Source organism: Halorussus sp. MSC15.2, assembly GCF_010747475.1.
In the GTDB taxonomy this organism is placed as follows: domain Archaea; phylum Halobacteriota; class Halobacteria; order Halobacteriales; family Haladaptataceae; genus Halorussus.
The window spans coordinates 1-57,671 of the sequence record NZ_VSLZ01000004.1 but is presented as its reverse complement, the minus strand read 5'-3'; the positions used below and the strand labels follow the sequence as shown (position 1 = coordinate 57,671).

The 57,671-nt window shown below is 65.8% G+C and carries 48 protein-coding genes and 2 pseudogenes (1 of these 50 running past the window's edge); 23 read left to right on the top strand and 27 right to left on the bottom strand.

Going from position 1 to position 57,671, the window contains the following annotated elements; translation table 11 throughout:
- The 8 genes from FXF75_RS15205 to FXF75_RS15170 all read left to right on the top strand — a co-directional run.
- On the top strand, window positions 1-1,653 hold the 3' portion of the coding sequence (locus FXF75_RS15205; protein ID WP_163522716.1) for a DEAD/DEAH box helicase. The gene continues 273 nt to the left of window position 1, outside the view; only the last 1,653 of its 1,926 coding nucleotides appear in the window; its start codon lies beyond the left edge, outside the window; its stop codon occupies window positions 1,651-1,653.
- 281 nt (window positions 1,654-1,934) lie between these two features.
- Window positions 1,935-5,504 carry a PKD domain-containing protein gene (locus FXF75_RS15200; RefSeq protein WP_163522715.1) on the top strand — a complete coding sequence of 1,190 codons (3,570 nt, stop codon included), beginning with the start codon at window positions 1,935-1,937 and terminating at the stop codon, window positions 5,502-5,504.
- An 84-nt stretch (window positions 5,505-5,588) separates the two neighbouring features.
- Entirely contained in the window at window positions 5,589-6,665 is a 1,077-nt protein-coding gene (locus FXF75_RS15195; RefSeq protein ID WP_240334705.1) for a hypothetical protein, read from the top strand.
- A 186-nt stretch (window positions 6,666-6,851) separates the two neighbouring features.
- Window positions 6,852-8,132, top strand: coding sequence for an ABC transporter substrate-binding protein (locus FXF75_RS15190; protein WP_163522714.1), 1,281 nt, complete (start codon window positions 6,852-6,854; stop codon window positions 8,130-8,132).
- Between the two features lie 10 nt (window positions 8,133-8,142).
- On the top strand, window positions 8,143-9,054 hold the full coding sequence (locus FXF75_RS15185) for a branched-chain amino acid ABC transporter permease (protein WP_163522713.1): 912 nt from the start codon (window positions 8,143-8,145) through the stop codon (window positions 9,052-9,054).
- A 31-nt stretch (window positions 9,055-9,085) separates the two neighbouring features.
- Window positions 9,086-10,069, top strand: a complete 984-nt coding sequence (locus FXF75_RS15180) for a branched-chain amino acid ABC transporter permease (protein ID WP_163522712.1) — start codon at window positions 9,086-9,088, stop codon at window positions 10,067-10,069.
- A 60-nt stretch (window positions 10,070-10,129) separates the two neighbouring features.
- On the top strand, window positions 10,130-10,492 hold the full coding sequence (locus FXF75_RS15175; RefSeq protein ID WP_163522711.1) for a hypothetical protein: 363 nt from the start codon (window positions 10,130-10,132) through the stop codon (window positions 10,490-10,492).
- Window positions 10,493-10,666: 174 nt separating this feature from the next.
- Complete coding sequence (locus tag FXF75_RS15170; RefSeq protein WP_163522710.1) at window positions 10,667-11,095, top strand: CopG family ribbon-helix-helix protein; 429 nt, start codon at window positions 10,667-10,669, stop codon at window positions 11,093-11,095.
- Window positions 11,096-11,116: 21 nt separating this feature from the next.
- Here the strand turns inward: FXF75_RS15170 and FXF75_RS15165 are convergent, their stop codons facing one another.
- On the bottom strand, window positions 11,117-12,838 hold the full coding sequence (locus FXF75_RS15165) for a cbb3-type cytochrome c oxidase subunit I (RefSeq protein WP_163523004.1): 1,722 nt from the start codon (window positions 12,836-12,838) through the stop codon (window positions 11,117-11,119).
- 297 nt (window positions 12,839-13,135) lie between these two features.
- On the opposite strand from FXF75_RS15165, the gene FXF75_RS15160 reads away from it, so the two are divergent.
- Complete coding sequence (locus tag FXF75_RS15160) at window positions 13,136-14,137, top strand: glutathione S-transferase family protein (protein ID WP_163522709.1); 1,002 nt, start codon at window positions 13,136-13,138, stop codon at window positions 14,135-14,137.
- 97 nt (window positions 14,138-14,234) lie between these two features.
- Window positions 14,235-15,035, top strand: coding sequence for a mechanosensitive ion channel family protein (locus tag FXF75_RS15155; RefSeq protein ID WP_163522708.1), 801 nt, complete (start codon window positions 14,235-14,237; stop codon window positions 15,033-15,035).
- A gap of 222 nt (window positions 15,036-15,257) precedes the next feature.
- Here the strand turns inward: FXF75_RS15155 and FXF75_RS15150 are convergent, their stop codons facing one another.
- From FXF75_RS15150 to FXF75_RS15120, 7 genes are all read right to left on the bottom strand, one after another.
- Window positions 15,258-15,806, bottom strand: coding sequence for a hypothetical protein (locus FXF75_RS15150; RefSeq protein WP_163522707.1), 549 nt, complete (start codon window positions 15,804-15,806; stop codon window positions 15,258-15,260).
- A 96-nt stretch (window positions 15,807-15,902) separates the two neighbouring features.
- Window positions 15,903-16,505, bottom strand: a complete 603-nt coding sequence (locus tag FXF75_RS15145) for a helix-turn-helix domain-containing protein (RefSeq protein ID WP_163522706.1) — start codon at window positions 16,503-16,505, stop codon at window positions 15,903-15,905.
- A 125-nt stretch (window positions 16,506-16,630) separates the two neighbouring features.
- The gene (locus tag FXF75_RS15140) at window positions 16,631-17,425 is read right to left on the bottom strand and encodes a hypothetical protein (protein ID WP_163522705.1); all 795 of its coding nucleotides are present in this window, start codon (window positions 17,423-17,425) and stop codon (window positions 16,631-16,633) included.
- A gap of 48 nt (window positions 17,426-17,473) precedes the next feature.
- Window positions 17,474-18,568: a hypothetical protein gene (locus FXF75_RS15135; RefSeq protein ID WP_163522704.1), complete on the bottom strand. Its 1,095-nt coding sequence runs from the start codon at window positions 18,566-18,568 to the stop codon at window positions 17,474-17,476.
- 162 nt (window positions 18,569-18,730) lie between these two features.
- On the bottom strand, window positions 18,731-19,525 hold the full coding sequence (locus tag FXF75_RS15130; protein ID WP_163522703.1) for a winged helix-turn-helix domain-containing protein: 795 nt from the start codon (window positions 19,523-19,525) through the stop codon (window positions 18,731-18,733).
- Between the two features lie 394 nt (window positions 19,526-19,919).
- Complete coding sequence (locus tag FXF75_RS15125; protein WP_163522702.1) at window positions 19,920-21,107, bottom strand: cation:proton antiporter; 1,188 nt, start codon at window positions 21,105-21,107, stop codon at window positions 19,920-19,922.
- Window positions 21,107-21,586, bottom strand: a complete 480-nt coding sequence (locus FXF75_RS15120; protein ID WP_163522701.1) for a cation:proton antiporter regulatory subunit — start codon at window positions 21,584-21,586, stop codon at window positions 21,107-21,109. Before FXF75_RS15120 ends, FXF75_RS15125 begins: the two co-directional genes overlap by 1 nt.
- 108 nt (window positions 21,587-21,694) lie before the next feature.
- On the opposite strand from FXF75_RS15120, the gene FXF75_RS15115 reads away from it, so the two are divergent.
- Complete coding sequence (locus tag FXF75_RS15115) at window positions 21,695-23,248, top strand: HTTM domain-containing protein (protein WP_240334703.1); 1,554 nt, start codon at window positions 21,695-21,697, stop codon at window positions 23,246-23,248.
- Window positions 23,249-23,481: 233 nt separating this feature from the next.
- On the opposite strand, the gene FXF75_RS15110 is transcribed toward FXF75_RS15115, so the two are convergent.
- On the bottom strand, window positions 23,482-24,033 hold the full coding sequence (locus FXF75_RS15110; protein ID WP_163522700.1) for an NUDIX hydrolase: 552 nt from the start codon (window positions 24,031-24,033) through the stop codon (window positions 23,482-23,484).
- Window positions 24,034-24,398: 365 nt separating this feature from the next.
- Here FXF75_RS15110 and FXF75_RS15105 point away from each other — a divergent pair, with 365 nt between their 5' ends.
- Window positions 24,399-25,712: an NADH:flavin oxidoreductase gene (locus FXF75_RS15105; RefSeq protein WP_163522699.1), complete on the top strand. Its 1,314-nt coding sequence runs from the start codon at window positions 24,399-24,401 to the stop codon at window positions 25,710-25,712.
- Between the two features lie 39 nt (window positions 25,713-25,751).
- Window positions 25,752-25,991, top strand: coding sequence for a CDGSH iron-sulfur domain-containing protein (locus FXF75_RS15100; RefSeq protein WP_163522698.1), 240 nt, complete (start codon window positions 25,752-25,754; stop codon window positions 25,989-25,991).
- Between the two features lie 18 nt (window positions 25,992-26,009).
- On the opposite strand, the pseudogene FXF75_RS15095 reads toward FXF75_RS15100, so the two are convergent.
- The 4 genes and pseudogenes from FXF75_RS15095 to FXF75_RS15080 form a co-directional block, all read right to left on the bottom strand.
- Window positions 26,010-27,306: pseudogene (locus FXF75_RS15095) on the bottom strand (pyridoxal-phosphate dependent enzyme).
- A complete protein-coding gene (locus FXF75_RS15090) occupies window positions 27,303-28,079 on the bottom strand; it encodes an aldolase/citrate lyase family protein (protein ID WP_163522697.1) in 777 nt (258 codons plus the stop codon). Before FXF75_RS15090 ends, FXF75_RS15095 begins: the two are co-directional and overlap by 4 nt.
- Window positions 28,080-28,424: 345 nt before the next feature.
- Window positions 28,425-28,694, bottom strand: coding sequence for a hypothetical protein (locus FXF75_RS15085; RefSeq protein WP_309221835.1), 270 nt, complete (start codon window positions 28,692-28,694; stop codon window positions 28,425-28,427).
- Between the two features lie 182 nt (window positions 28,695-28,876).
- Window positions 28,877-31,855 (bottom strand): FAD-binding and (Fe-S)-binding domain-containing protein, encoded by a 2,979-nt coding sequence (locus tag FXF75_RS15080; RefSeq protein WP_163522695.1) that lies wholly within the window; start codon window positions 31,853-31,855, stop codon window positions 28,877-28,879.
- 479 nt (window positions 31,856-32,334) lie between these two features.
- On the opposite strand from FXF75_RS15080, the gene FXF75_RS15075 reads away from it, so the two are divergent.
- Window positions 32,335-33,069 carry a minichromosome maintenance protein MCM gene (locus FXF75_RS15075; protein WP_163522694.1) on the top strand — a complete coding sequence of 245 codons (735 nt, stop codon included), beginning with the start codon at window positions 32,335-32,337 and terminating at the stop codon, window positions 33,067-33,069.
- A 102-nt stretch (window positions 33,070-33,171) separates the two neighbouring features.
- Window positions 33,172-33,465 (top strand): PadR family transcriptional regulator, encoded by a 294-nt coding sequence (locus tag FXF75_RS15070; protein ID WP_163522693.1) that lies wholly within the window; start codon window positions 33,172-33,174, stop codon window positions 33,463-33,465.
- A 78-nt stretch (window positions 33,466-33,543) separates the two neighbouring features.
- Here FXF75_RS15070 and FXF75_RS15065 read toward each other — a convergent pair whose 3' ends face one another.
- From FXF75_RS15065 to FXF75_RS15050, 4 genes are all read right to left on the bottom strand, one after another.
- Window positions 33,544-34,212 carry a hypothetical protein gene (locus FXF75_RS15065; RefSeq protein WP_163522692.1) on the bottom strand — a complete coding sequence of 223 codons (669 nt, stop codon included), beginning with the start codon at window positions 34,210-34,212 and terminating at the stop codon, window positions 33,544-33,546.
- A 131-nt stretch (window positions 34,213-34,343) separates the two neighbouring features.
- Complete coding sequence (locus FXF75_RS15060) at window positions 34,344-34,733, bottom strand: hypothetical protein (RefSeq protein ID WP_163522691.1); 390 nt, start codon at window positions 34,731-34,733, stop codon at window positions 34,344-34,346.
- 455 nt (window positions 34,734-35,188) lie between these two features.
- Complete coding sequence (locus FXF75_RS15055; protein WP_163522690.1) at window positions 35,189-35,581, bottom strand: hypothetical protein; 393 nt, start codon at window positions 35,579-35,581, stop codon at window positions 35,189-35,191.
- Window positions 35,578-36,468, bottom strand: a complete 891-nt coding sequence (locus FXF75_RS15050; RefSeq protein ID WP_163522689.1) for a ParA family protein — start codon at window positions 36,466-36,468, stop codon at window positions 35,578-35,580. The genes FXF75_RS15055 and FXF75_RS15050 overlap by 4 nt, the downstream gene beginning before the upstream one ends.
- 184 nt (window positions 36,469-36,652) lie before the next feature.
- On the opposite strand from FXF75_RS15050, the gene FXF75_RS15045 reads away from it, so the two are divergent.
- Both FXF75_RS15045 and FXF75_RS15040 read left to right on the top strand, forming a co-directional pair.
- On the top strand, window positions 36,653-37,129 hold the full coding sequence (locus FXF75_RS15045; protein WP_163522688.1) for a DUF456 domain-containing protein: 477 nt from the start codon (window positions 36,653-36,655) through the stop codon (window positions 37,127-37,129).
- A 33-nt stretch (window positions 37,130-37,162) separates the two neighbouring features.
- Window positions 37,163-37,705, top strand: a complete 543-nt coding sequence (locus FXF75_RS15040; RefSeq protein ID WP_240334701.1) for a DUF192 domain-containing protein — start codon at window positions 37,163-37,165, stop codon at window positions 37,703-37,705.
- A gap of 432 nt (window positions 37,706-38,137) precedes the next feature.
- Here the strand turns inward: FXF75_RS15040 and FXF75_RS15035 are convergent, their stop codons facing one another.
- Window positions 38,138-38,701 carry a response regulator transcription factor gene (locus FXF75_RS15035; RefSeq protein WP_163522687.1) on the bottom strand — a complete coding sequence of 188 codons (564 nt, stop codon included), beginning with the start codon at window positions 38,699-38,701 and terminating at the stop codon, window positions 38,138-38,140.
- A 423-nt stretch (window positions 38,702-39,124) separates the two neighbouring features.
- On the opposite strand from FXF75_RS15035, the gene FXF75_RS15030 reads away from it, so the two are divergent.
- Window positions 39,125-39,328 (top strand): hypothetical protein, encoded by a 204-nt coding sequence (locus FXF75_RS15030; RefSeq protein ID WP_309221834.1) that lies wholly within the window; start codon window positions 39,125-39,127, stop codon window positions 39,326-39,328.
- Window positions 39,329-39,587: 259 nt separating this feature from the next.
- On the opposite strand, the gene FXF75_RS15025 is transcribed toward FXF75_RS15030, so the two are convergent.
- Together FXF75_RS15025 and FXF75_RS15020 are read right to left on the bottom strand one after the other, a co-directional pair.
- The gene (locus tag FXF75_RS15025; protein WP_163522685.1) at window positions 39,588-40,868 is read right to left on the bottom strand and encodes an ABC transporter substrate-binding protein; all 1,281 of its coding nucleotides are present in this window, start codon (window positions 40,866-40,868) and stop codon (window positions 39,588-39,590) included.
- A gap of 98 nt (window positions 40,869-40,966) precedes the next feature.
- Window positions 40,967-41,713, bottom strand: a complete 747-nt coding sequence (locus tag FXF75_RS15020; protein ID WP_163522684.1) for a hypothetical protein — start codon at window positions 41,711-41,713, stop codon at window positions 40,967-40,969.
- Between the two features lie 204 nt (window positions 41,714-41,917).
- Here FXF75_RS15020 and FXF75_RS15015 point away from each other — a divergent pair, with 204 nt between their 5' ends.
- Complete coding sequence (locus FXF75_RS15015; protein WP_163522683.1) at window positions 41,918-42,157, top strand: hypothetical protein; 240 nt, start codon at window positions 41,918-41,920, stop codon at window positions 42,155-42,157.
- Here the strand turns inward: FXF75_RS15015 and FXF75_RS15010 are convergent, their stop codons facing one another.
- Entirely contained in the window at window positions 42,158-44,413 is a 2,256-nt protein-coding gene (locus FXF75_RS15010; RefSeq protein WP_163522682.1) for a HEAT repeat domain-containing protein, read from the bottom strand. It lies immediately after the preceding gene.
- A gap of 269 nt (window positions 44,414-44,682) precedes the next feature.
- Here FXF75_RS15010 and FXF75_RS23130 point away from each other — a divergent pair, with 269 nt between their 5' ends.
- A complete protein-coding gene (locus tag FXF75_RS23130) occupies window positions 44,683-44,805 on the top strand; it encodes a hypothetical protein (protein WP_275897422.1) in 123 nt (40 codons plus the stop codon).
- A 52-nt stretch (window positions 44,806-44,857) separates the two neighbouring features.
- Here the strand turns inward: FXF75_RS23130 and FXF75_RS15005 are convergent, their stop codons facing one another.
- From FXF75_RS15005 to FXF75_RS14995, 3 genes are all read right to left on the bottom strand, one after another.
- A complete protein-coding gene (locus FXF75_RS15005) occupies window positions 44,858-46,789 on the bottom strand; it encodes a DNA mismatch repair protein (RefSeq protein ID WP_163522681.1) in 1,932 nt (643 codons plus the stop codon).
- Window positions 46,790-46,923: 134 nt separating this feature from the next.
- Window positions 46,924-51,456, bottom strand: a complete 4,533-nt coding sequence (locus tag FXF75_RS15000; protein ID WP_163522680.1) for a PAS domain S-box protein — start codon at window positions 51,454-51,456, stop codon at window positions 46,924-46,926.
- Between the two features lie 194 nt (window positions 51,457-51,650).
- Window positions 51,651-52,289, bottom strand: a complete 639-nt coding sequence (locus tag FXF75_RS14995; protein ID WP_163522679.1) for a metal-dependent hydrolase — start codon at window positions 52,287-52,289, stop codon at window positions 51,651-51,653.
- 144 nt (window positions 52,290-52,433) lie between these two features.
- Here FXF75_RS14995 and FXF75_RS14990 point away from each other — a divergent pair, with 144 nt between their 5' ends.
- Window positions 52,434-53,081 carry a cyclase family protein gene (locus FXF75_RS14990; RefSeq protein WP_163522678.1) on the top strand — a complete coding sequence of 216 codons (648 nt, stop codon included), beginning with the start codon at window positions 52,434-52,436 and terminating at the stop codon, window positions 53,079-53,081.
- A 35-nt stretch (window positions 53,082-53,116) separates the two neighbouring features.
- Here FXF75_RS14990 and FXF75_RS14985 read toward each other — a convergent pair whose 3' ends face one another.
- Together FXF75_RS14985 and FXF75_RS14980 are read right to left on the bottom strand one after the other, a co-directional pair.
- Window positions 53,117-53,347: a zinc ribbon domain-containing protein gene (locus tag FXF75_RS14985; RefSeq protein ID WP_163522677.1), complete on the bottom strand. Its 231-nt coding sequence runs from the start codon at window positions 53,345-53,347 to the stop codon at window positions 53,117-53,119.
- Between the two features lie 117 nt (window positions 53,348-53,464).
- Window positions 53,465-54,256 carry a winged helix-turn-helix domain-containing protein gene (locus FXF75_RS14980; protein ID WP_163522676.1) on the bottom strand — a complete coding sequence of 264 codons (792 nt, stop codon included), beginning with the start codon at window positions 54,254-54,256 and terminating at the stop codon, window positions 53,465-53,467.
- A 133-nt stretch (window positions 54,257-54,389) separates the two neighbouring features.
- Here FXF75_RS14980 and FXF75_RS14975 point away from each other — a divergent pair, with 133 nt between their 5' ends.
- Both FXF75_RS14975 and FXF75_RS14970 read left to right on the top strand, forming a co-directional pair.
- Complete coding sequence (locus FXF75_RS14975) at window positions 54,390-55,502, top strand: iron ABC transporter permease (protein ID WP_163522675.1); 1,113 nt, start codon at window positions 54,390-54,392, stop codon at window positions 55,500-55,502.
- Window positions 55,499-56,382: pseudogene (locus tag FXF75_RS14970) on the top strand (ABC transporter ATP-binding protein). Before FXF75_RS14975 ends, FXF75_RS14970 begins: the two are co-directional and overlap by 4 nt.
- 118 nt (window positions 56,383-56,500) lie before the next feature.
- Here the strand turns inward: FXF75_RS14970 and FXF75_RS14965 are convergent.
- Window positions 56,501-57,671, bottom strand: a 1,171-nt coding sequence (locus FXF75_RS14965; RefSeq protein ID WP_163522674.1) for a Xaa-Pro peptidase family protein, incomplete at its 5' end; no start/stop codon positions are given.

The window sequence follows — 57,671 nt, the reverse complement described above, 5'->3', positions numbered from 1 at the left end:
TCGAACGACCCCGTGGTCTGGTATCCGACCGACTGGGGGAAACTGGCCGACCGCGAGCGCGTCATCGTCTTCCCGAAGCGCCGCGAACTGGTCGTGGACCAACCGACCCAGTTCACTCGCGCGCAACTCTCCCAGTTCGCCCACCTCGTGGACACCACGCGCGACGGCGGTTACATCTACGAGATTCGCCAAGAGGACGTGTGGGCCGCCCCGTTCGACGACTTCGAGGACCTGCTGGGCACCCTCCGCGACGTGTTACCCGAGCGGTCGCCCCACCTCGAAGAGTGGATGGAGAGCCAGTGGAAGCGCGCCCGCCAGTTCGTCCTCCGGACCGACGAGGAGGACGGCTACGTCGTCCTCGAAGCCGCGAGCGAGGACCTGATGGGCAACGTCGCGCGCCAGCGACTGGACGAGGGCCAACTCCGCGCCCCGCTGTCGGACACCGAGAGCTGGGTGGCCGAGGAGTCAGTCGCCGAGGTCAAGCGCGTCCTCTACGAGGCCGGATACCCCGTCCGCGACGAGCGCGACCTCGACACCGGCGAGGAACTGGACGTGACACTGAACCTGCGTCTGCGCGACTACCAGCAGGAGTGGGTAAACCAGTTCGTCGAGACCAAGTCGGGCGTCCTCGTCGGTCCGCCGGGGAGCGGGAAGACGGTGGCGGGCATGGGCGCTATCGAGGCGGTCGGCGGCGAGACCCTGATTCTCGTCCCCGGCCGCGAACTCGCCAGTCAGTGGCACGAGGAACTGCTGGCCAACACCACCCTCGCGCCCGACCAGATAGGCGAGTACCACGGCGGCACGAAGGACGTCCGGCCGGTCACCATAGCGACCTACCAGACCGCCGGGATGGACCGCCACCGCCAACTGTTCGACCAGCGCGAGTGGGGCCTCATCATCTACGACGAGGTCCACCACGTCCCGTCTCGGGTCTTCCGGCGGTCCGCGGAACTCCAGAGCAAGCACCGACTCGGTCTCTCGGCCACCCCGGTCCGCGAGGACGACAAGGAAGAGGAGATATTCACGCTCATCGGCCCGCCCATCGGCACCGACTGGGACGCGCTGTTCGAGGCCGGATACGTGCAGGAACCCGAGGTCCAGATTCGCTACGTCCCGTGGGACGACGAGACCTACCGCAACGAGTACGGGAGCGCCGACGGGCACGAGAAGCGCCAGATAGCCGCGAGCAACCCCGCGAAACTCCGCGAGATTCGCCACCTGCGCGCGGAGCACCCCCACGCGAAGACCCTGATATTCGTGGAGTACCTCGACCAAGGCGAGGCGCTGGCGGAGGCGCTCAACGTCCCGTTCATCTCGGGCGAGATGCGCCACGCCCGGCGCGAACAGTTGCTCCAGCAGTTCAAGTCGGGCCAGCGCGACGCGCTGGTCGTCTCCCGCGTCGGCGACGAGGGCATCGACCTGCCGGACGCCGAACTCGCCATCGTGGCCTCGGGTCTCGGCGGGTCCCGACGACAGGGCGCACAGCGCGCGGGCCGGACGATGCGCCCGACGGGCAACTCCCGGATGTACGTGCTGGCGACCCGTGGCACGACCGAGGAGGACTTCGCCCGGCGGCGGATGCAACACCTCTCGGCGAAGGGCGTCCGCGTCACCGAGCAGAGCGCGGAAGCGGTCGAGGACCGCACGCCGTAACCGTCTCCTCTATCGACATCGGCACTCTCCTCTCCCGCAGGGAGGTTTCGTCGTTCCGGCTCGATACGATTTCTTTGTCGAGACAGCCCCTCTCGCGACGCGATTCCGTCCTCTACGCCGTCCGGTCGGCGGAGGAGACCGAGGTAGGCCGCACCTAGTCGCGGATATCACCCGATGAGTGACAGTTACGCCTCGTTTACGCGAGCGTAGCGTCCGGCAGAGAACGCCCCAGAGAGTCCATAACAAAGGGAAATACCGGAATACGGACGGTTAGCAGTGAGATGAACGTCGATAGAACCACGATTCTAAGCTTTGGACTGACGGTACTGTTGGTAACGTCGGCGCTGCCGCCCGGCATCGCGGGGCTGGTCGGGACGGCGAGCGCGGACCACGGCGACGCGCCGGTGTACACGGTTCGGCAACCCGGCACGAACGTCTGCTACGAGGTACAACCCTACTCGTACGACCACCCCAAGATGGTCCCCGAAGTCGAAGTTCGGCGGGACATCACCTACGAGGAGGCCGACGTGAAGGGGTCGTTCCGCAACCCCGACTGGAACGGGTTCGAGTCCATCGAGTCCCAGATGGACTACCGCTACCGGAACGACACCGACCCGCGTCCCGGTCCGGAGAACGTCTCCTACAAGGGCCAGATTTCGGAGTACGCACCGTACCTCAACACCCAGTTCGTCCACGAGGGCTGGGAGTACGCCACGTACGGCAAGTACAACTGGTCGGCTGACGGGGAGAGCCACCTGTTCTTCTACGAGAACGCGAACGGGGAGGTGAGTCTGGTCGTCCGCCACGACAGACTGTACGAGGAGACCGGCACCTCGTCGCACTACCCGTACAACGGCGAGTACGGTCCCGCCGACGGCTTCCTCGAACCGTCGCCCGGCGGCGGGACGGCCGACTGGACGTTCGACGACCTCCCGAGTGGCGAGTGGGCGTACATCGACGACATGTACCCCCGCGCGGAGATAGACGACCGGTACGTCGATGCCAGCGGAACGCAGTTCGGCCACCGGAACCTCGCCGAAAAGAACGCGAACTACGACCGCCTCAGCACCTTCACCGGCGGCTACTTCGACGTCCACTGGACGTGGGGTCCCGGCGGAACTGACGGCGGCGCGTACCGCGGGTTCCACAACCTCCAGCGGGGCGAGAACGTCACCATCGACGCTGCGTTCACCGGCGACATCCAGCGGTGGGCCGTGCGCCACAACACCGGCCACGACGACATGAACGGCGAGATGAAGAATCTCCAGATGGACAAACCGCTGGTCATCGAGCGCGGCGCGCGATGCCTCGACGCGAACTTGAACGCAGACCGGAGTCCGGTCGAGGCGGGCCAGAGCGTGACGTTCACCGCGGACGAAGCCGCCGAGAGCTACCAGTGGGACTACGACGGCGACGGGCAGGTAGACGAGAACACGACCGACCACTCGGTCGCCCACACCTACGAGAACGCAAGCGAGAAGCAGGCGACCGTGACCATGGTCGCCGACGGCCGGGAGGTGACGGCGTCTACCACGGTCGAGGTGAAGGCGGGCGAACCGCCCACAGCGGACTTCGCCGTCAACGACACAGCGGGCGACAGCCAGTACCACGTCGTCGGCGAGTCCATCGCGTTCGACGGGTCGGCGAGTTCCGACAACGTGGCGCTCGCCGACGGCTACGAGTGGCGCGTCAACGGGAGCGCGAAGAGCGGGGAGCGAGTCTCGCACACCTTCGGCGCGCCGGGCGAGTACGAGGTGTCACTCACTGTGGCCGACCGAAGCGGGAAGACCGATAACGTCACGAAGACGGTGACCGTCGTCACACAGGACGACCCGACCGCCGAGGCCGCGGCGACCCCCGCGACGGTCGAAGCGGGAGCGCCGATAACTCTCGACGCGAGCGCGAGCAGTGACGAACACGGGAGCGTCGAATCCTACTCGTGGAGCGCACCCGGCGGCGACGTGCGCGACGAGGACGGCGGCGACCCCGGAGCCAGCGTCACGTACGGGTCGGCAGGTGACTATCAGGTCGAACTGACGGCTACCGACAACAACGGGAACGCCGACACCGACAGCGTCAACGTCACGGTCACGAACGGGAGCGACCCGAACATCACGAGCCACTCCGTTCCGAGCGAGGTGTCGGTGAGCGAGACCGTCGAGGTGTCGGCGACCGCGACCGACAACAGCGACCGGTCGCTGAACTACACGTGGACGTTCAGCCAGTCGGGGACCGTGGCCGAACGATACGGCCCGGACGCGAGCTATCAGTTCGACGGGACGGGAGCGGCCACGGTCAAACTCGTGGTCAGCGACGCCTCCGGCCGGGCGGTCTCGACCGGCGATATCTCGGTGGACGTCGTCGACAGACCGAACGCGGAACTCTCGGTCCCCGACGAGACCCGCGCGGGGAACGAGGTGACGCTCGACGCGAGCAACTCCACCGACCAACGGAGTGAAATCACGGAGTACCGCTGGGACTTCGACGGCGACGGGACGGCCGAGCGCACCACCGACGCCGCGAACGCGACGGTGACCCACACGTACGACAGTTCCGGTACCTACGGCCCTGTCGTGACCGTCGCGGACGACGACGGGGACACCGACAACGCGTCGGCGACTATCGAGGTGAAACCCGAGGAGAAGGCCGCGGGCGGCGGTGGCGGGGGAGGCGGCGGTGGCGGTTCGACCAGTCTCGGCCCGCCGCCGGTCGTCACCGAGGTCAAACAGACCGGGGCAAACACCGCGGTAGTGGACGTGCGAAACGGGCAGTCCGACGAGACGATTAGTGCGGGACTGCCGACCAGCGAGGTTGCAGGACAGACCGGCGTCACCTTCCGGCGCGTGGCGGTCGATATCCGGAGCGACGACACGCACGTCGCGTTCGAGAGTTCCGCGAGCGCCGACCCGCCGGAGAACGCCGCCGAACTGACCGCGACCGACGAAACGCTGGCGTACCTCGGTCTCGACGCGAAGTATCTCGATACCGGCGTGGAGAACGCGACCGTGGAGTTCACGGTCAATCGGTCCGCGCTCGGCGGACTCGCGTCTGGCGACGACGTGGCGGTCTACCGGTACGACGCCGGGTGGACGCGACTCGACGCGACGGTCGTGGAATCGACCGGCGACGCCTACAGACTCAGGACGACCGCCGACGGACTCGGTGCGTTCGCGGTCGGCGCGAACCGGCCGCTCGCGGTCGCCGACGCCGAGTTGGCGAGCGAGACCGTGGCGACCGGCGACGAGGTGACGGCGACCGCGACGGTCGAGAACACCGGGACTGCCACCCGGAGCGCCGCGGTGACCCTCACGCTCGACGGGAGTTCGGTCGCCTCCGAGACGGTGGAGGTCGCTCCCGGCGAGTCGGCCGAAGTGACGCTCACGGGGACGGCCCCGGCGACCGGCACCTACGACGTCGCTGTCGGCGGCACGTCGGTCGGTAACCTCACGGTCAAAGAGACGATTCCGGCGAACACGTCGGTCACCGACGTGTCGCTGAACAGTTCGACCATCTCGGCGGGCGAGCAGGTCGAAATCACGGCCACGGTCGAGAACACCGGCGGCGAACCGGGCGAACGACCGGTGACGCTGACCATGTTCGGCGAGCAGTTGGCGACCAAGAACGTGACGGTCCCGCCGGGCGAGACGGCGACCGTCACCTTCGTCCGGCAGGTGGACGCCGCCGGTAACTTCACGGTGGACGTGGAGGGGAAGACGGCGACCCTCGGCGTGACGAGCGCCGACGACGGCGGCGTTCTCGGGAACGACGCCCCGAGCGTTCCCGGATTCGGCGTCGGCACCGCGGTCGTCGCGCTAATCGGGGCGGTGCTACTCGCACGGAGACGCGACTGAGCGCGGCGACAGTCGGGACTCCGACTCCGGTTCCGCTTTGCTGCCCGACGCCGTTTTCCGTCCCAGTAGCGTACTACGTTCGGGATGACCGACAGCGACGCCACCGAAGGACGAGGTCGCGGACTTCTCGGTGGAGGGTCGTCCAGCGACGAGGCGTCGTCGGACGACGGCCGGTCGTCAGGCGCGACGTCAGGCGGTAGTTCGGGGCTGGTGGCGAAGAAGAACCGCGTCCGCGAGTGGGTACTCCTCGACGGGAATCGGCTGGTCGTCGCGGGCGTCGTTCTGGCCGGGGTCCTCGCCGTGCTGGCCGGGATAGAGCGACTCGGGCTGGTTCCGCTGGACCGCAATCAGCCGGTGTACTACGTGTTCAGCGCGCTCATCAGCGGGAACCTCACGCTGATTACGGTCGTGGTCTCCATCAATCAGTTGCTGCTCGGTCGTGAGTTCCACTCGCCGGGCGAACTCGAATCCGAGATTCGGAACGTCATCGACTACCGGAGGGAGGTGGAGGAACACGCGGGCGAAATCGCGCCGGTGAAGCCCCTTGGCTTCCTGCAACTGCTCTACGAGAACACGCGCCGGGAGACCCACCGAATCGACGGGATGACGTTCGGTGCGGTCGGCGAGGAGACGCGCTCGGAGGTGGACGAGGTGGTCGAATCGATGACCGACCACGCCGAGCGCGTCCTCGACCTCCTCGACGACTCGAGCGCCAACACGTTCGACGTGCTGTCGGTGACGCTCACGACCAACTACGCCGGGGACATAAATCGGATTCGACGGATTCGCGCCAACCACAGCGACGACCTGCCGGAGTCGGTGACGGACGCCCTCGACACGCTCGTCGACCACCTCCAGAAGGTGGACGTGGCGCGCCAGTACTTCAAGTCGCTGTACCTGCAGGAGGAACTTTCGTCGCTATCTCGGGTCCTGCTCTACGCCGGACTCCCCGCGGAACTGTTCTCGGTGGTCGTCCTGCTCGGTCTCACGGCCCGACAGGGGACCGGGATAACCCCGTACGCCCACCTCCTATTGCCGATTACGGTGACGCTCGCGTTCCTGCCGCTGGCGCTGCTGCTGTCGTTCATCGTCCGCACGGCGACGGTGACCGAACGCACCGCGGCGACGATTCCGTTCACCACGGCGAAACAGGAGCAATGATTTTCGAGGAGTCGATACGTCACCCGGTTCCTTCGGGACGACTGATTCCGAGGTCTCGGTCGTCCGACGCATCGAAACCGTCACCGCCGTGCCGCGAGTCCCACGGGCGGTCGTTCGCAGGCGGAACCTGTCGTACCACCGAAGGGTATTAGACGGACTGCGTTGAGTGAATCGTTGGTGGGGGAAATGAGAACACACACCAACCGGCGGTCGGTGCTGAAAGCGCTCGGCGCAGGCGGCGTCGGCGCGACGACGACCGGACTGCTACGGCAGGGCCAGACGTACAGAATCGGGTCGGCGGTATCGAACTCCGGCGACCTCGCAGTGTACGGTCAGCGGCACAAGCGAGGGATGAACCTCGCGCTGGAACAGGTCAACGAAGTCGGCATCGGCGACGGCGGAACGCTGAAGGTGTCCGTCGAGGACACCGCCAGTTCGCCTCAGACCGGGGTCAGCGCGGCCCAGAAGCTCGTAAATCAAGAAGGCGTTCCGCTGTTAATCGCTGCCGTCTCCAGCGGAGTCACGATGGCAATCGCGCGGTCGGTGACGATTCCGAACGACGTCGTTCAGGTGAGTCCGCACAGCACCAGCCCGAAGATTACGAACCTCCAAGACGACGGCTACGTCCTACGGGCAGCGCCATCCGACGCCTTCCAAGGGGCGGCGATGGCCCAGTTGGCGCTCGACCAAGGCATCCAGCGGGCTGCGGTCATCATGGTCAACAACGACTACGGGCGCGGATTCGCCGACGTCCTCGAAACACGGTTCGCCGAGGGTGGCGGTACCATCACGAACAAGGTGCCGTACAACTCCGGGAAGTCGTCGTACCGACCGCAACTGAATCAGGCGATGCAGAGCGACCCAGAGGCGATACTGTTCGTCGCCTACCCGGAGTCGTTCACCACGATGGCGAGGCAGGCGTTCGAGATGGGTATCAAAGACCAAGTGCAATACATCGGCGCCGAGAGCACGCTCGCCGAACCCATCAAGGAGAACGTCCCGGCGAAGGCGCTCAACGGGATGATTGGCACGACGCCCAGCGCGCCGACACGGAACGAGGGCTGGCAGTCGTTCGTCTCGGCGTTCCGGGAGAAGTACGGTCAGGAGCCGACCGTCTGGGCGGCGTACTCCTACGACGCCACGATGCTGTCGGCGCTGGCGGTGCAGAAATCGTCGGAGTTCACCGGACCGGCGCTCAAAGAGTCTATCTACCCGGTCTCGCGGCCGGAAGGCAAGACGGTCTCGACGTTCGAGACCGCGAAGTCGGAACTCCAAGCAGGCAACGAGATAGACTACGCGGGCGTCTCCGGGTCCATCGATTTGAACGAGAAGGGCGACGTGCCCGGCACCTACAAGTGGTGGAAGTTCACGAACGGGAGCTACCAGATGCAGGACTTCATCGACGTGAAACAGGACCAAGGGACGACGAACGGGACGGGAGCGGAAACGACGACGCAGGGGCAGTAGGACGCGAGAGATGGCTAGCCTCCTCCAGTTGTTCGCCAACGGGGTGATATTCGGGAGCATCGTCCTGCTGGCGTCCGTCGGACTCTCGCTGCTGTACGGCATCGGTAACTTCGCCAACTTCGCCCACGGCGAGTTGCTGACCATCGGCGCGTACGTCGCGTTCGTCGTCAAGGTCACGCTGGGACTTCCGTTCGTGGCGGCGCTGGGGGTGAGTGTGGTCGCCACCGCGGTGGTCGGCGTCGCGCTCGACCGCGTCCTGTTCGTGCGCCACCGCGACTCCTCGCCCATCGTCCTGCTCATCGTGACCATCGGAGTGGCGCTCGTCCTGCGAAGTCTGATACGTATCGTCTGGACCAACCAACTGCGGTCCTACCGACTCCCGCTCCGGCGGGGCATCCAGTTCGTGGACACCACGCTCCACGTCGGGAGCTACGACGTCCTGCTCCGCCTGCGGGTCACTCGGGACGGCCTGACTATCGTCGCGGTCGCCGCGCTGTTCGCGCTCGTGACGCACCTCTTCCTGACCCGAACGAAGATGGGAGTGGCGATGCGGGCGACCGCCGACAACCGGTCGCTGGCGAAGATAACGGGCGTCGACACCGACAGAGTGCTGCGGGCGACGTGGGGGCTATCGGGGGCGCTGGCGGCGGTCGGCGGCGCCTTCCTCGGCGTCCAGACCGGCGTCATCCAGCCTCGGATGGGGTTCAACATCCTGCTGGTGGCGTTCGCCGCGGTCATCCTCGGCGGCATCGGTAGCCCGTACGGAGCCATGGTCGGCGCGTACGTCATCGGCATCGCTCAGGAGATGTCCATCGCCGTTCCGGGCGTGAGCGCGAGTTACCGGGCGGCCGTCTCCTTCCTCGTGTTGGTGGTCGTCCTGCTGGTCAGACCCGAGGGTATCGCCGGAGGGCGGTGGGGATGACCGTCGCGTCCAACGCGGCCGGAGGGTGGCGATGACGGTATCGGAGGTGGCGTTGGCCGGACTGACTGGACTCTCTGCCTTCATCGTCAACGTCGCCACGTTCGCGGTCGTATACGTGGTCCTCGCGCTCGGTCTGAACCTCCAGTGGGGGTACACCGGCCTGTTCAACATCAGCGTGGCCGCCTTCTGGGGCATCGGAGCCTACGCGGCGGCGGTCGTCACGAAACCGCCGAGCGCACCGACCGCGTTCGGCCTGAATCTCCCGTATCTCTGGGTGGACGTGGCCGGGGTTCCGCTCCCGCTCGCGCCCGCCGTGTTCGCGGGGGCGCTCACCGCCGGCGCGGTGAGTCTGCTCGTCGCGATTCCGACTCTCCGCCTGCGTGACGACTACCTCGCCATCGCCACGCTCGGTCTGGCCGAGGTCATCCGGTTGATTCTGACGAACGAGGAGTGGCTCACGCAGGGCGCTCGGGGACTCTCGGTGTCGAACCCAATCCTCGGGATGGATTACTCGAATCTGATTCTCCTCGGAATCGCGCTCACCTTGCTCGGAGTTACCTACTGGTTGCTCGAAGCGGGCGTCGATAGCCCGTGGGGCCGCGTGCTGAAGGCGGTCCGCGAAGACGAGACCGTCGCCAAGAGCGTGGGCAAGGACACGTTCGCCTTCAAGACTCAGAGTTTCGTGCTCGGGAGCATGGTGATGGGCGCAGCGGGAACAATCACGGCGCTTCAACTCAACTTCCTCGTCCCCGGCCAGTTTGCACCGAGGTGGGCCTTCTACGTCTACATCGCCGTCATCGTCGGCGGAAGCGGGACCAACCGCGGGGCGGTCCTCGGCGGTCTCGTGTTGGCAGTCCTGCTGGAACTCCCCCGGTTCCTCAGGGACTTCGTCCCCTTCGAGAGCGTCGTGACGAACCTCCGACTGCTCGTCGTCGGTCTGCTCGTGGTCGTCGTGATGACCTACCGGCCGTGGGGGATTCTCGGAGACCCCGAGGTGATGCGCCGCGAAGAGTGAGACCGCGGCGTCGAACTGTCGGCCTCAAGATTATTTACCGGCCGATTCATCGTGGATGGTATGACCCGCGAGCGAGTCGAGGAACTGGCCGAGTTCCTCCACGAGACGACAGGCGAGTATCTCCGGGGAGTCGGGCACTACGACGCCGAGGAGTACGAAGTACTGTACGTCAGACCCGACTTGCAACGCGAGACGCTCGGGGAGGAGATAGACAAGATGGTCGCGCACCTCCGTAACGAGTCACGCGCCCGAGAGCAACGCGCCTTCCCCTTCGGTGACCTCGACGGTACCGTTCGGTCGTTCGACGAGGCTATCGTGATGCACTTTCCGCTTCCGCAGGAACAGGGAGCCGTCGTCACGCTCGACACCGACGTGGCCCGTCAACTCAACGACTTCATGCGGTCGTGCATCGAACGGCTCTGAGCCAGAAGACCGACTGTGGAGCGTCGTGAGGCGGGAAGACGAGTACGGCGAACTCGGAGGGCGGGACGGGAGACCGTGGGTCGAAGGTCCGCGGACCGTCAGTTAGTAACTCGTCGGGACGAATCCGGCAGATGATAACAAAGGCTATTATTTTCCACCGTCTCGATTAATACCATGACCGTCGTCAGTATCTCGATGCCGGACGAACTGCTGGACCGCGTGGACGAGTTCGCGGGCGAACACGGCTACACCGGCCGGAGCGAGGTGTTCCGGGAGGCCGCCCGGAACCTGCTCGGGGAGTTCGAGGACAAGAAACTGGAAGACCGCGACCTCATGGGCGTGGTCACCGTGTTGTTCAGTTACGAGGACACGACCGTCGAGGAGCGAATGATGCACCTCCGCCACGAGTACGAGGGGTTGGTCGCCTCGAACGTCCACAACCACGTCGGCGACCACTACTGCATGGAACTGTTCATCCTCGAAGGCGGTCTGGAAGACATCTCGACGTTCGTCGGCAAGATTCGGGCGACCCAAGACACGCTCACGGTCGATTACTCCGTGATTCCGGTAGACGAGGTCGGACCGCTGAAGACCGGAGAGTGAGCGCCTTCGAGCGGTCGGCGGTCAGTCGTCGGTCCCTTCGCCGCCGTCCGCGGCCGTGCCTTCTCCGCCGTCTGTGAGTGCGGTCTCGCGCTTGCGCTCGAACCACGTCCACTCCCGGGTCTTCAGACCGTCGTCTTGGAGGTCCCACGGGTCGCCGCTCTCGACGCGAGCGCCCTCCATCCACGAGGTGACGATGTTGTAGACGAAGATGAGTTGCGCGAACGCGAGGATGAACGTCCCGACTCCGGCGATGACGTGGAAACTCTGGAACTTCGGGAGGTAGGTGGCGTAGCGCCGGGGCATCCCGCCGTACCCCAGAATGAGCAGGGAGAAGAACACCAGATTCGTGCCGAGCATGGTGAGCCAGAAGTGGGCCTTGGCGAGGGTGCGCTGGTACATCCGGCCCGAGACCATCGGGAACCAGTAGTAGATGCCCGCGAACCCGGCGACGGCGATGGCACCCATCACGATGAAGTGGAAGTGACCGACCACGTAGTAGGTGTCGTGGAGGACGAGGTCCACCGGGATGGACGCGAGGAAGACGCCCGTGACGCCGCCGATGATGAAGTTCTGGACGAACCCGATGGAGAACAGCATCGGCGCAGTGAGTCGCAACCGGCCGTTCCACATGGTGGTTATCCAGTTGAACGTCTTGACCGCGCTCGGGATAGCGATAGCCATCGACACCGCCATGAAACTCCCGCGAATCCGCGGGTCGATGCCGGTGGCGAACATGTGGTGCGCCCAGACCCCGAAACTCAGGACCCCGATTGCCAGCGTCGAGTAGACGACGAACTTGAACCCGAACAGCTTCCGGCCCGAGAACCGCGGCAGGATGAGGCTGACTAATCCCATCGGCGGCAGCACGAGGATGTACACCTCCGGGTGGCCGAAGAACCAGAACAGATGCTGGTAGAGTAGCGACCCGCCGCCGGGACTCAGGAAGAACGAGGTCCCGAAGTTCCGGTCGAGCAGGAGCATGACGAGCACGCTTCCCAACAGCGGGAACGAGAACAGGATGAGACCCGACTGGGTGAGCATCGTCCACGAGAAGATGTCGAGTTCCGGCCACCCCACGTCCTCGCCGCGTTCGGTGATGATAGTCGCGATGAAGTTGATGGCCCCCATCGTCGCCGAGACGCCGGTCAGGTGGAGTCCGAGCAGCATCAGGTCCACGCCGGGGTTGGTCTGCTCGACCGAGAGCGGCGCGTACATCGTCCACGCGGTCTGGGACGGTTGGATGCCGATGTTCAACGGCGCGGCGAAGAAGCCGAACCAGATGAGCAGCGCGCCCGGCGGGAGGAGCCAGAACGCGATGGCATTGATTCGGGGGAACGCCATGTCGTCCGCGCCGATGAGCAGCGGGATGAAGTAGTTGCCGAACGCCGCGATGATTGGCGTTCCGAACAGGAACAGCATCGTGATACCGTGAGAGGTGAGCAGCGAGTTGTAGAAGTTCGCCCCGATGACGACTGACTCGGGCGTCATCAGTTCGGTCCGCATGAGGATGATGTTGATACCGCCCCACGCGAACGCGATGAGACCGTAGATACCGTAGAGGATGCCGATGTCCTTGTGGTCCACCGTCGTCAGCCACCGGGATAACCCCTCCGGCTTCTCCCGATGGGTCACTTCCGCGCCCTCGCGGTACGCGCCACCACCCCCTCCGGTGAGCGGCGTGTACGACCGCCAGTCTTCGATGCGCAGGATGTACGCGGCGACGACGACCAGAAGCACCCCCATGACCGCAGTGAGTGCGAGTTGCCCTACTTCGACCATACGAAATCCTGAGTGCTACACCGCCAAGAAAGGTTGGGCCTGTTCTTTGAAACCGATGGGTTTCGGCGAGAAACCAACTGTCGACGGCCAGTGCCGTCGTACGGAACGGGAGCCTGCCGAAGTCACGGAGCGTCCGAGAGCGAGTTCGGCGTCACGTCACGGACCGCTCGGAGACGGTTCGATGACGCCACTGCTGGCGACGCCGCGGAGCCGACTGCCGCGAGCAACGGTCCTTTTGGCCTCGAAGCCGTAGATTGAGCTATGAACATGCTCGTGGACGGCGAGTGGCGTACCGACGCCTACGAATCCACCGACGAGGAGGGCGAGTTCGACAGGCAGGAGACCGCCTTCCGGGATTGGGTCGAGGACGACCCGGACGCCAAGTTCCCGGCCGAGGCGGGTCGGTACCACCTCTACGTCTCCTACGCCTGTCCGTGGGCGCACCGTACCCTGCTGGTCCGGAGTCTGAAGGGACTGGAAGACGCAATCTCGGTCTCGGTCGTAGACCCCTACCGCGAGAACGACGGCTGGGAGTTCAGCCCCGAGAAGGAGGGCTGTACCGAGGACCGCGTCAACGGCTTCGACTACCTCCGGGAGACCTACGTCGCGGCCGACCCCGAGTTCACCGGCCGCCCCACGGTGCCCGTCCTCTGGGACACGGAGCGCGAGACCATCGTCAACAACGAGTCCGAGGAGATAATGCGGATGCTCGACACGGCATTCGACGGAGTCGCCACCCGTGACGTGACCCTCTATCCCGAGGGCTACCGCGACGAGGTGGACGAGACCATCGAAGACATCTACGAACCCATCAACAACGGGGTTTACCGGGCCGGGTTCGCGGGCACCCAGCGGGCCTACGACAGGGCCGTCACCGAACTGTTCGACGCGCTCGACCGTTACGACGACCTGCTCGAAGACCGGCGGTACCTCTGTGGCGACGCGCTCACGGAGGCCGACGTGGCGATGTTCACAACGCTCGTCCGGTTCGACGCCGTCTACCACACCCACTTCAAGTGCAACGTCCGCCAAATTTCGGACTACGACAACCTCTGGCCGTACCTCCGAGACCTCTACCAGACCGAGGGGGTCGCCGAGACGGTTCACCTCGACCACATCAAGGAGCACTACTACCGGAGTCACGCCGACCTGAACCCCAAGCGCATCGTCCCGAAGGGACCCGACATCGACTTCGAGGCACCCCACGACCGCGACGAACTGTCGGGCGGGCCGCCCGAAGCGCTCGAACAGGTCCCGAAGTAGCGACCGAAATCGGCCCTACTCGCTACTCTAGGCGCCTCGGACGCGCATCCGCCAGAACTTTGACACGGCTACCCGCGGTAGACGTACCGGAGAGGCCGTGTTCGTTCTGCAACTCGTCCCCGACCTCCTGTCGTTCGTCGTTTCGATAGCCCTCCGGGCGGCGTTCTTCGTACTCGGGTTCGCCGTCGTCTACGCCGTCGGTCGGTTGTTCTTCGAACCGGTTATGAACCGGATAGTTCGCGCACGCAAACTCGAACCGACCCTCGCGCGCCCGCTCCGTCGTCTCGCTCGCGTCGCCGTCCTCTTCTTCGCGCTGACGTTCGGGTTCAGCGCGGCGGGTCTCGGGAACCTGCTCAGCGCCTCGGCGACCATCGCGGCCGCGCTCACGCTGGCGGTCGGTCTCGCGAGTCAGAGCCTGATGTCCAACGTGGTCAGCGGCGCGTTCATCGTCGCCGACGAGAAGTTCCAAATCGGCGACTGGATTCGGTGGGGCGACACGGAGGGCGTGGTCGAGGACATCGGCTTCCGGGTCACCCGCGTCCGGACTTTCGACGGCGAACTGGTCACGGTGCCGAACTCGAACCTGACCGCCAGCGAAGTGACGAACCCGGCCGCCGCGGACCGACTCCGGGTCACGCTCTCGTTCGACGTGAGCAGGGAACACGACGCCGACGAGGTGTCCGAGATGCTGCGCTCCGAGGTGGCCGCAATCCCCGAGACCCTCTCCGACCCGAAGCCGTCGGTTCGAGCGACCGAACTCACCCCGGACCACGTCCGACTCCAGATTCGGTTCTGGATTGCCGACCCCGAACACACCGACCTCGTGCGGGTGCGCTCGGTGGTCATCCGGCGCGTAGACGAGCGGTTCGCGGCCGAGGGAGTCGCGCTCGCGGACTGACCGCGCCGGTTCCGTCGCTCACCCATTCTTCTGGTTCTGGCACGCCAAGGGACGAGTCAGTGCCGACTGTATCGAGACTAGACGTCCCGAAGACGGGGTGCGAGCACGGCGTTTCCGCCGGTGAGAACCCGGCGGCCGCGGGACAAACGCAAGACGTCGGCCTGTCGTGTACGCGCTCGTCGGTCTCGTTATGAGTCCCAAGTCCCACTAAAACAGGCGAAGTCACCTGCGGGCGACGGTGAGTGTAGTCGAGCCGTACAGGAGTTCGAGTCGGTAGTCACCCGGTTGGATACAGCCATCCTGTGTCGGATTCGCCCACACATCGTAGGTGAGCGTTGCGGTCTGTCCGGGTTCGAGCCGGTAGTTATGGACAACGCCGGGTTGCACGAACTGGTCCTGTTTCGGTTTCCAGCACCCCGGCGAGGTCTGTCTCGGGTCGTACGCGTCGGAGAGGAGAAGGAGTCCCGGACTGTCTTCGACGCTGAATACGGGGTCCGGGGCGTCCGGGTTGATGTTCAGGCTGAGAGTGTTCTCGCCTATGTTCGTGTATTTCAACGACATACGAGCGGTCGAGTCCTCCGTAATCGTCGGGTCATGGACCGCTACGTGAAGGTCGAGTCCTTCGGGTGCTCCTTTCGTGCCGACGTTCGTGACGGAGACTGTCTTCTGCGTCTGTTTTGTGGAGAAGTCGTTCGTTGCGGCGATTCGACCGAGGCATCCGGCGCTCGCGGTGAAGGTTGCTGACGAGGCGAGGTAGGTGCGGCGTTTCATGGACAGTCAGACGTTCGTGCGTAACGGATAAACAGCTTCTGTGGGCTAAAAAAGCCGTTTTACCCTCCACGAGGGGCGGTGAGACCGCGGCCCGTGTCAGTACGACCGAAAGTGCCACCACGCCGCGACGGCGAGGAGCGCGAAGACAGCCCCGAGGAAGAAGATAGCTCCGGGCGAGAGCGAAAACGTCTCAGAGGGAGTCGGTCCGGTCGTACCGGGGGTGAGTTGACGCCGGGAGGCGGGTTGACGGACGAGTCTGTCGATAGCGAGGCTGACGACGGCTAAGAGACCGACGCCGCCGAGTAACCGCTTGAGGGTGTTCCAAAACGAGTCGCGTTCGAGGTCATCACTCGCGAACACGACGAGGGCTTCGTTGGTCGGCGCGTACACCTTCATCTCCCGTCCTTGGTCCGAGTAGCCGGTGTCAACCACTCGGATAAGGTCACTGTCCCGGAGGTTGTTGACGTGGTAGTTCACGTTCTGGAGCGACGTGTCCGTCGAGTCGGCGATTTCGGAAGCGGTCCGCGGTTCCTCGTAGAGCGACGAGAGGATGGAACGGGCGGTCGTGGACGAGAGTGCGGAGAAGACGTCATCAGCCGCTTCGTCATCGATAGCTATCAGAGCAGGGTCCTGTTCGTCGCCTTCTCGACCAGAGGCAGAAGACGGCCCCTGTGACAGAAGACGGCTTATCGACGACATAGACGACGATATGGACGGCGAGGTGATAGGGTTTAGCAAGAGTAAAATGGGCGTTTTACCCCCTCGGGACGCGCGCTCGTTTCCGAGCGGAGGGATTTCGCGTGTTTCTTTCGCGGTGCCGAGTGTCAGGCGGTGGTCGGTTGCGGTAACGAATACAGTTGGGTTCCACAGCCGACGCATTCGCCCGCGATTTCGGTTCGGACCGAACAGCAGGTCTCGGTCGGGGTTTCCCGTTCCGTAACTGGTTCCAGACAGTCCGGACACCGGTCGAGGAAGACCCGGAGACCACCGATAACCTGTTCCCGTTCTTGGACGAGAAGGTGCGACCACTCTGGATGGCGCTCCCGCAGTTCCAGTTCGGTCGCTACGTCGGCGAGTAACAGCGCTTCCGACCGCCACGACCCGAGATGGCGGCCGTTATACCGGACGGAAATCCGTTCGTCGCCCCGCTCTACAACTACGTCCGACGGAGCGACGTCGAGATGCGTACCGAGAACGGTTCGGACGTCGTTCTCTCGGAGCGACGCCATCCGGTCGTACCAAGACGACCGAAAGTCCGGCGCGATACAGACGTCTTCGCCGTTCTCGCACGGTTCGACGATTCCGTGCTCGTGGAGAAACACCTCGGTCTCGCCAATTCGACCGTCGGCGTCGGTCTCGTCGGACCCCCACTTCTCGGAACCGTGGAAGAGCGCCAGTACGGTCTCTGGGAGGTACTTCTTGGTGAGGCCGGGCGTCCCCGGAACGAGGTACCCGCGTGCGTAGACGAGTACCACTGAGAGAACGAGTATCGCGGCGGCGATAACGACTTCGAGGACGTGATAGGCGATTGCCGCGAGCGCGAACGAGATGGCGAGGTTGACAGCCGTACACGGGAGACATCGGTTCTCCCCGGTATATCTCGGGTCTTTCAGGTTCATGTTTCTGGCGTGGTCGTATTGGTCGTGAAAAATGGGCGTTGGGGAGGCTCAGCAGATGGTGAGGTTGTGGTTGTCGTGAAGGTGGTTGAACGCCGTTCCGTATATCGGGCTTCCCTTGTACCCGCTACCCCAGTGACAGCTCACCGAGGAATCCTTGTCGAACAGGGAGAAGTGCGCGATGATGACGGCGTACTGGTTCCCGTTGAACTCGTCGAGCGAGACGATGGGACCGCCCGAGTCCCCGTCGCCAGCCACGATGTTCGCTTTGATTCCCGCACCTTCGTAGTCGATGCAGTCGTAACCGGGAGTGCTGAGACCGTTGGCCTCGATGGTCCCTTCGGTCGTGCAGGTCGTCGCCCCGGTGTCGTAGCAGGTCTCACCCGAGGATATCAGGTCGTTGATGCCGGAGGTCGTCTTGTAGCCGGACACCCGGTACCGGATACCGTTGACGAACACTTCGTTGTCGATTCCTTCCGTGCTCGTGGGTTTGACGAGTGCGTAGTCCGTGTCCGCGTCGTAGCTATCGACCACACCGAACTCGTCAGTGTGCTGGTGGAGGGTCTTGCCGGTGTTGTCCGAGCACGTGTTCCACAGGTGATTCGCCGTCAGCAGTCGCTTGTTTCCGTCGGGGTCGTCGACACAGAAGCCGGCACTCCCGCCACCGTTTGCGGTTTGGACCGCGACGCCGCCGGGAACCGGGTCGTAATCGTCGTGGAAACAGCAGTCTCCCGGTCGCAGGTCGGGAGCGTCCGTAGTCCGAACCGGGACCCCACCCTTCGAGTCCGGGAGGGTATCCTTGTACGTCTCTGGGTCGACTTCGACCTCGACGAGGAGACCGTTCTTCCCGCCGAAGCGTTTGTCCCACCGGGCGGAGGCGATGCTCTGGACGCCCGGGTCGTCGAGGTGTTGCTCGACGAGTTTCTCTCGGACCTGTTCGGAGTGTTGGGTGTGTTCGTACCACGACCGCGGGACAGCTTTCCGTTTGAGGACCTCGTCGCCGCGTTTGACCGTGGGAATACGAACGGTGTCCTCGCCAGAACTCGCGGTGGCGAACCCGATACTCGAAGCACCGAGTGCGCCGGTTCCGAGTCCTTTCAGGGCGTTCCGTCTCGAAATAGCTCGCCGTTTCGTATCTTTCGCCATAGGGGTTGATTCACCCAATATAATCACTAAACTATAGATGTAATTAACTAACCGTTGGTATTACGTGCGGTCGATGAGCGCAGCGCAGGTCACGAGCAGAAGTTCAGCATTTGCACCTCGTCTCAGCGTCCACGGAGAGACCGACCGAATTCACCAAAACGCCTATCCCATGTCGAATTTCCCTCGTGAAGACGCGATAGGGGAACTTCCATCGCGGAAGTCGGCGTACAACGATTCGGCCCACTCGATAGCGGTCGAGGTATCGGCAACGAATGCACCGACGATACGCCCCCTCTCGTCGTAGACCCCGAACCAGACTTCCGTACCATCCACGACGACTAATTCGAACGTCAAGTCCTCCTCAATCGTGTGGAACGTCGTGTGTTCGAGTTCGAGAACGGTCCGAGTCTTCTCGGGATACTCGGAGAGGAGATGTTCGAGGACGAACGCAGAGAGCGTGAACTCGGCGGTAAGGTTCTGCTCCGTAATCTGTTCGTAATAGAGTTCGACGGTGGCGGGCATCACGACCGACGAAAGAACTTGTACCTCATCGCCATCTTCGACACGACTGTGGAGAGCGGTGAGCGGTTTGCGTGGGTCCGGTCGTTCACAGACGTGCACAGTCGCACTTCGGAGGACGTCGTAGTCGAACGGAAACGACGACGGTAGGTTGACCAGAAGGGGTTTCGCGGCAAGCAGTTTGTCGTAGAGGTGGATGAACCGCCGGTAAGACTGATACAGGCTCTCTCCGTAGAGCGTGAGTTCGCAGTCTCCCGCCCGTTCGCGGACGATTTCGAGTTCGGTGAGTTCGCTAATCGCCCGATTAACCGTCGAACGAGACACGGGGAGACTGTCCGTGAGGTCGCGTTTTTCGACGGTGCCGTCACGGATTTCCGCGAGTAATTCACCCCGTTTTTGGACGCACTCAAGGAGGACCTCCGAGGATTCAGGAGCCATATATTTCATACTATCTGTATTCTAGATAAACCCCCGCAACAGTTCAATCACGGAAAACCGGTCTCCCTTACACTACAAGTGACCTTTCCAAGGCGACGCTGTTAGATTCTCTAGAGCCGACGAATCCACCTCTCGGAGTCGAATAGAACGTCTCGGAGCGGTGAAACACCTCTTTTAGTCTCCGGAGGACGGTACGAGGACGCCGGACTACGGGACGACGCGCCAACTCCGACGACGACCGACCGAAATCTACGTTCGGGACGCCATCGAATCGGTGCTGCCGGGCGAGGAAGTCGAGTCGGAGTTCGTGCCCGCGCGGGGTTGCTCCATGAAGTGGAAGTGAGTTCGTCGTCCGGTCCACGAGGTGCTTCGGCCGCTCGTCCTCCGTCCGCATTTACTCCCCACCGCGGAACGCCGTCAGCGAGTCGGCGTACTGCATCGCCACCGTCCCGAGGATGCTCATGACGAGGACGTATGCCACCGTGAACGACGTGAGTTCGTCGGTTCTCGGGACGGTCGCTCCGCCCGCGGCCGCCAGCGAGGAGATGACCAGCGAGAACTCGCCGCGCGGGACCAGTCCGACGCCGACTCGGAGCGACCGACGCCGGTTCAGTCCGTAGAACCGACCGCCGAGGAGACCGCTGGCAAGTTTCGAGACACCGGTCGCCACCACCGCGACGGCGAGGAGTAGACCCACATCGAGAAACGTCGTCACGTCGGTCGTCAGGCCGATGGTCAAGAAGAACACCGCCGCGAACAGGTCGCGAGTCGGGCCGACCACGTCTTCGAGGCGCTCGGCGTGGTTCGTCCGACCGAACGCGATACCGACGAAGAAGGCGGCAACGGCCTCGCTGACGCCGATAGCGAGCGCTTCCCCTGCCACCAATGTGGTAATTCCCACCGCGAACAGCAAGAAGAGTTCGTCGGCCTCGACCGAGAGCAGTCGCTCAACGTACGGCGTGCCGTAGACCGCGGTGACCGCGAGCGCGAGCAGGAACGCGGCGGCGGTCGCGACCGACGAGAGGACCGCGGCGACTCCCCCACCCCCGAGCGCGACTGCGGACAGGACGGCGAGGACGACGGCGATGAGGAGGTCCTCGAAGACGAGGGTGCCAAGAATCACGTCGCTCTCGGGGTCGGCTATCCACCCGCGCTCGACCAGCGACTTCGTCACCACCGCGCTGGAGGAGATGTAGACGACGCTGGCGAAGAAGAGAGCGGTGAGCAGCGGGAACCCGAACAGCGCGGCCAGCGCCGCGCCGACGCCGAAGTTGATGGCGAAGTCCGCCGCGCCCACGCCGAGCAGTCTGGTCGGGCGCGCCAGCAGGCGGTCGGGACTGAACTCCAGTCCGAGGAAGAACAGGAGGAAGACGACGCCGAGGTCCGCGCCGACGTCGAGTACCTGCGAGTGGGAGACGAGCGTCAGGTCCAGCGGACCGAGCGACCGGGGTTCGTTCGGTCCGACGACGATGCCCGTGAGGATGTACGCCGGGATGACCGACTGGTCGACCCGCGCCGCGAGGGCACCCGCGACCGCGAGGGCGGTGAACGCGATGCCCAGTTCCACGAGGGCCTCCGCCATCAGTTCGACACGAGGTCCGCCAGCGTCCCGTGTTCGGCGCGAGTCCCGAGCGCGACCACCACGTCACCCGCGTCTAACTCGAAGTCCGCGTCCGGGTTGGCGAACGTCTCTCCGTCGCGCTGGACCGCGAGGACGGACGTGCCGGTCCGTCGGCGGATTCCGCAGTCGCTCAGCGACTGGCCGACGAGCGGCGAGTCCGGTCCCACGTCGTGCCACTCGATTATCTCGTCGCCGACCGGGACCTGCACGCGCTCTAAATCGAGCGGTTGGAAGTACGCGCCCTCCAGCAGGGTGCCGAACTCCCTCGCCTGCTTGTCGGTGAGTTCGAAGAGTTTCTCGCTGTCGGCCTCGGCCGAGCGCCGCCGGAACACCTCGCGCTTGCCGTCGTGGTGGATGAGGACTACGAGACGGTCGTCGCCGTCTATCTCGTACTCGAACTTCCGACCGACGCCGGGCACGTCCGTCTCGTAGACGGTCATGGCGTTCGATACGGCGTCTCGGGACTTAAGCCCGGTCGCCAGTCGGAGCTGATGCGGCCGCGCTCTCTTCGATACGTTTACAGGACGAAGCTGATAAGCCGCTACATCATGGACGTTCGCGCCCTCCGCAGGACGCTCCGGGACCGCGCCGGGAGCGCGCTCGCCCGTCGGTTCGGCGTGGACCCGCGGGCGCTGGCCGCGCTCCGGGTCTCGCTGGGCGTTCTCCTGCTCGCGGACCTGTTGCTCCGGTCGCGTGACCTCGTCGCGTTCTACACCGACGCCGGGGTCCTGCCGCGGTCGGTCCTCCGCGACCACGTCGGCGGTATCGCCGCGCTCTCGCTCCACGCCCTCTCCGGGTCGCCGTGGGTACAGGGCCTGCTGTTCGTCCTCGCCGGTGTGGCCGCCGCGGCGCTACTCGTGGGCTACCGAACCACCCTCGCCACGGCGGTGTCGTTCGTCCTGCTGGTGTCGCTCCACGCCCGGAACCCGGTCCTGCTCAACGGCGGCGACTCGCTGCTCCGACGCCTGCTGTTCTGGGGCGCGTTCCTGCCGCTGGGCCGCCGGTGGTCGGTGGACGCGCTCCGCGCGGAGACGGCGACGGTGAGCGAGGCGGGGAGCGAAGGAGTCGGGCGAGAGACGCGGGTCGGACGCGTCGCCAGCGTCGCGTCCGCGGCGCTGTTGGTGCAAGTAGTCCTCGTCTACACAGCGAACGCGCTGTTCAAACTCCGGGGCGACCTGTGGGTGAGCGGCGAGGCGATTCTGTACGTGTTCCGGTTGGACCAGTTGACGACGGGCGTCGGTGACGCGCTGGCCCAGTACCCGACCCTGCTCAGGGCCTTCGACAGGGTGTGGCTCGTCCTGCTGGTCGCGTCGGTCGGGCTACTGCTCCTAACAGGGTGGGCGCGCGCCGCGTTCGCCGCGCTGTTCGTCGGGATGCACCTCGGAATGGCGCTGACGATGCGAATCACCGTCTTCCCCCTCGTCTCCATCGCGGGCCTCCTCCCCTTCCTGCCGAGTGTGTTCTGGGACGCCGCGACCGCGAAGTTCTGCGAGTCTCGGGTCGGGAAGCGACTCGCCGCCACCGAGTGGCCGACGCGCGTCGAGCAACTGGTCCCGAAGTCGCGGTTCGGAGCGGTCGGGTCGGTGCCGTCCGGCGTCGCGCGGTGGGTGCGCCGAGTTCGACCGCCGGTCGTTGGGAGTCTGCTCGCGCTCGTCCTCCTCTGGAACGCGGCCACGCTCGGCTACGTCGCGCTGCCCGAGGACGTGAGTTCGACGGTGGACCCCGAGGAGTACCGCTGGGACATGTTCGCGCCCGAACCCCGGACGACCGACGGGTGGTACGTGGTGCCCGGCGAACTGGCGTCGGGCGAACGGGTGGACGTGTTCCACCGGCGAGCGGTGAGGTGGGACCCGCCGCCTAACGTGGCGCGGAGCTACCGCAACGTCAGGTGGTTCAAGTACATGATGGACCTCCGGGCGAGCGCGTACGCCCCGCTCCGTCCACAGTTCGCCGAGTACCTCTGCCAGCGGTGGAACGCGACCCACGAGGACGGCGTGCGGCGACTGGAACTCTACTACGTGGAACAGCCGGTTCGACTCGACGGCCCGGACCCGACCGAGCGGGTGAAACTCCACAGTCACACGTGTTCCGGGTCGGCGTGAGGTCGCGCGGTTTCTGCGTGAAGCACGTGGTGCCACGACGGTACTGCAGCAGGCCCTCGTAGACTGTTTTCGATTTCGAAAACGCAAACGTTTGCGGATACGAAAACGGGAGGAGTTTCGAAGACGGTCTCGGTGGGAGCGCGCTCACGGTCTTGTAAACGAACGAGACGAGACGCGGGACCGACGCCGCCTCCGCGCCGAGCGGTACCGCCGGTCGCGCCGAGTGTCGACGGTCAGTCCACGAACAGTCGGATGTCGTCCTCCACGAGACCCGACCCCTCGGGCGTGTTCTCCGGAACCGCGTCGAACCAGTCGGCGTCCCAGTGCTCGTTCTCGTCGTGACTGGGGTCGGCGGTGTCGGGGTCGCCCGCGACCGAAGCGCGGAAGACGACGCCGTACGTCGTGGCGTGCGGTTCGTCCTCGCCTTCGGCGAAGTGGTCTATCTCCCTGACGGCCTCCACGCCGTCGAGTTCGAAGGGGAGGTCGGTCGTTATCTCGACCGTCCCGCGGGCGACTGCGGCCCAGTCCTCGCCCGGTTCGACGCCGCAATGCGGGAGCATGGCGACGGACTCCTCCTTGTGGACTGCGAGTAGGACGTCGCCCGCGTCGTTGGTCAGGCCGACCACGGCCCGTCCGGCGGTGTCGGTGTTACAGTGGTCCCGGTCGTCGTGCATAGCCTCCTCGCTGGTGAACGGAACGTCGGCCCGGTCGCGCAGGCGTTCCGGGTCGGTGAGCGAGTCGGCGGGTGATACGTCGTCGGTGGTTTCCGTAGATGTCTCTGGCATGGGTGCGTTCTGTGGTCGGGTGTCGCGTCGCACGACGGTCCGGCGAGCGGTCGCGCCACGCGTCGCTCGTCGGGTCGGTTAGCGTGTAGTTCGTCGTCGAGAGCGTTCGAGCGTCTAGTATGCGAGCGCCGGAGACGTATCTACGGGGAACTGTTAGAAAAAAGCAGCGATTTTATTTCTACTTTACTTCCTGTGTAATATTTCGTTGCGGGGAATAATAAGTGTTTCGCATCGCACAGAAATAGAATTCTCAGAGATAGGTAGATAGTCCTCAAAGTAAGATATTTACGTGTTATCACGGAATCGGCGCGCACCGGACGGCGGCCCAACACTTTACCCGAAACCCGTCGAAGAGAGACGAGAGCGTGCCCGAACTCGAAGCGCCCCTCGAAGTCGGGGGTCTAGAACTCCCGAACAGACTGTATCGCGCGCCCCTGCTCGAATGCGCTGGCGACGGACCGGACGCCCCCGAGACGCTCGCGAGCGAACTCGAACCCGCGGCGGCGGCCGGGGCCGGACTCGTCTTTCAGGGGGCGGCCCCCGTTCGCGAGGAGGGCGGCCGGGTCGCGCCCTCGATGACCCCGCTCGCGGACCCTGAGTTCGCGCGGACCCTGTCGGCGCTCACCGACGCGATACACGACCACGGCGGACGCATCTTCGCCCAGTTGGACCACGGCGGTCTCCGGACTATGGAGACGTGGCACGCCGAGTACCGCCGGGCCAACCCGGAGTTGTCGCAACTCGCCGTGTCAGAACCGCCGTGGCCACTCCGACTCGCCGACCGACTCGGCTTCCTCGCCCTCGACGCGCGCGTCCTCTCGACCGAGGAGGTGTACGAACTCGCCGCTGACGTCGGTCGGTGCGCGGCCAACGCCGACGACGCGGGCTACGACGGTGTCCACCTCGCCGGGGCGAACATGGGCATCTTCCAGCAGTTCCTCTCGCCGTTCTACAACCGCCGGGACGACGAGTTCGCCGACGGCGTGCGCTTCTTGGAGGTAGTACACGACGAGATTCGGGCGCGGGCGGGCGACGTTGCTCTCGTCGCGAAAGTGCCCGCCGAGACGGCGTCGCCGCCGTTCGTCCGGCGACATCTCACCGACGACGACGCCGTCGAAATCTGTGCGCGCCTCGACCGCATCGGCTACGACGCGCTCGTGCCGGTCCGGTGTTCGACGTTCTGGGACATGAGCATCGTCCGCGGGCGGTTTCCCGACCGAGCGTGGCGTGACGAGCAGTTCCGCGAGGGGTACGTCGCGGCGTTCGGGAGCAGGTGGAAGGCGGCGCTGGTCGCGGCCGCGAATCGCGTCGAGGCGGTCGCATACGACTTCGAACCGGGGTGGAACGCCGACCTCGCCCGGCGCGTCCGCGAGCGGACGTCCGTCCCGGTCCTGCTGGAGGGCGGGATTCGGAGCCGCGAGCAGATTGACGACTTGCTCGGAAGCGATGGCTCCGAGCAGGTCTGCGACGCGGTCGGGATGGGCCGCCCGTTCTACGCCGAACCGCGACTGCCCGCGCGCCTCCTCGATTCGGCCAACGACGCGGCCGAGGCGGTCTGCGACAACTGCAACAACTGCACCGTCCCGCAGGTCACCGGCGCGAACGGAGTCTGCCGGACGCCGGAGGTGCTGGCCGAGCGCGGCGAACTGGAGCGCGAGGGTACGTACGAACGGGACTGACCGACCAGAGATAAGGAGGCCCGGACGCTACCGTCGGCCATGGTCCGCGAGATTACCCACGACGCGACCGGTCCGCTCAAACTCGACGAGAGCGACTTGGACGAGGAGAAAGGCGACGTCGCCGTTTGCCTCTGCGGTCTCTCGGAAGAGTACCCCTTCTGCGACGGGGCGCATCGAGTCACCGAGGACGAGGAAGACGGGGTTCGATACAAGTACGAGAACGACGACCCAGAGGGCGAACGCCGTGAAATCGAGTCGTTCGTCTTCGCGGAGGAGTGATTCCCCGACGGCTGTTCGTCAACTGGTGAGCGCCCGCAGACGCTCCGGCAGGTCGTCGAGTCCGACGGCGTCCGGCTTCTCGCCGTCGGCGTCGAGTTCGCGGAATCCGGTCCCCGTCAGCACCGCGACCACGTCGTCGTCCGGTGCGAGTTCGCCGCGCTCCGAGAGTCGCCGAACCCCGGCGAGCGTCGTCGCGGAGGCCGATTCGACGCAGAAGCCCGCGTCGCCGCGAGGTCGGCCTTCGCGTCCAGAATCGCGTCGTCCGGCACCGAGAGGACCGCGCCCCCGGTCTCGCGGGCAGCCGCGAGCGCCCGCGTCCCGCTCGGCGGGTCCGCGTTGGCGATGGAGTAGGCGACGGTGTCCTCGGTGTCGCTTGCTGCGGTCACCTCGTCCGCGCCCCGGCGGTAGGCGGCCGCGATGGGGTCGCAGGCCGCGGCCTGTACGAGGTAGAGTCTCGGCAGGTCGGACTCGGCGAGCAGGCCCGCGGCCCGGAGTTCGCGCAGGGCCTTCCACGTCGCGCTAGCGTGGCCCCCGCTGCTCACCGGGAGGACGATAGCGTCCGGCGCGGGGGAACTCGCGCCCGTCGGTCCGGACGCGCCCCCCGCCGACGCGAACGCCTCGCAGAGTTCCAGCGCCGTGGTCTTCTGCCCGGCCACGCGGAGGGGCGTGTCGGAGTTGACGAACTCGACCGGCGCGTCGGCGTCGAGGGCGTCGTAGTAGAGTCGGCCGTAATCGCCCGCCACCCGGAGAACCGCTGGGTCGTACCGGGCGATGGCCGCGAGTCGCTCGCCCGAGATGTCGTCGGGGACCAGCACGAGCGCGTTCGGGCCGTCGGGACCGCTCCCGGCGGCGTTGGCGGCCACGCTGATGGCCATGTTGCCGTGCGAGACGGTGCCGACCCAGTCGCGTCCCGCCGCGCTGGCCCACGCCGCGCCGACCGCGCTCCCGCGGTCCTTGAAACTGCCCGTCGGATTCTCGCTCTCGTCTTTGAGGTGGAGTCTGCATCCGGCGTCGAGGTCCGGAACGCGGACGAGCGGGGTCGCGCCAGCGGCCGCGGCGACGCCCGCGTTCGCGCCAGCGAGAGGTCCGACCGGCAGGAGGTCGGCGTAGCGCCAGACCCCGGAATCTCCGCCGCCGCGGCGTACCGACCGCTCGGAGACGGGCCACTCGAAGTCTGCGGCCGCTCGGCAGTGTCGAACCAGAGCGGTTCGCCGCACTCGCATCGCTTGCGGTCGGGAAAGGCCGCGGTCCGGCCGCACCGGTAGCAGGTCAGGTCGGGCGACGCGAACGGGGAATCGGGCGGGTCGCCCGTCATCGCATCGCGTCGTCGTACGCGTCGTGAGCGCGCTCGGCACCGCTGGCGAGGTAGCCCGCGTCGGTGCCGACTATCTGGTAGTCGTAGCCGTAGTCGCTCCAACGCCGAATCTCATCCTCGGAGGTGGCGAGGGTGCCGACCGGCGTCTCGGACTCGTGGGCGCGGTCGAGGACATCCTCGACGGTCTCGCGGAATGTCTCGGAGTCGTACTCGCCGAACACGCCCAACGACCCCGAGAGGTCGGCGGGACCGACGAGCAGTGCGTCCACGCCCTCGACCGCGGCGATGTCGGCGGCGTTCTCGGCCGCGCGCTCGGTCTCGACCTGCACGACGGTCACGAGGTGGTCGCCGCCGGACGCGACCTGCTCGGCGAGGTCCCGGCCGTAGTCGTTGGCGCGCGACCCGGCGATGCCCCGGACGCCCTCCGGCGGGTAGCGTGTGGCTTCGACCGCCTCGCGGGCCTCCGCTGCGGTCTCGACCATCGGGACGAGGACGCCGGCGACGCCGGTGTCCAGCAACCGCTTGATTCGCACGGGGTCGTTCCACGCGGCGCGAGCGAGCGCGGCGGTGGTCCCGTCGCCCGCGGCCTCCACGGCCCGGACGGTGTCGGCGACGGTGTCGATGTCGGTCGGTGCGTGTTCGGTGTCCACGACCGCGAAGTCGGCGTCGCGGGCGCAGACCTCTGCGACCGCGGCGTGGCCGATGGAGAGCCAGTGGCCGACCACGGCGTCGCCGTCGCGGAGTCGTCGCTTGAATTCGGAGGCGTCTGTCACGAGGGAACCGTCGGCGTCGCGCGGCAAGTAGGTTTCCGAGGCGGCAGAACGGCCGGTCCGGTGGGAGGTTCGAGGCTGTCGCGGTGCTGTTCTGGAGGGGGCAGCGCAGTTGCCGTACTCACTTGCTCGAGCAGTAGCTAGCTTCTTTCCGACTGTCGTTCCCTTCGTGCCACAAACAGCCTCCTCCTTCGTGTCACCTACAGTCCGAACCTCGTATTACCTCCAATATTCACCCACACCTCCATCCTCCCACTCCACACAGTCTCCACCTTCAACCGCAACACCACGATAGAAGGAGAGCGCGAACACGTCCGACAACCCACGACCGACAGAAGTAGGACCGAGTTACTGCGTCCGAACGCTCGACACGATGAAGACGTACCCGACCGTCGTCACCGCGTAGTTGACCGTCAACAGGAGGCGACTCCGCGTGAAGTCGGTCAGGAACGCGCTGAAGGTGGTGGCCACCGCCGCGGCCACGACGAACGAGAACCCGATAGAGAGCAACAGCATCGCTCGGTTCTCCGTTTCGATGTACGCGCGTGCCGCCATCGCGACCAGCGTCAGACCCGCGATTACGAGGGTCACGCTGAGAACGACGTAGGCGATTTCCATCGGTTGCATTTCGCTACTTGGAGGCGTTTCACGGTCCAGAGGTTTAAACCTATCCGGTGATTACCAGTGTGGATAATTGGCAGCGTGCGGGAACGTAGCGAATCACCGTCGGCGTCTGAACCGATAGTCGGGACGGCTCGGTCAGCGAATGTTACGACCACCGCCGGTCCGCGGGTTCGCCGTCAGCGCCACGGGAGCGCCGCGGCCAACTTCTCGACGGGGTGGGTCGGACGCTGGGTTTCGAGTTGTGACCGGCAGGACGCGCCCGGTGCGACCACCTCGTCGGCGTCGGCCTCGGAAATCCGGTCGCGCAGGTCGTCGGCGATGGCCTGCGAGAGGTCGTAGTGTTCGGTGTGGTAGCCGAAGCTCCCGGCCATACCGCAACAGCCCGAGTCGAGCGCGGCCACGTCGTAGCCCGCCCGGTCGAGGACCGCGGCGGCGTGGTCGGCGGTGCCAAGCGCCTTCTGGTTGCAGTGGCCGTGGTAGGCGAGTCGGTCTGCAGGGGCGTCGAACTCGATTTCCTCGTCGCGGCCGGTCAGGTCGAGGTACTCGCAGACGCCGTAGGCGTTCTCGGCGAGCGCCGCGGCCCCCTCGGCGTCGGGGAGCAGGTCCAGATACTCGTCCTGCACCATCGCTGCGTCGGAGGGTTCGGGGTAGACGACCGACCAGCCATCGCGGACCCGCGGGGCGAAGCGGACGACGTTCGACTCGGCGCGTTCGCGCGCCACGTCGAGGAATCCCTCGGAGTAGGCAGGGCGGCCGCTCGGGTCGGCGTCGGGAACTCGAACGTGGACGCCCGCGGCTTCGAGGACCTGCACCGCGGCCCGGCCGGTCCGGGGATAGACGTAGTTGGTGTAGGTGTCCGGCACGAGCAGGACCCTGTCGTCGGCGCGGGACTCAGGGACTCGGGGACCGCCGCGGGACTCGAACCACGCCTCGAACGACTGGTCGGCGAACGCCGGGACGTCGCGCTCGCGGGCGACGCCCAGCGCCTTCTCGGCGACGAGACCAGTCCCCGGCAGGTCGGCCAGCCAGTTCGACACCGGCGCGAGCGCGGACCCGACCGCGGCCAGTCGGTCCGCCTCGGCGAACAGTCGCTCGCGCAGGCTCGCGCCCTCCTCCTCGTGGTATCGGTGTTTGACCTCGGCTTTGAGTTTGGCGAGGTCCACGCCGGTCGGGCAGTCGCTCTGGCAGCCCTTACAGCCGAGACAGAGGTCCAGCACCTCCTTCTGGAATCGTTCGGTGTGCATCTCTTCAGGCGGGAGTTCGCCGGAGATGGCGGCCCGGAGCATGTTGGCCCGGCCGCGAGTGGTCGCCACCTCCTCGTCCATGCCGCGGTAGGAGGGACACATCACGTCGGAGTCGGTCTGTCGGCACGTTCCGCACCCGTTGCAGAGTTCCACGAGGTGCGAGAAGCCGCCCTCCTTGGAGAAATCCTGCTCGGTCGCGGGTTCGAGCGACGAGTAGGCCGGGCCGTACCGCAGGTTCTCGCGCATGTCGGTGGGTGACTCCTCCTCGAAGACCACCTTCCCGGGGTTCATCCGCCAGTCTGGGTCGAAGGCGGTCTTGAGTTGCTTGAAGGCGTCCCATAGCTCCGGGCCGTACATCTTGGGATTGAACTGGGTGCGGGCCAGTCCGTCGCCGTGCTCACCGGAGAACGACCCGTGGTGGTCGAGAACGAGCGAGGTCACGTCCTCGGCGATGGACTGCATCTTCTCGACGTCCGCCTCGGACTTGAGGTTCAGCACCGGTCGAACGTGGAGGGTGCCGCTTCCGGCGTGGGCGAAGTAGGCCGCCGAGGTGTCGTGGGCCTCCAAGACGCCCTCGAACCCCTGCACGTACTCGGCCAGTTCCGCGGGCGGCACCGAGGCGTCCTCGATGAATGGGTAGGGCTTGGGGTCGCCCTCCATGCTCATCAGCAGGGGGATGGCGGCCTTCCGGAGTTTCCACAGTTTCGCCTGCGACTCGTCGTCGTAAGCCTCCAGCACGTCGAAGGCCTCGCCATCGCGGACGAACTCCGCGTTGGTCTCGGCGACGGCGTCGGTCAGGTCGTCGTGGACCTCCGAGTCGAACTCCAGCATCAGCGCGGCCGCGGCGTCGTCGGGAATCGGGTCGGCGTACTCCGCGTACTCTGCGGACTCCCGGGCCAGTCGGAACACCTCGTCGTCCATGAGTTCGACCGCACTCGGGTCGTAGTCGAGCGCGACGGGGACCGCCTCCATCGCCGACAGCAGGTCCGAGAAGCAGTAGAGCGCCACCGCCGTCTCGTCGGGTTTGGAGACCAGCGAGAGGGTCGCCTCGGTCACGACGCCCAGCGTCCCCTCCGCGCCGACGAACAGCTTGGCGAGATTTACGCATTCGTTTCCGTTTGCGTTTTCGTAAACGCACTCGTGGAGGTTGTAGCCAGACACCGACCGCTTGAGGTCCGGGTATCGCTCGGCTATCTCCTCGGCGTTCCCCTCCACGATGGCGCGGACCGTGCGGTAAATGTGGGCCTCGCGGTCGTCCTTCGAAACGATACGCTCGTACTCGGGACCGTCGAATTCGACCTCTCGGGCGCGAATCCGGCTTCCGTCGGCGAGGACCGCTTCGACCGCCTCGACGTAGGCGTCGGTGATGCCGTACCGGACCGAGTGTGCGCCCGTCGAGTTGTTTCCGATACCTCCGCCGACCGTCGCGCGGTTCGACGACGCCGGGTCGGGCGCGAACTTCAGGCCGTCCTCCGCGAGACGCGAATCGAGGTCGTCCTGCACGACGCCGGGTTGGACCGTCGCACGCTCGGTCTCGGGGTCCACGTCCAGAATCGCGTCCATGTGCCGCGTAAAGTCGACGACGACGCACCCGGGACCGACGGCCTGCCCGGCCAGCGACGACCCAGCGCCGCGGGGCAGAACCGGCGCGTCGTGGTCGGCCGCCACCGCCATCGCGGTCTGCGCGTCGGCGGCGTCGGTCGGGAAGACGACGCCCGCGGGCCGGGCTTGGTAGATGCTCCCGTCGGTCGCGTACAGAATCTGAGTGTACTCGTCGAACCGGACCTCGCCCTCGCACGCCCGGCGGAGGGCGGCCGCCAGTTCGGTGTGAGCGGGGTCGTCGGGCGCGTCGATACCGACCGATTCGCGGTAGCTCTCGACGTCGAGACCGTCGGCGGGCGGAGACGACATGATAGGTAATGACACCCGAGAGGTCATAAATTGCGGGTGCAGTTGCGGGTGTGAATGGGAGACGATTCGAAGGTGGTGCGTTCGTCGAAGTTTGGGCGACAGGTATGCGTTTGCGGCCGGGACGACACAGTGCAGATTGACTCGGTACGGCGTGTCCATATTCAGAGGGGGTACCGATGCACTCGGTCGATACGCCCGCCGAGTCCAGTTCGAGTCCGACAACGCGACTGACTCCGGCGGACCTGACGCAAATGTTTACGTAAACGGTTTCGAAAACGATAATGAAAACGGAATCGGTGACGCTGACGGAACGGAAAACGGAGACGGAAATCGGACCGGGAACGCGGGCGATACCGGCACTAGAGACGATGACGCCTCCGTCGAGGCCCGACCGCACTGCGACCACAGGACGACGCTAAGTCGGACGAGCGACCGGCAGGAGGTGTGTAACAAAGACCGACGCGCCGGAACGGTCGTCCATGGCAGTGCGAAACGGCGACCTGACCGAGAAGTGGTGCGAGTACGTCTACCGCGACCGCGACGAGTCGGTGCGCCGGTTCGTCGAGAACTACCCCGACGAGCGCGCGCTGTCGGTCAGTTGCGACCGGTTCGGTCACGACTACCGATTCGTGCGGCCGCTGCTCTCGAACCCCGACGAAGCGTTGCGAGCGGGGAAGGCCGCGCTCTCGCGGTTCCTCTCCGGGGAGTCCGACCGCGACCTCCGCGACGTCTACCTCCGAATCAGCGACCTCCCCGCGGAGAGCGAGGTGGCGCTCTCGGACCTCCGGGCGACCCACCTCAACAGCCTCCACACGATGCGGGGCGTCGTCGCCGAGACAGGGCCGCTCCGGCCGAAGGTGGTCCGTGCGGGGTTCCGGTGCGCGAAGTGCGAGGCGGTCACGCGCCACGTCGCCCAGTCGGGCCGGGAGTTCCGGACGAACGCCAAGTGTCCGCGGTGCAGTTCGGTCGGATACCTCTCGTTCGCGCCGGAGGCGAGCGAGTACGTCGATGCCCAAGAGGTGACGGTGCGGGACCCGGCGGGCGGCGACGGACTCCCGGTCCTGCTCGAACACGACCTGACGGGCACAGTGTCGGAGGGCGACGAAGTGCGGATAGTCGGCGTCCCTCGTGCGAGTCGGGCCGACGACTCCGCGGTGGGCGACATGTGGGTCGAATCAGTGAGTATGGAATGCTTAACGGGGGCAGACCCGTAGCGTCGGTCGATTTCGCTATCTTCTGACCGTGACAGGTCTCGGTTCTCGAAACGGCCATCATCCTTTTCCCGATAGGTAGGTTCCAATCTAAAAGGGGAGACGATGTACGACCTGACAGGCTTTCAGAGAGACTTGCTATACGTCATCGCGGGGTTAGACGAACCGCACGGTCTCGCTATCAAGGACGAACTCGAATCGTACTACGAGAAAGAGATTCACCACGGCCGACTCTACCCGAACCTCGATACCCTCGTGGACAAAGGGTTCGTCGAGAAGGGCCAGCGCGACCGTCGGACGAACTACTACACCCTGACCCGCCGCGGCGACCGAGAAATCGAGGCCCGCCGCGAGTGGGAGTCCCAGTACGTGGACCTGCCACAGGAAGCGACCGCGTAACGTCGTTCGAACCGTACCTACGAGTCACGGAGAGACGAGATTCCGAAATCGAAGCGACCGGAAGGAACGACCGCGAATTCAGGGATGCGACGGGGCGAGCGTCGCACCGACGACCGCCGCATCGAGCGACTGTACCCACCGGAGGACGGTGCAATCGGGTCCGACGACGTACTCGTCGCCGGACTCTTCGAGGACGCCGAGGTCCACTAACTTCTCGACGTGAAGCCAGACCCGCTTGCGCGAGACGCCCGTGAGCAGGTGAACGTCCTCTTGCGTGAGCGACTGGTCGGGGTCGGCCTCCAACAGCGCGTCGAGCATGAGTCGCACCGATTCGAGTCGCGCGAGGTACGCCAACCCGCCCTCGTCGTCGGGCGCGCCGGTGGTCTCGACGGCGGCCGAGAGTTCCCGCGCCGCGTGGTAGACGATAGCGTGTTCGTTGACGCGGTAGGCACCGTCGTCGGCGACCAGCACGCCGAGCGAGATGAGCGCGTCGATGGCTTCCGCTACCGCCGCCTCGGAGAGGTCCGAACGCGACGCCAGGTCGTCCTCGCCGTAACGGGCGTCCGGGTCGGCGTCGAGCAACGCCGCGAGAAGCGACCGAACAGACTCTTCGCCCGTCAGCCAGAGCCACCCGCTCGGGTAGGCGCGCCGGGCCTGCGCGGGGTCGGCGTCCTCGGCGAACTCCCACATCTCGGATGCGGTGTCGCTCGTGCGCAATTCGGCGTCGTCGGTCGTGGGGAGGTTCATTACGTCTGCGGTGTCGCGGGGACGGTAAAAAGCTACCGCGCTCGCGGGGACCCGTCGATGGTCCGAGAACGAAAGTTGGAGGCCACCGTGACGCGAGATACGGGTTCGAGGTAAAGTCGAAGGCGGAGGGGTCAGTCCGGCCGAGTCGTCTCGCAAGCGACGTTCCACCGACACTCGCCGAACTCCCGGAGTCGGGAGTACATCCCACGCAGGGCCTCTTCCGCCGTCTCCGGCAGGACGTGGAACTCCACGCTCCCGTAGCGAATCACGATGCGGAAGGCGGTAGAGTGGCGTTCGTCGTGGACCAGATACACCGGCGCGGGGAGTTCGAACCAGTCGCCGTAGGTGTAGCGGTCGCCGTCCAGAACGCCCTCGACGAGCGCGGCTAACTCCCGTTCGGGACGCTCCGGCTCGGGCGAGAGACGAAAGACGGTTCCCCCCTCGTACTCCACGCCCCCGTCGCGCGGGTAGACGCGCTCGGGGCGGCGCGGGATGTCGAACGTCGGCGCGTCGTCGGTCACGGGCGATAGTACATCGTCATCACTTATCAATCTCTACGTCGCGTGTCAGAATCCAATATCGTTCGCAGGTAGTGGACGCTTACGTTTTTGAAATCGTTTGCGATTTCGTTTACGGATACGTTTCCGTCCACCGTACCACCGAGTCGTGTGGGCTTCGGTGACGAATACTGCTCAACCTATCTGCTACAACCACGTTTGCGTAGACGTTTACGTATACGTTTTCGTATTCGCGCGGAACACATGCCGAGACGAAGGCGGGCGCGTCGCGAGACTGAATCGAATCAAAATCCACACGTGAACAGCCGTGGAAACGATTTCATTTTCGTAAACGATAACGGAAACGATACCGCGAACGATATCGGAAACGAAAAGCGAGTGAATTCGACAACGTGGCCGTAAACGCACAACGGAAACGCAGTCGAAAACGATTTCGAAAACGGCTGTGATACGGCCTGTCAGAAGTTGCGTCGGGCGTACTCACCCGACGCGTCCGCGAGGAGGTCCAGATACTCCGGGGCTGCTTCCCGCAGACCCAGACGGACCGCGAGTCGGACGACCTCGCTCCGGTCGAGCGCGTCGCGGTCCACGTCCCGTCCCAGCGCGCTCTGAAGCGAAGTCCCGACCGCTTCGAGGTCCTGTTCGCGTTCTGCCAGCGTCGTCAGGAGCGCGGTCACCGACTCGTCGCGGGCCGCGAACGTCTTGGCCTGCTCGCCCGAGTCGATGGCCGCGAGCGCGTCGACGAGGTCCTCCACCAAATCGTCGCTCTCGTCCTCCCTGCTCGCCGGTTCGGCCAGACGGTCGGTGCGTTGGGTCTGCTGGCGGAGTTCTTCGAGGTCGGGGTCGCTCACGCCGTCTCACCTCCCGTGGTCGCTGCCGGTTCGGCGCGCTCCAACCGCTCGGTCAGTGTCGCGGCAGTTTCGAGAAATGCTTCGCGTGCGCGCGCGGCAGTCGTCGATGGCTCTTCGAGCGCGAACGCGGTCCGGCCCGACTCGGCGGCGTTCCGGATGTCTTGGCTCACCGGGACGTGCGACGACACGAACGCGTCGGGGTACGCCTCCTCGAAGGCGTCGAGGTACTCCTCGGCGAGTTTCGTCCGGGTGTCGACCTTGTTCGGGAGGACCATGGCGAGTCGCACGTCCACGCCGAAGTTCGCGCCGATTTTGTCGAGGTCGGCCCGGAGCGCCTCGGCCTGTTCGGACTCGAACGGTCCCATCTCGACCGGCGCGATGACGTTCCGGGCGGCCCAGAGACCGTTGTAACTGACGTTGTTCGTCAGACCCGGCAGGTCGATGAGGATGGCGTCGTAGCCCAGCGGTTCGATGTACTCGTCCAAGAACGTATCGAGTCGCGAGTAGCGGTCGTGGGCGTCGTCGATGTTACCCAGTTCGGCGTCGAGGCTGTCAAGACCGGGGTGGGCGGGAATCAGGTCCACGCCCTCGTCGGTGTCGAGGATGAGTCCTTCGACCGCGGCGTCGCCCAACTTCTCGGCGATGGCGCTCCACTGGTCTTGGAAGACCGTGGAGATGTTGGGCCAGTCGTCGTCCTCGGCTATCTGGCGCTCGACGGTCTCCCAACGTCCGAAGTGCTTCACGAGGTCACCCTGCTTGCCCGCGAGGTCGATGAGCAACACGTCGTTGCCCTGTTCGGCGAGCGCCACGCCGAGGTGGGCCGCGGTGGTCGTCTTGCCCGTACCGCCCTTGTCGAGGAAGGTACAGGCTCGGATGGAGCGAGGCATAATTTGCGTTTGCGCAAACGCAAACGACCTATTTAATCCTTCGTCAGACACGTGTGTAGGAAACAACATTTACGATTGCGTATCCAGTACCGTTTTCGGATGCGTTTTCGTTAACGTAAACGCCCCCGAGCGTTCGCGACCGAGGCCGGAATCGCTAACGGGCGCGAACCCGAAGTCGAATCGTATGGAACCGTTCGTCCTCGTTGCGCTGGCTATCCTGCTTGCTGGGGTCGTCGGGAGCGTGGTGCCCCTCGTCCCCGGCGCGGGCCTGTCGCTGCTCGGAATCTACCTCTACTGGTGGTCCACCGGCTACGCCGAACCGGGACCGTGGGCGTTGCTCGCGTTCACAGTGGTCGGAGTCGCCGCTATCGTCACCGACCAGTTCGGCGGAGCACTCGCCGCGAGCGCCGGCGGTGCCTCGACGAAAACGGTGGTCGTAGCGACCTTAGTCAGCGTTCCACTCCTGTTCGTCGCCGGGCCGGTGGGACTCGTTCTCGGGGTCGCAGGCGCGGTGTTCGTCGCGGAACTCTATCGAACCCGAAGCGCCGAGCAGGGTACCCGCGCGGCCGTCTTCGCCGCGGTCGGAGTCCTGGGGTCGGCGCTCGTGCAGTTGGTCGTCACGCTCTCGCTGCTCGTCGCGTTCTTGTTCGTGGCGTTCTAACCTTTTTGTCCAAGCACGGAGTAGTAGTGTGGCATGGAGTCGTACGCCGCGCTTCTGGTGGGGGCGATGGTCCTGCTCGCAGGTTGTGCAGGCGGAATGAGCGGTGCCATCACGGGTGACGCGGACCGAGGAGGGTCTTCGACGACACCGCCGACGACGACTGACGTCGAACGAGTCGTCAACGCGACGTTCGTGGTGGAGGACGGAGAGAACGTCACCGTGAGCCTGCGAGTCGCCGACGAACCCGAAGAGCGTCAGTCGGGACTGATGCACCGCGAGTCACTGGCCAACAACAGCGGCATGGTGTTCGTCTACGAGGACGCCCAGCAGGTGTCGTTCTGGATGAAGAACACCCTGATTCCGCTGGACATGATATTCGTCGCACCCAACGGAACGGTACTGAACGTCCGGCACGCCAGTCCACAGCCGAACGCGTCCACGGACGAGTTACGGAGATACCCAAGCGACGGCCAGGCGAAGTACGTCGTCGAACTCCCGCGAGGGTTCGCGAACCGGACCGGCGTGGGACCGGGGACCGAACTCGTGTTCAACGGGACCCCGCCGACCGTGGAGTAGCGCGCGGACCGTCGTTCGTCGGAACACAAAGCATATATGTGATTGGTGAGACCGAAATAATACCTCGGGTAGGGGTACACGAGGTACATTCTTTCGACGCAATCAGGTAGTTACTGGCAGATTCGAAGACAAAAGTCGTTTGCGTTAACGTTTACAGTTACGTAAACGGTTGCGTTAGCGTTCTGTGAGTCGATGGATTTCCGGGAGTAAACTCGTCGGACAGCGGCACCACTCAGTGACGTGACGATTGGCCGACCCCGTATTGGTAGCGGGCAGTTCCGCCAGTATCACAGGTCGCAGTCGAAGGATTGGGCTAGCCCCCAACACGAAACTATTTTAACCGACCTGGAACTCCACGGACCTCACGGGAATCGCCGCCGGCCGGTCGTGGAGACGCCGCGTTGGGGAAAATGCGAGACGACGGTGGGGGCCTCAGAGGTCCTGAAACGCCCCGACGAAGTCGTCGTGGTCGTCCAGTTGGTCGCGAGAATGGTCCACTTCGGTCCGCAGCGACTCGATTTCGGTCTCCAGTTGGGCGTATTCGTCGTTGGATTCGAGCGCCTCGGCGTCCTTCTCGGATTCGAGGACCGCTCGTTTGGAGACCAGCGAGAAGTACTGCTGTAGCTTCGCGCCGTAATCGACGCGAGTCAACATCTGTTCGACGGTTTCGTGGAGGTCGTCTTTCGAGACGGGTTTGACCAGATAGTCGTCGAACCCCATCTCCAAGATGTCGAAGTCCGGTTTGACCGCGGTCACCATGACGACGCGGCAGTTGAGGTCGCGGTCTCGAATCTCCGCGAGGACCTCGTCACCGGACTGGCCCGGCATCCGGCGGTCGAGGAGGACGACGTCGACAGATTCGTCGAGCACGTCCAGTGCCGCATCGCCCTCGTAGGCACTCCGCACGCGATAGTCGTTCTCTAACCACATCGCGTAGAGGTCGGCAACGTCTTGCTCGTCGTCCACGACGAGAACAGTCGATTGATCGGGGGACATGGTCGTGACAGGCGCGACTCGAACGGCCTTTGGTTACTGACTGAATGATGCGACAATATGGACTTATATCTTGTGGTTATCGAATCGAAACAGTCCGAGTTTCCCGCAGCAAATCGGAGGTTCGTCGGCCCTCCGTCCGTTATTTGGAGCCGAAGACGTGAGACGGTGTTCGTGACCGACGCGCCGTCGAACGACGTCCCAATCAGGTCGTCCATCGGGAGAGAACGGGAGTCGAGAATCAGCCTCCGAACATTTCTTCACCGAACCGACCGCAACAACTAAATCGGTTCGGTCTCTACGTCCAGATGGATATGTCGAAACCCAGTGATCGTTTTTGCCACGGGCAGTGAACCGGAGACGACACCGGAACAACGATTCGAGCGACTCCTAGAACTCCCGCCGAGTGCGAAACTCGTCTACAGAGTGTTAGAGCAGGAAGACAGTCCGTTGACCCAAGGGCAGATTCGTCGGCAAGCGCTCCTTCCGGCGAGGACGACCCGCGACGCACTGACGAAACTCGAAGACGACGGACTCATCGAAGAGCAGATGTACGTCCCCGACGCGCGAAAACGGTTGTACCTGCCGCGGCCAGTCTCGGTTCCGGAAGACGCAGAACTGACTGCGTAAGTCCCGGAGGGGACTTAAAGGCCCGTCATATCATGCAGTACACCTATCCACGTAACGGTCGTAGATATTCCTGCCTGCAGGGGTCCCACGCCCCGGCGTCGCAGGCAAGGGAGTCGTAAATTAATTACTGTGCCTCTGACAACCGGGGCGGTCCTCGCCGCCCTGATTCTCACGTCCCGAGCGACAGCGTCGCGAAGACGGACGACCGGGCGGTCGGACTCTGGTCGTCCGCGGTCGGTACCCGTAAGTCCGACAGTCCTCACTGGAAGGCCTGCACGATACCGTCGTAGGCCCGGTCGACGTTCCACGACGAGATGAACGTCGCCATGGCGTCTTCGAGGTTGGTCAGCGTCTCGGGCGGCACCGCGAGACCGTGAGTAGTCGAGGGCGGTTGGGCCTTCGACTGCTTGAAGTCCTCCATCTGACCTTGGAGGAACGGCCCGAAAGCGTCCTTGGGCACGTCGGTTCTCGGCGGAATCGACCCCTTCTTGGGGTTGAACCGCTTCTGGGCATCGACGCTACCGACGTAGCGAAGGAACCGCGTGGTCGCCTCGGGCGACGGGTTGTTAGTCGGGAACGGGAACGAGTCCATGTTGAGCATGTAGAGGCCCTCGGTCCCGGGGAACGTGACCTGATTCCAGCCCTTCTGAAACTCTAGGGTCTCCGGCGAGTACATGCCCGCTGCCCAGTCGCCTTGGTGGAAGAAGGCGGCCTGACCGTTGAGTATGCGCTTGTTGGCCTCGGTCCAGCCGATGGACCCCGCGTCGTCGTTGAAGTACTGCTTGTAGTCCTTGACGATTTGGAGCGAGTTCTTGATGGCCTGTTCGTTCTGCGTCACTTTCCCCTCGGTGAAGGCGGTGTAGGTGTCCAGTCCGTGTTCGCCCAGCAGGACGGTCGTCCAGAGTTGCATCGTGGACCATCCCGATTTAGTCTGGTGGGCCATCCCCGCGGCCTCCGTGTTGTTGCTGACCTGCTTCATCGCGCCCAAGAGGTCGCTGGGTTTCGAGATTGACGAGGGGTCCACGCCCGCCTGCTCGACAACGTTGACGTTGTAGAACAGGTTGTTGATGCGGTGGATATTCAGCGGCACCGTCACGTAGTTGCCCGACGGTCGAGCGGCCTGCTTGGGTCCCTTCAAGTAGGCCGACTTCATGTCGTTCTTCGACCAGACCGACTCCTCGATGTTCTCCAGTTTGTTCGCCCGAGTGAACGGCAACAGGTTCGCACCCGGCCACGCCTGCCACGAACTCGGCGGGTTGTCGTTGAGTACCCGCTTCTTGATGACGGTGTGGAGGTTCTGGCCCGCGCCACCCGCCACGGGGTTCTGATTGACCTTGATGTCGGGATACTTCTGTTGGAACCCCTCGAAGAGCGCCTGAATCGCCTCTGCACCGTCACCCCCAGTCCACCAGTGCTGAACTTCGAGCGTCTCGAAGTCCTGTCCGAGGAGACCGGACAGTCCGCCGAGTCCGGCCGCGCTCGCCGCGCCGGTCGCTTTCAGATACGTGCGTCTCGATAGCGTGTCGTCGTTTGCTCCCATCGGTAACACCCAGACACGGTAACTACCCACAAACACTAATCGTTTCCTCCGAATACGACGGGAGAACGGTGCGAACGAAACCCCTGCGACTCCGAGAGCTACCCGGCCGACAGACCCTCGACGTTCTGCTGGAGTCGGATGGTCGTGGTGATGAGGAACCCGGCCACGAGGACGACGAAGACGTTCTCGACGGCCCCCACGACCACCGGACTGAATCCCACGAGGACGCCGAGGTCCGCGAGTCCCAGACCCGCCAACGAGACCAGCACCGGCAGGAGATGACGGCGGAGCGTGTCGAGCGACGTGCCGCGCGCCATCGACTCCAGTTTCTCGGCGAACACCACGCCGTAGGCCGCGAACGCGACGCTGCCGAGACCCTTGACGACCTCGGCGACGGCCGTCTGAGCGACGAGCAGAACCGCGACCCACTCCACGAGGATTACCACGACGAACGCGGCCTCGACTCTGCGGAGCGTGGCGAGCGAGAACCGCTGGTCGTCCGGCGCGGGAGCGAGCGCCGAGTTGTAGTAGACCTCCCGCATCGAGAACGCGAGGAAGACGATGCAGAACAGCAGGGCACCGTGGCCGAACGCGGTCAGGACCCGAGAACTGACGACCGATTCGGCGACGCCGAACAGACCGAAGAGTCCGGCGGTCGCCCCGACCGCCCCGAGGTAGCGCCAGAAGGGGCGCTGGGACTCCAGTCGGTTCAGTCGGAGGTTCCTGACCGCGTAGAACCCGAACACTCCGGCCGACACCGCGACAAGGACCGACCCGAGGAAGCGGACGACCGCGGCGCTCGGGTCGCCGGTCGCTTCGACGGAGAGCGGCGCGAGCGCCGTCATTTCCCGAAACGTCGCATCGGGGCCACTTAAATACGGGCGGAGTCCCGTCGCTCCGCAGTCGGAACGAACTTCGAGGGGACGGGCGGGCTTCCGAACTCGGACTAGAAGACCAGTCGTCGAACTAGGCCACCGGTCGGCGGTGGACCGAACTACCAGTTCCCGAACGCCGGGAGATTGAAACCGCTCGCTCCCGTCTAGTTCGACGTGCACTCCCACGACCCGGACGAGACGCCCTGCCCGGTCTGTGGCAAAGCCTACGACCAGCGCGTCGTCGTGGAGCGCGGCGACCGCTGGGCCGACGTGTTCGGCGGGCCGCCGTTCTCCGCGCTCACGAAGTATGCCCGGCGGTGTGCGACTCGGTACGATGCGGAGGAGGAGCGCGCCCGGAGCGAGAGCGAGCGCGTGGTCTACTTCCACGACGACAGTCCGGCAGGCGGGCGGTAGCTACACGTCGAACGACAGCGGCAGGTCCCGCGCGACCACCTCTAACTCCCGGCGAAAGTCCTCGGCGGTCTCGAATCGCGCGCGCTTCTCCTTCGTGAGCGCCCGCCCGACTAACTCGTCGATAGCCTCGGGCACGTCCTCGACGTGGGCGCTCGGCGGTTCAGGGTCCGCCTCGCGGATTTGCCGCGGGAGTTCTCCGGTGTCGCCGGCGAACGGCGGCCGCCCGGCGAACAGGGCGTAACAGAGCGCGCCGAGGAGGTAGACGTCGGTCGCTGGGTCCGGGCGGCCGAACGCCTCGGGCGCGACGTGTTCGGGCGCGGCGTAGCCCGGCGGAACCGGCGGGTCGCGGAGTTCCCCGAGCAGGTCGCCGAACCCCCAGTCGCCGACCTTCGGGACCGGCCACGCGCCGAGCGTGCGCGAGAGACCCACTGCACCGGGGCGGAGCGCGCCGTGGACGACGCCGCGGGCGTGGGCGTGACAGACCGCCGTGGTGACGCAGTGGGCGTACCACACCGCGCGGTCGAGACCGACCGACCCGAGGTGGTCGCGGAGACTCCCACCGTCCATGAACTCGGTGGCGAACCACGGTCGGGGCGTCGCCCCGCGTGCGAGAATTGGAGCGACGTGAGCGTGGTCGTCCACGCCCGACCACGCCCGAATCGCTGTCTCGACGCGCGACGGGTCGATGCCCGCGTCCGGCCGGAGCGTCCGGAGCGCGACCACGACGTGGCGGCCGCCCTCGCCCGGCGTCGGGGCGCGGGCCTTCGTCGCGTTCGTCAGCGGACCCTCCCCGAGGTCGGTCAACCGCTCGAACCCGCCGCGTTCTGGCAGGACTGCGGGCACCGAGGGAATCGAATCGGGCGGTCCGAGCGACTCGTCTACCTCGTCGTCGCCACCGCTCCGGTCGCCCGCCGCCTCGTCGTCGGTCGCTCCGCCGCGGATTCGTATCGGGCGGCCGCTCCCGCCGGACTCGTCGGTCACCGCGACGAGGTCGGCGTCGCCGGTCAGAATCTCGGCGACGTCCGGCGTGGCCTCGATGGTCTCGGGGAACCCGTCCTCGTCGAGTCGAGTGACGAGACGCCGGAGCGTCTCGGCGGCGACCCGGCGAACGAGTCCGTCGCCGTCCGCGACGAGGTCCGCGAGACGACCGAGCGCGGGTTCGGCGGCGTGGGGGTACTCTCGGGCCACGTCGGCGAACGCGAGCACGCTGTTCTCCCGGACGAGGGGGTCCTCGTCCGTCAGACTCTCGGTGACCGCCGAGAGCGCGGTGCGGGCGCGCTGGGGGTGCTGGTCGGCGACGGTCGCCAGCGCCCACGACGCGCCGCGGCGGACCCACCGGTCGTCGTCGTCCAACAGCGGCGCGAGTTCGGACTCGACCGGAAGTCGCCGCGAGCGGTCGGGGTCGTCGGCCGCGATTTCCGCGAGGGTCCACGTCGCTGCCGCGCGCTCCTCGGGGTCGTCGCTGTCGAGTCTGGACGCGGCGACGTCGGCGTCGTCGTCCACCGTCCCCCACCGCTCGCGGGCCTGTTCCCGGAGGCGGTCGGCCCGCTCGCGGTCGTCGGAGTCGCGTCCGTCCATCGGTTGGACCGATGTCACGCGAATCGATAAGTGTTCCTTCACCGGCACTCGGTGCCGTTCAGAAGAGAACGAGTGATAGTCTCGGCAAGGGTTCGTGCAGCGTCGATTCCGTCGGACCTTCGGCAGCACCTGACAGTCAGTCTCGTCGAGTCGCGTCGAGGTCCACGACGGCGTCCGCGAGTTCGCGGACGCCGAGAGCGACTGCTGGTCGTGGAGCGAAGGGTGCAACAGGTAGTAGCCCCGACCATCGACGCTCTCGATGCGGCCCGCGAAGAGGTGGAGGAACCGGAAGGCACGGTCGAGGGCGACGGTCTCCAGTAGCGCCGTCAGCGAGTCGAAGCAGACGACCGTCCGGCGACCGTTACCGTCCCACGTGTCGAGGTACTCGCTGGCGCGAACGCCGACGCTGGCGAGGTCGGTGGGGTCCGAGACCGTTTTCACGAACGGGGCGGTGTCGGCGGAAGGGCGCGAACGCGCGGTCGAACTCGTCTCGGAGGAAACTGCCGTCGCCGACGAGCGCGTCGTTTCGCCGACGTGGACGAATCCGACCTCGGGTGGCAGTTCTCCTACGTTCGTTCGCCACTGACGAAGCCAGACGTCGGGGGAACGCCGGTAGGAGACGACGAGGAGATTCCGCTCGACGGGGCGGGCGAGTTCGTCGAACACCGCCGCTGTCACACCCTCGGTTGCCGTCGGTCCCTCCAACAGGGTGTTGGAAACCGAAGATTGTGAACGAGACACATCGTTAAGTGTTCGTGAAGAAACTTAAATTCTAGTGAATTCGTTACCGAGTGACGTTCGGGCGTCAAACAGGTCGCAAAACCTAACACAGATGCGTCCATCGAGTCGGTCAACGCATGGGTCTCGGTCCAAAGCAGTGGAAATGTAAAGACTGCGGGCGGCAACACGCGACAGACCGAAAGCAGTGCATGGAGTGCGGATATAGCGTGTTGAAGCCCGTAGACAACGAGAAGCGACTGGACCGACTCACGACGGTGGTATTGGCACTCTTGCCGACGCTGCTGGCGGTTCTCACGATGGGACTCATCGCGTGGGTGATGTTCTTCTGACGGAGCGCAGGGTGGCAGGAGGACGGAACGCTCGGGAGCGTCGGCTATCGCGTCAGTCGTCGTCGCCGGAACCGGACGCGTTCGTTTCGCTCGCCGCGCTTCGCTCGGCGGTGCTCGCTTCCGGCGACCAGTCGTCGAGCGTTCGCTGGACCGCCTCCTCGCCGACCGCGCGGGCGAGGGTCTCGAACCCGGCGCGCTCCGTGCGGTCGTCTGCGCCCGCCAGCAGGCGCGAGACGATGAACTCGGGCGTGGACTTGCCGACCGTGCCGAATCTGGGCTGGTAATCGACTTCGAGTTCGAGGTCGTCGTCCAGTCCCTCGGCGAAGATGCCGTCCTTCCGGGCCTTCTCGGGCAGGGGTTTGAGGTCGTCGGCGAGGTGGGTGACGAACACCCCGAGCGCGCCCCTATCGACCGTGAGGCGGACGAGACCGTGCAGGAGGTCGGCCGCGCTCCCGGGTTCGGTGATGGCCTCGAACTCGTCCACGAGCATCAGGGTGTTCGCGCCGTCGGTCAGCGGCGGGACGATACTGCGGAGCGTCGATTCCAGCACGCCCGCGTTGAAACTCGCGTGACGCCGGTGGAAGACGATGTCCTCCGAGATGGAGACCTCCGCGTGCTCTGCGGGCACCGGAAGCCCCATCTGAGCCAGCAGGGCGACCTGACACATCGTTTCGAGCAAGGTCGTCTTCCCGCCGGAGTTCGCGCCGGTCAGGACCGACACGCGGTCGCCGTCCGGGGGCGTCGGGTCGGCGTCTGACGCCGACTCGCTCGACAGGTCGTGGCCGCCGACTGCGTAGGTGATGGGCTGGACCGCCTCGCCGCTGGCTTCGATGGAGACGTTCCGTGCGTTTCTGACCGCGAAGCCGTTCTCGGTGAACGCGGGCCGAGTGAGGTCGAAGTCGTGAGCGAAGCGGGCCAGCGAGAGGTGGAAGGACAAATCGGAAACCGCCGCCTTCGCGGCGTCGATGGCGCTCTGGGTCTCGGCGATGCGGCCCCGCAACCGGCGGGCGACCGACCGCTCGCGCTCCTCGACGGTCTCTCGCAGGTCGTCGGTGAGGTCCCGGAGCGTGGCGTTCACGAAGTCGGCGGCGTCCACCGCGTCGTCGGGCGTGGCGTCGCGGACGCGCTGGAACCCGGCCTCGGTCTCGCTGGCCACGTAGTCCACGACGACCTCGCCGAACTCCGCCCCGGCGCGGGCCTCCTCGCGTATCTCCTCCATCGCGTCGAGCGAGTCGGCCGACAGCGCCTCGACGCTCTCCAGCGAGTCGCGGAGCGCGTCGAGTTCGTCGTCCACGCCGCGGGCCACGTCGCCGCCGTCGAGGTCGGCCAGCGCCGAGGCGGCGGCTCGCAGGTCGTCGCCGTCGATGTCGGCCACTCGCGAGAACGCGCCGTCGGACAGAGGGTCCGACGAGTCTCCACTCGCTTCGTCTTCTCGCGGGCTTTGCCCGCTCGAACGGTCCGAGGGACTCCGTCCCTCGCTACTCGCGGAGCCGCCGTCCGAGAGGCCCGCCTCGCGGAGCGCGAGAACGGTCCGAACCGCGGCCTCGTCGTCGCCGATGCGCTCGTCCTCTGCGAACTCGGCGAACGCCGAGAGGACTCGCTCGCGGGTCTCGGCGTCGAGTCGGCCCCACGACTCCGCGGCGTCCATCACGGCGTCGAGGCGCTCGGTCGCTCGGTCGCGCTCCATCAGCGGCGTCAGCACTCGGATACGGTCGGCCGCGTCCTCGGTCACGGCGTAGTCGCTGGCCACGTCGAGCAGTTCCTTGTAGACGGCGCGGGTGTCGCGGGTCGCCAGCACCGACATCCCCTCGCCGCCGTTGGCCCGCCGGAGGATGCGGGTGGCGCGCCCGCGGGACAACCCCGCGGAGACGAGCGCCCGTACCGCCCCGGTCTCGATGGCCTCCACCGCGCGCTCGGTGCCGAGTTCGGCTTCGAGGCGCTCGCGCGTCTTGGGTCCGACTCCCCAGTACTCCTCCAGTCGCATATCCGAGACCTGAGGCTCCCGGCTCTTAATGGTTGCACAACGCGCCCCGATTGCCGGGGTAGAATCACGGACGCCCCGTTTCCCGTGGGTCTCCGTCACCGCGGCGACGCGCCGTAGTGCGGTTTCGACGCGGTTTACTCGTCGAGGAAGGCCGAGAGCAGTTTCCGCTCGCCCACGCGGAGGTGCTGGTGGAAGGTGGGAGCGGAGACGCCCAGCGAGTCGCTCACCTCTTCGCCGGTACTCTCGCGGGGCCACTCGAAGAACCCGGCGTAGTAGGCCGCGTCGAGTGCGGACCGTTGGCGCTCGGTGAGGTCCTCCTCCAGCGCGGTCCGGAACTCCTCGACCGTCCGGGCGGGTCGCTCGCGCTCGCGCTGGGCGACAACTCTCGTCCCGGGGAGTTCCTCCTGAATCGACTCCACGACCGGCCGGACGTCCACGTTCCGGGGGAGTTCCACGACGCTCCGGGCGCGTTCGGCCGTGAACTCCGCGTACTGGAGCGTCCCGCCGTGGTCCGACAGCGCCTGTAACGGCGACGGGCCGGTGTAGACGAACTCGAACAGGTCGCCGTCGTCGTGTTCGTTGACCAGTCGGGCCTGCTCCACGTCGGGCGCGTCGTCGGACAGCGCCAGCACCCGGTCCGGGTCGATTCCGTCCACCGTCACGAAGTAGACGAACGACCCGTCGGTGGTCATCGTCACGCCCTCCAACGTGAACGTCCCGCCCTCCTCGCGCGGGGTGCGCAAGAAGAAGCCGTCGCCCTCGCGGATTTCGAGTTCGACCTCGACCACGCCGTCCGAGAGCAGCGCGCGCTTGTTCTCGGCGGCGTTGATGGCGTGGCCGATGGTCTCGCCGAGTTCGGCGAGGACCGCCCGTTCGCGGGCGTCGAAGGCGTTCGTCCGGTCGGCGTAGACGCAGAGGACGCCGTACACCGTCTCGCGGTAGCGCAGCGGAATCGCGGCGAGCGCCTGAAAGCCCCGCTTCAGCGCCGCTTCGCGCCACGGTTCGTAGTCCTCGTCGTCGGAGATGCTCTGGACGACCTGCACCGACCCGGTCTCCATCGCCTGCTGGGCCGGGCCGGTCGGGGTCTCGTCGCGCATCTCGACGATTCGGTCGAGATACCCCTCTTCGGGACCACCCCACGCGGTCGGTTCGACATCGTTGGACCCGGCCATGCTCTCGCCGACCCACGCGAACTGGTACTGGGCGGACTCGGCGAGGCGGTCGCAGACCGCCTGCGTTATCTCCTCGCGAGTCGATGTCCGGACGAGCAGTTGGTCCACGTCGCGGATGACCGCGTTGATTCGGTCGAGTTCGGCGAGTTGCCCCCGCTGTTCGGCGAGTTCGGCCTCGCGGGCCGCCCGGTTCAGCGCCACCTCGGCGTTGGCGGCCAGCACCCGCACGAGGTCCATCTCGTAGTCGTCGAACGCCCCGACCGTCGGTGAAGCGACGGTCATCACGCCCCAGTCGCCGAGGGGGAACGCGCCGAACGCCCGAATCCCCTCGGACCCGTCCTCGTGGGCGCGCGTGTCGTTCCAGGCGTTGTCGAAGGTGAGCGCCTCACCGTCCTCGAAAGCGGTACCGACGATGCCGTTGCCGGACTCGAAGGTGGGAACGGAACTGACGTCGATGACGGTGTCGTCGGGGATTATGTACGGTTCGAGGCGCTCGCTGTCGTCGTCCCACTTGAATACCGACGAGTGCGGGATGTCGAGGACTTCGCGCGCGGTTTCGACCGCGGTCTCACAGATGTCGCGCTGGCGTTCGGCCGCCATCAGGTCCCGGGTCGCGTCGTGGAGCGCGTCGAGCATCTCCTCGCGCTGGACGCTCTCGGTCACGTCGTAGTACAGTTCGACTCGACCGCCGGCGTACAGGCCGGACTCGATGGGTCTGCTGCGGTGCTGGAGGTAGCGTTCTCGGCCGTCCTCGTTCGACCGCACTTTGCAGATGAACTCTTCGAGACCGGTGTTGTCGTCGTAGGTCGCGGTCACCGTCTCCACGAAGCGCTCGGAGTCTTCGACGAGGTGGCTGACCCGCTCCTCGATGAGGGTTCGCTTGTCCGCGCCGACGACCGTCTCCCGGTCGAGACCGAAGTACTCCGACACCGCGGCGTTGGCCCACGCCACGTCGAACTCGTCGTCGAGGACGAAGATGCCGACGTCGGTGTTGTCCATCACGTCCTCGGTCATCGTGCGGTAGCGCTCCTCGTTGCGCTTGCGCTCGGTGATGTCGGTGTAGATGACGTAGTTGCCGCCGTCGCCGGACACCTCCGCGTTGCGGAGCAGGAAGTCGCGGGTCCCGTCCGCCGCCTCGCGTTGGACTTCCACGTCCACGCGTTCGCCCCGTTGGACCTGCTGGTTGAGTCGCTCGGCCTTGCCGGACTTGCCATCGGGGACGAGCAGGTCGTCGATGGACTCCCCGACGACCGTCTCGGTGTCGTAGCCGAACGTGTCCTCGAAGGCCTCGTTGACGGACTCGATGACGGGTTCGCCGTCGCGGAGTTGGTACCGAGCGGTCGGTTCGGGGACGTTCTCGAACAGCGCCGCGAATCGGTCCCGTTCCTCGCGGAGCGCCTCTTTGGACTGGACGCGGGCCAGCGCCTCGGCGGCGTGGGTGACCAGCAACTCCGCCAGTTTCGCGTCCTCGCGGTCGAACTCGCCCGGCAACTGGGACCCGGCCTGCAGGACCCCTTCGTCGCCGAACGGGACGCTGAGCAGCGACCGGTACCGTTCGCTGACGATTTCCACGTCCGAGACCTCCGAGACGTCGTCCACGACGAACGTCTCTCCGGTCTGGTAGGTCTCGCCAGCGAGACCCTCGTCGGCGCGAAGCACGTCGTACCCGGTCTCGTCCAGTTCCGACGACGTGGCTTTCGGGACGAGGAAACCGTCCTCCTCGACGTCCACGCCGCAGATGTCGAACTTCAGAATCTCCTCGGCGGCGTTGACGGTCCGGCGGAATATCTCCTCGGGCGTGTCACAGCCTTCGAGTTTAACCGCGACGTGATGCAGTTCCTCTATCTTCTGTTTCTGGCGGGTCAGGTCCCGCTCCAGCTGCTTACGGTCGGTGATGTCGGTGTAGATGACGTACCCGCCGGAATCCGGACCCGGCATGCTCGCGGTCCGAACGAGGAAGTCGCGCGTCTCGGTCGCCGTCTCGCGGCGCACCTCCGCGTCCACGTGTTCGCCCCGGCGCATCTGCTCGACGTGGCGCTTGGCCTCCTCGATGTGGTCGTCGGGGACGATGCGGTCCAGCACCGACTCGCCGACGACGCTCTCGGCGTCGTAGCCGAACACCTCCTCGAACGCCTCGTTGACCGACCTGATAACCGGCTCCCCGTCACAGATGTCGTGGTAGACGACGGCGTCGCGGGTGTTCTCGAACAGCGCGGCGAATCGGTCGCGCTCCGCTTCGAGGGCCGCTTCCGACCGGATTCGCTTGAGCGCCTGCGCGAGGTGAGAGGTCAGCAGTTCCGCGAGTTCGCGGTCGCTCTCGCCGAACGCGCCGGCCTCCTTCGAGACGGCCTGAAACACGCCCAAATCCGCGACGGGGACGGTCAACGCCGCGCGGTACCCCCGCTCGGCCGGGTCCACGCCCTCCTCGTGGAGGTCGTCGGTCCGGAGCGTCTCGCCGTTCCGATAGGCGCGCGCCGCGAGTTTATCGTCCGCCGTGACCGGCGTCGTCGTGTAGTAGCCGTCGGACGGGACCCCCTTCGAAACGGCCTGCGGGACGAGTTCGCCGTCTTCGAGGGTATCGACCGCACAGAGGTCGAACTCAAGCAACTGCTCGGCGGTCTCGACCGCCAGTCGGCAGACCTCCTCGACGCTGTCGCCCTCCTCCAGCATCACCGCGACCTCGTGGAGTTCTCTGGTCTTTCGCTTCTCGGCTTCAAGGCGGTCCTCCAGTCGCTTGCGCTCGCTCACGTCGCGGACGACCGCCGAGAAGTAGTGGTCGTCGCCGCGTTCGGTCTCGCGGTACGACACCGCCAGCGGCACCTCGCGGCCGTCGCGGTGCTCGCCCGGCAGTTCCGCGTAGTCGCGCTGGAGGTGGCCCTCGTCCTCGGACACCGATTCGAGGGTCTCCGCCACGGAGTCGCGGACCGACTCGTCGAGCAGCGACAGGACCGACTCGCCGACGACCGACTCCGGGTCGTACCCGAACACGCGCTCGACGGCCTCGTTCGCGAACACCACATCAAAATTCTCGTCGAATGTCAGGATGGGGTCGGGCGACTCCTCGACCAGCGTCTCGAACCGGTCGGTGATTCGGTCGCGTTCGCCGGTAGCGGTCCGGAACTCGATGGCACGTTCGACGCGCCGGGCCGCACGCGCCGGGAGTCCGGCCCGCGGTCGAGTCGGGACGAACGCGACGTCCGGCGGCGCGTCGTCCACCGACTCCGCGAGCAACACGCGTGCGGTGTCGGGGTACAGTTCCGCCACGGCGTCGAGCAGTTCGGCACCGTCCACGTCCGGGAGGTCGGTCTCGGCGACCACGCAGTCGGCGTCGGCGGTCTCGACGTGGTCGAGTGCCGCCGCGCCGTGACGTGCGCAACTGAGTTCGGCGTCGGTCAACTCCTCGGTGATGGCCGCGGCCCGCGTCTCGTCGCCGACGTAGACTATCTGGCGCGTCGCACCCCGCCTTCGACTCCGTTCCCCCTGGGGCCTTTGCATCGTTACCACGACAGACACTCCGCGCTTGTTAGCGTTTCGTTCTCACCAAAATCGTCGCCCCACATATTGCAGTTAAAATCCATTCAGCGGCCCCATATCTTTATATTCCTGTCTCTAGAATCGTTCTTAAAACTCGCATCGGCCGATGGTTCGACCGACAAAACGGTGACCGGTACGGATGCATGAGACACGAGTCAATCACCCGACTCCGCGGGCGGCGTCGGGTCGCTCCCGTCGCGGAACCGCTCGGGGAGGTGCGGACGCACGCCGGAGGGGACGTATCGAACGAGGTGCTCGGCCAACGACGCGAGGTGCTTGCGCGCGAGCGCGTACCCCGCCGAGACCAACAGCAGCGCCGCCACGAACGCCCTGACCGGGCCGTCGTACGCCACCAGCATCGGGGCACCGAAGACCACGGCGAGGAGGAAGTCCTCGGGCGCGCCGTCGTAGCGAATCCAGCGCCGCGGCGCGACCCACCGCCCGCGGTAGTGGTCGTACACCGCACGCTCGGACTCGGCGAGCCACGGCTTGAGTTCGAGACCGCCGCCGAACGCGTCCATCACAGAGTGAGCGGCGGCCCCGACGAGGAAGACCGCGAGCGCGACGGTCGCCGCGACCGGAACCAGAACCGCGAGACCGACGGCCGCGAGAGCGGCGACCGCGTAGTAGACCGGGAAGTGGAGCGTCCGGCGGTGGCCCGCGTAGAGGTCGAGGTCGGGGAAGACGCTCCCGAACACGCCGGTCGCGAGCGCGACGGGCGCGAACTCGGGCGCGACGCCCGCCGCGGCGCTGGCGAGGACGACGCCGAACAGAGCGTGGGTGGTCGCCATCATAGGGCGGAGAGTACGGCGGCCGACGGTAAAGCCGTGTCGTGTCAGTCGGTCACGACCCGCGGGGACTAACCGCCACGTTCGAGGGCGAGTCTCCTACGCGCTCGGTTCCGACGGACGAAAGTCGGGCGGGACCGAAGACCGACCATGCCAACTCGCGACCTCACCCAACCGCTCGACGACGGCGTCACCGTCTACCCGGGCGACCCGCCGGTCGAACGCACCCCCGCGGCGACCCACGCGTCGGACGGCTATCGCGTGACCGAGGTCCGCCTCGGCACTCACTCCGGAACGCACGTGGACGCGCCGAGTCACACCGAACCGGACGGGAAGAATCTGGACGAGTTCGCGGTCGAACGGTTCGCGTTCGACGCCCGTCTCGTGGACTGCTCGTCGTCGGGAGCGCGCGACCCCGTCTGTCCGGAGAGCGTGCCGGACGACGCGGACGCGGAGATGCTGGTCTTCCGGACCGGATGGGACGACCACTGGGGGACCGAGCGCTACTACGACCATCCGTATCTGGCTCGGGAGACCGCGGCGAAGTGCGCCGAGCGCGGGTACCACGTCGGGACGGACGCGCTGAGTCCGGACCCGTCGCCGAGCGCGCGGGACGCCGAACGCGACGGCGAACCCGACGGGGTTCCGGCCCACCGCGAACTGCTCGGGAGCGACCTGCTCGTCGTCGAGAACCTGACGGGGACAGACGACCTCCCGGAGCGGTTCGAACTCCGGGCGTATCCGCTGGCGCTGGCCGGGGCCGACGGGTCGCCGGTCAGGGCCGTCGCTGTGTGGTAAAGTGGGACTGGACGAAGGAACCGTACGGTCGCGTATCAGTGCGTCGATGGAAGCACGTCCTTCACCGGATAGAGGTCCTCGTGGATGCCCTCCGCGTCGCAGTCGTCGTTCGGACATCGGTAGTACCACCCGTCGTCCGTAGCCTCGGCGGCCTGAAATCGCTCGCCGCATCGGCCACAAAACAGGAGCGAGTCGAAGTCGTCCGCGCCGCGGGATAGGTCTACGTCGTCAGTGTCGGTCTCCCGACTCTCGAGCAGTTGTTCCATACTGTTAGTAACCGCACCATCATATAAAAGACCCACCGTTTTTCCACACCTACCGGAGATATCGCGGAAAATTTAGCCGCGGGATTTCGGAACCGAATTAGCCGGAGTCCGACCGCCTCAGTCGGCGCGCAGGTACCACGCGACTCCGAACGCGAGCAGTACGACCACCCCGCCCGCGAAGAACAACAGTCCCGGCGGGAGTCCGCTCACGGCGGCCCCGCCCGCTTCGGTGACGGTGGTCGTAGTCCGGGCAACCTCCTCGGTGAACGTCCCCGTCGATTCCGCCGCTGATTGGGTGGTCTGGGCCGCGGTTTGAGTCGCCTCCGCGACCGTTCGTCCCGACTCGGCGGTCCCGGAGGCCCCGCCGTTCGGGCCGGGCGCGGTCGCGTTCTCGGCCACGGTCGTCGTCGCGGCCGCGGAGTCGCCGCCCTGCCACGTAAGGTCGGTATCGACCGCACCCCCCGCGTTTCGACCGCCGAACAACCGCTGGACGAGCAGACTCGACAGCCCGAGGACGCCCAGCGCGCCCAGCAGTCGGGAGAGCGCCGACTCGACACCGGGCGCGTCGTCGTCGCTCCCGGCGAAGACGACCAGCGGTTTCGCGGCGGGCGCGTACACGTTCATCTCGCGGCCCTTCTCGGAGTAGACGGTGTCGGCGACCTCGACGAGGTCGGCGTTTTCGAGTCGTTCGAGGTGGTATCGGACGTTCTGGATGGAAGTATCGACCTCCTCAGCGAGCGAGGACGGCGTCGCGGGGTCGTCGTACAGCGCCCCGAGGATATCGCGGGCGGTCTCCGACTGGAGGGCGGCGAGCAGGTCGTCGGCGTCGTCGCTGTCCACGCCGACGACCCGAGGCTCACCCCCGTCTCCGGCCGAAGGGTCGGGACTGGAGGGCAGCAGGTCGGCCATACCGGCTTGTTGGCGGCGACCCGGATATAATTTTGTCCCTGTCACGTCGGCAGGATACGACGTTCGAGCGGGCGTCCGTTCGTCGTCGTACCGAAACCCCTTTGTGTGAATTTAGGGTAGCCTAAACAAGAGAATGGCGAGCGACACTCGGACGGAGGAACGGACGCCGACCGAATCCGGCTGGTTCGGGTGGATAGACGCGTCGCTCGCTACGGTCGTCCTCGGAAGCGTGGCCGTGGTCGTCGTGGCGGGACTCGTGCAGGTGAGTTTCGGGACGTACTCGATGACGCTGGCCCAAGCGTGGCACGCGGTGTTCGACGCCGACGTCGTCTTCGACCCGCAGGTCTGGCAGGCGTTCCTGCTCGGTAGTGAACTGCCCGAGATGTCCAGACAGCAACTCGTGGTCTGGAACATCCGACTGCCGCGAGTGATAGTGGCGGCGTTCGTCGGGATGAATCTGGCAGTCTCGGGGGCCATCTTTCAGGCCGTGACCCGGAACGAACTCGCCAGTCCGTACGTCCTCGGCGTGAGTTCCGGAGCGGGTCTCGCGGTCCTGCTCACCCTCGTGGTGTTCTCGGGACTCGCGCCCTATCTCCCAATCTTCGCCTCGCTCGGCGGTGCGCTGGCGTTCCTGCTCGTCTACCTCATCGCGTGGAAGGGCGGGACGAGTCCAGTCCGACTCGTCCTCGCGGGCGTCATCGTCAGCACCGTCTTCTGGTCGCTCCAGCAGGGACTGTTCTACCTCGCCGAGGACCTCGGGGTGGTCCAGTCGGCCATCGCGTGGACCACCGGGTCGCTCACGGGCGTCGATTGGGAGCAGGTCCGAATCGCGCTGCCGTGGACCGTCCTCTCGGTCGGTCTCGCGCTGATAGGGTCGCGGCAGTTGAACGTCCTCCTGCTCGGCGAGCGCACCGCCAAGTCGCTCGGTATGTCGGTCGAGAAGGTGCGGTTCGCGCTGGCGGGCGTGGCGGTCCTCGCGGCCAGCGCGGCCATCTCGGTGGCTGGCATCGTGAGTTTCGTCGGTCTGGTCGTACCCCACATGGTCCGGACCCTCGTCGGGAGCGACTACAAGCGTCTGGTAGTGGGATGCGTGTTCGCGGGTCCTGCGCTCGTGGTGGTGGCCGACGTGGGCGCGCGACTCGCGCTCAGTCCGACGCAGGTCCCGGTCGGCGTCGTGACCGGACTCGTCGGCGGACCGTACTTCCTCTATCTGATGCGGAAACAACAGGAGATAGGCGAACTATGACGCAGGAAACCGACGCGAAGGAACGCGGCGAGCGGAGCATCGACGCGACGACTACTCTCGGCGATGGCGGCGAGGGCGAACCCGTCGAAGTCCAGAGCGCGCTGGTCGCCGAGGACCTCGAAGTCGGCTACCCGACGACGGAGGACCCCGTCGTGGAGTGTCCGCGCATCGACGTTCCCGAGGGCGAAATCACCGCACTCGTCGGCCCGAACGGCAGCGGCAAGAGTACCCTGCTCAAATCCCTCTCGGACCACCTCGACCCGGACCGGGGCGTCGTCGCGCTCAACGCCGAGAGATAAGCGAGTACGGTGGAAAGGAACTCGCTCGGGAACTCGGCCACCTGTCCCAGGAGAACGACTCGCCGGGCGGTATCACGGTCGAGGAACTGGTGTACCACGGTCGCTACCCCCACCGCGGGTTCTTCGATTCCGTCTCTGCAGAGGACCACGACGCAGTCGAACGAGCCATCGACCTCGCGGGCGTGAACGACCTCCGGGACCGGGAGGTCGGTGCGCTGAGCGGCGGGCAGAAGCAGTTGGTGTGGATAGCGATGGTTCTCGCACAGGAGACCGACGTACTGTTGCTCGACGAACCGACGACGTTCCTCGACCTCCACCACCAACTTCGAGTGATGGAGACGGTCAGCCGTCTCAACGAAGAGGAGGGCGTCACCGTGGCGGTGGTCCTCCACGACCTGTCGCAGGCGGTCCGGTTCGCCGACTACATCGTCGCCATGGACGACGGCGGCATCTACGACTGGGGACCGCCCGGAGAGGTCGTGACCGAGCAACTGCTGGCCGACGTGTTCGGCGTGGACGCCGCGGTCACGCGGTCGCCGGAACTCCGGATTCAGCCCAAGCGGGCGCTCCCGGACGAGTAATTCGCATCGAGACGCCACTTCCAGTTGAAACAGTCGAAGCACTCGAAATCGCCGAAGCACCGGAAGTGGCCGAAGTACTCGAACCACCCGAAGCGGCGGACCCGCCGGACGCGTCCGCTCAGTGTTCGATGGTCGTAATCTCCTCGACGGGCCACTGGCTCAGAATCTCGACGCCGTTCTCGCGGACGACCACCATCTCCTCGACGCGGACGCCCTGTCGGTCGGCGGGGCGCATCGTCTCGACGGCCATCGTCATCCCCTCCTCGATTTCGATGGGGTGGTCGGGCGAGAGACCTCGCCAGATGAGCGGGACCTCGTAGAGTTGGAGACCCAAACCGTGCGCCCAGTGGTTGGTGGTCATCTCCCAGAACTCGTCGGCACCGTACCAGTCCATGTGTTCGCCCTCCTCGTCGGGGAAGCCCTGACAGATTTCGTCGGTCGTCGCCCCGGGTTCGATGCGTTCGAGCACGTCGTAGAGGTCGTCGCGGGCCTTCTCGTAGGCGTCTTTCTGGGCCTGCGTGGGTTCGCCCACGCTGAAGGTGCGGTAGTAACAGGAGCGGTAGCCCATGAAGCCGATGTTGTAGAAGTCGGCGTACACGAGGTCGCCGGGCCGAATCACGCGGTCGGTGGTGTTGGCCTGATGCTTGGGCCACGTGTTCGGTCCGGAGGTGACGTACCCGCCCTGCACCATCGCGCCGAGTCGCCAGAGTTCCTTCGTCGCCTCGCCCCAGACCTCGGACTCGCGCATGCCGGGCTTGGCGGTCTCGGTGATGCGCTGGAATCCGGCCTCGCAGAGCGCGGCGACCATCCGCAGGCACTCGATTTCGTCGCGGGTCTTCACCTTCCGAGCGTCCTCCATCACGTCGGCGCAGTCGCCGGGTCGCACGTCCACGCCGCGCTCCTCGAACTTCGAGAGGAGCGACCGGTTCCCCACGTCGATGCCCATCGGCTCTTTCTTCACGCCGTACTCCGCCATCGCCTCGACCACGAGGTCGGCCATCTTGCCCTTCAACCAGTCCCGGGCCGAACTGCTGCCCGACGCCCGCGGGACGTTCCCGAGTCCCGGCGCGGCGTACCGGATGTCGTCGAGCCACGGGCAGTTGAACCGCTGGTTGCTGGCGTGGTCGGCGGTGTCCCAGTGGACCACGTCGCCGTCCTCGGTCAGGAGGGTGTAGTGGTCGGCCCCGCTCCCGCCGGTCATGGCAAGACCGGTGACGTACCGCACGTTGGGGTCGTTCACGAGGAGCATGCTCCCGAGTCCGGCCTCCCGCATGCGTTCGAGCGCGCGG

Bases quoted from the DNA above. Each gene is read 5' to 3' on its own strand.
- FXF75_RS15200 (WP_163522715.1), top strand. From the start codon at position 1,935: ATGAACGTCGATAGAACCACGATTCTAAGCTTTGGACTGACGGTACTG.
- FXF75_RS15195 (WP_240334705.1), top strand. From the start codon at position 5,589: ATGACCGACAGCGACGCCACCGAAGGACGAGGTCGCGGACTTCTCGGT.
- FXF75_RS15190 (WP_163522714.1), top strand. From the start codon at position 6,852: ATGAGAACACACACCAACCGGCGGTCGGTGCTGAAAGCGCTCGGCGCA.
- FXF75_RS15185 (WP_163522713.1), top strand. From the start codon at position 8,143: ATGGCTAGCCTCCTCCAGTTGTTCGCCAACGGGGTGATATTCGGGAGC.
- FXF75_RS15180 (WP_163522712.1), top strand. From the start codon at position 9,086: ATGACGGTATCGGAGGTGGCGTTGGCCGGACTGACTGGACTCTCTGCC.
- FXF75_RS15175 (WP_163522711.1), top strand. From the start codon at position 10,130: ATGACCCGCGAGCGAGTCGAGGAACTGGCCGAGTTCCTCCACGAGACG.
- FXF75_RS15170 (WP_163522710.1), top strand. From the start codon at position 10,667: ATGACCGTCGTCAGTATCTCGATGCCGGACGAACTGCTGGACCGCGTG.
- FXF75_RS15165 (WP_163523004.1), bottom strand. From the start codon at position 12,838: ATGGGGGTGCTTCTGGTCGTCGTCGCCGCGTACATCCTGCGCATCGAA.
- FXF75_RS15160 (WP_163522709.1), top strand. From the start codon at position 13,136: ATGAACATGCTCGTGGACGGCGAGTGGCGTACCGACGCCTACGAATCC.
- FXF75_RS15150 (WP_163522707.1), bottom strand. From the start codon at position 15,806: ATGAAACGCCGCACCTACCTCGCCTCGTCAGCAACCTTCACCGCGAGC.
- FXF75_RS15145 (WP_163522706.1), bottom strand. From the start codon at position 16,505: ATGTCGTCGATAAGCCGTCTTCTGTCACAGGGGCCGTCTTCTGCCTCT.
- FXF75_RS15140 (WP_163522705.1), bottom strand. From the start codon at position 17,425: ATGAACCTGAAAGACCCGAGATATACCGGGGAGAACCGATGTCTCCCG.
- FXF75_RS15135 (WP_163522704.1), bottom strand. From the start codon at position 18,568: ATGGCGAAAGATACGAAACGGCGAGCTATTTCGAGACGGAACGCCCTG.
- FXF75_RS15130 (WP_163522703.1), bottom strand. From the start codon at position 19,525: ATGGCTCCTGAATCCTCGGAGGTCCTCCTTGAGTGCGTCCAAAAACGG.
- FXF75_RS15125 (WP_163522702.1), bottom strand. From the start codon at position 21,107: ATGGCGGAGGCCCTCGTGGAACTGGGCATCGCGTTCACCGCCCTCGCG.
- FXF75_RS15120 (WP_163522701.1), bottom strand. From the start codon at position 21,586: ATGACCGTCTACGAGACGGACGTGCCCGGCGTCGGTCGGAAGTTCGAG.
- FXF75_RS15115 (WP_240334703.1), top strand. From the start codon at position 21,695: ATGGACGTTCGCGCCCTCCGCAGGACGCTCCGGGACCGCGCCGGGAGC.
- FXF75_RS15110 (WP_163522700.1), bottom strand. From the start codon at position 24,033: ATGCCAGAGACATCTACGGAAACCACCGACGACGTATCACCCGCCGAC.
- FXF75_RS15100 (WP_163522698.1), top strand. From the start codon at position 25,752: ATGGTCCGCGAGATTACCCACGACGCGACCGGTCCGCTCAAACTCGAC.
- FXF75_RS15085 (WP_309221835.1), bottom strand. From the start codon at position 28,694: ATGGAAATCGCCTACGTCGTTCTCAGCGTGACCCTCGTAATCGCGGGT.
- FXF75_RS15080 (WP_163522695.1), bottom strand. From the start codon at position 31,855: ATGTCGTCTCCGCCCGCCGACGGTCTCGACGTCGAGAGCTACCGCGAA.
- FXF75_RS15075 (WP_163522694.1), top strand. From the start codon at position 32,335: ATGGCAGTGCGAAACGGCGACCTGACCGAGAAGTGGTGCGAGTACGTC.
- FXF75_RS15070 (WP_163522693.1), top strand. From the start codon at position 33,172: ATGTACGACCTGACAGGCTTTCAGAGAGACTTGCTATACGTCATCGCG.
- FXF75_RS15065 (WP_163522692.1), bottom strand. From the start codon at position 34,212: ATGAACCTCCCCACGACCGACGACGCCGAATTGCGCACGAGCGACACC.
- FXF75_RS15050 (WP_163522689.1), bottom strand. From the start codon at position 36,468: ATGCCTCGCTCCATCCGAGCCTGTACCTTCCTCGACAAGGGCGGTACG.
- FXF75_RS15045 (WP_163522688.1), top strand. From the start codon at position 36,653: ATGGAACCGTTCGTCCTCGTTGCGCTGGCTATCCTGCTTGCTGGGGTC.
- FXF75_RS15040 (WP_240334701.1), top strand. From the start codon at position 37,163: ATGGAGTCGTACGCCGCGCTTCTGGTGGGGGCGATGGTCCTGCTCGCA.
- FXF75_RS15035 (WP_163522687.1), bottom strand. From the start codon at position 38,701: ATGTCCCCCGATCAATCGACTGTTCTCGTCGTGGACGACGAGCAAGAC.
- FXF75_RS15025 (WP_163522685.1), bottom strand. From the start codon at position 40,868: ATGGGAGCAAACGACGACACGCTATCGAGACGCACGTATCTGAAAGCG.
- FXF75_RS15020 (WP_163522684.1), bottom strand. From the start codon at position 41,713: ATGACGGCGCTCGCGCCGCTCTCCGTCGAAGCGACCGGCGACCCGAGC.
- FXF75_RS15005 (WP_163522681.1), bottom strand. From the start codon at position 46,789: ATGCGACTGGAGGAGTACTGGGGAGTCGGACCCAAGACGCGCGAGCGC.
- FXF75_RS15000 (WP_163522680.1), bottom strand. From the start codon at position 51,456: ATGCAAAGGCCCCAGGGGGAACGGAGTCGAAGGCGGGGTGCGACGCGC.
- FXF75_RS14995 (WP_163522679.1), bottom strand. From the start codon at position 52,289: ATGATGGCGACCACCCACGCTCTGTTCGGCGTCGTCCTCGCCAGCGCC.
- FXF75_RS14990 (WP_163522678.1), top strand. From the start codon at position 52,434: ATGCCAACTCGCGACCTCACCCAACCGCTCGACGACGGCGTCACCGTC.
- FXF75_RS14985 (WP_163522677.1), bottom strand. From the start codon at position 53,347: ATGGAACAACTGCTCGAGAGTCGGGAGACCGACACTGACGACGTAGAC.
- FXF75_RS14980 (WP_163522676.1), bottom strand. From the start codon at position 54,256: ATGGCCGACCTGCTGCCCTCCAGTCCCGACCCTTCGGCCGGAGACGGG.
- FXF75_RS14975 (WP_163522675.1), top strand. From the start codon at position 54,390: ATGGCGAGCGACACTCGGACGGAGGAACGGACGCCGACCGAATCCGGC.